General features: G+C 56.6%; 50 protein-coding genes (2 of these 50 running past the window's edge). 19 read left to right on the forward strand and 31 right to left on the reverse strand.

Annotated elements, in window-relative coordinates:
- Both ACX3M4_RS26435 and ACX3M4_RS26440 read left to right on the forward strand, forming a co-directional pair.
- Positions 1-125, forward strand: partial view of a hypothetical protein gene (locus tag ACX3M4_RS26435; protein ID WP_459355961.1) — the 3' portion only. 586 nt of this gene lie to the left of the window's left edge; the window shows 125 of its 711 coding nt (coding positions 587-711); the start codon falls outside the window, past its left edge; it ends in the stop codon at positions 123-125.
- Positions 125-7,138 carry a putative Ig domain-containing protein gene (locus ACX3M4_RS26440; protein ID WP_459355962.1) on the forward strand — a complete coding sequence of 2,338 codons (7,014 nt, stop codon included), beginning with the start codon at positions 125-127 and terminating at the stop codon, positions 7,136-7,138. The genes ACX3M4_RS26435 and ACX3M4_RS26440 overlap by 1 nt, the downstream gene beginning before the upstream one ends.
- Before the next feature lie 79 nt (positions 7,139-7,217).
- Here ACX3M4_RS26440 and traI read toward each other — a convergent pair whose 3' ends face one another.
- The 20 genes from traI to ACX3M4_RS26540 form a co-directional block, all read right to left on the reverse strand.
- Entirely contained in the window at positions 7,218-8,282 is a 1,065-nt protein-coding gene (gene traI / locus ACX3M4_RS26445; RefSeq protein ID WP_459355963.1) for a TraI/MobA(P) family conjugative relaxase, read from the reverse strand.
- A complete protein-coding gene (locus ACX3M4_RS26450; RefSeq protein WP_459355964.1) occupies positions 8,279-8,524 on the reverse strand; it encodes a hypothetical protein in 246 nt (81 codons plus the stop codon). Before ACX3M4_RS26450 ends, traI begins: the two co-directional genes overlap by 4 nt.
- An 83-nt stretch (positions 8,525-8,607) precedes the next feature.
- Positions 8,608-9,819, reverse strand: coding sequence for a DUF5710 domain-containing protein (locus ACX3M4_RS26455; protein ID WP_459355965.1), 1,212 nt, complete (start codon positions 9,817-9,819; stop codon positions 8,608-8,610).
- A 55-nt stretch (positions 9,820-9,874) separates the two neighbouring features.
- On the reverse strand, positions 9,875-10,075 hold the full coding sequence (locus tag ACX3M4_RS26460; protein ID WP_459355966.1) for a hypothetical protein: 201 nt from the start codon (positions 10,073-10,075) through the stop codon (positions 9,875-9,877).
- On the reverse strand, positions 10,072-11,916 hold the full coding sequence (locus ACX3M4_RS26465) for a type IV secretory system conjugative DNA transfer family protein (protein ID WP_459355967.1): 1,845 nt from the start codon (positions 11,914-11,916) through the stop codon (positions 10,072-10,074). The genes ACX3M4_RS26460 and ACX3M4_RS26465 overlap by 4 nt, the downstream gene beginning before the upstream one ends.
- Positions 11,917-11,923: 7 nt before the next feature.
- Positions 11,924-12,880, reverse strand: a complete 957-nt coding sequence (locus tag ACX3M4_RS26470) for an ATPase, T2SS/T4P/T4SS family (protein WP_459355968.1) — start codon at positions 12,878-12,880, stop codon at positions 11,924-11,926.
- Between the two features lie 138 nt (positions 12,881-13,018).
- Positions 13,019-16,069, reverse strand: a complete 3,051-nt coding sequence (locus ACX3M4_RS26475; RefSeq protein ID WP_459355969.1) for a hypothetical protein — start codon at positions 16,067-16,069, stop codon at positions 13,019-13,021.
- A 55-nt stretch (positions 16,070-16,124) separates the two neighbouring features.
- Positions 16,125-17,225 carry a TrbI/VirB10 family protein gene (locus ACX3M4_RS26480; RefSeq protein WP_459359506.1) on the reverse strand — a complete coding sequence of 367 codons (1,101 nt, stop codon included), beginning with the start codon at positions 17,223-17,225 and terminating at the stop codon, positions 16,125-16,127.
- Between the two features lie 2 nt (positions 17,226-17,227).
- Positions 17,228-18,211, reverse strand: a complete 984-nt coding sequence (locus ACX3M4_RS26485) for a TrbG/VirB9 family P-type conjugative transfer protein (protein ID WP_459355970.1) — start codon at positions 18,209-18,211, stop codon at positions 17,228-17,230.
- Positions 18,208-18,927 carry a VirB8/TrbF family protein gene (locus ACX3M4_RS26490; protein ID WP_459355971.1) on the reverse strand — a complete coding sequence of 240 codons (720 nt, stop codon included), beginning with the start codon at positions 18,925-18,927 and terminating at the stop codon, positions 18,208-18,210. Before ACX3M4_RS26490 ends, ACX3M4_RS26485 begins: the two co-directional genes overlap by 4 nt.
- The gene (locus ACX3M4_RS26495) at positions 18,927-19,094 is read right to left on the reverse strand and encodes a hypothetical protein (RefSeq protein ID WP_459355972.1); all 168 of its coding nucleotides are present in this window, start codon (positions 19,092-19,094) and stop codon (positions 18,927-18,929) included. The genes ACX3M4_RS26490 and ACX3M4_RS26495 overlap by 1 nt, the downstream gene beginning before the upstream one ends.
- Before the next feature lie 46 nt (positions 19,095-19,140).
- Positions 19,141-20,157: a type IV secretion system protein gene (locus ACX3M4_RS26500; protein WP_459355973.1), complete on the reverse strand. Its 1,017-nt coding sequence runs from the start codon at positions 20,155-20,157 to the stop codon at positions 19,141-19,143.
- Positions 20,158-20,160: 3 nt separating this feature from the next.
- A complete protein-coding gene (locus tag ACX3M4_RS26505; RefSeq protein WP_459355974.1) occupies positions 20,161-20,982 on the reverse strand; it encodes a hypothetical protein in 822 nt (273 codons plus the stop codon).
- Entirely contained in the window at positions 20,937-23,315 is a 2,379-nt protein-coding gene (locus ACX3M4_RS26510; RefSeq protein WP_459355975.1) for a VirB4 family type IV secretion system protein, read from the reverse strand. Before ACX3M4_RS26510 ends, ACX3M4_RS26505 begins: the two co-directional genes overlap by 46 nt.
- On the reverse strand, positions 23,315-23,596 hold the full coding sequence (locus tag ACX3M4_RS26515) for a hypothetical protein (RefSeq protein ID WP_459355976.1): 282 nt from the start codon (positions 23,594-23,596) through the stop codon (positions 23,315-23,317). The genes ACX3M4_RS26510 and ACX3M4_RS26515 overlap by 1 nt, the downstream gene beginning before the upstream one ends.
- Before the next feature lie 55 nt (positions 23,597-23,651).
- The gene (locus ACX3M4_RS26520) at positions 23,652-23,990 is read right to left on the reverse strand and encodes a TrbC/VirB2 family protein (protein ID WP_459355977.1); all 339 of its coding nucleotides are present in this window, start codon (positions 23,988-23,990) and stop codon (positions 23,652-23,654) included.
- Positions 23,991-24,004: 14 nt separating this feature from the next.
- Positions 24,005-24,466 (reverse strand): hypothetical protein, encoded by a 462-nt coding sequence (locus tag ACX3M4_RS26525; protein ID WP_459355978.1) that lies wholly within the window; start codon positions 24,464-24,466, stop codon positions 24,005-24,007.
- The gene (locus ACX3M4_RS26530; protein ID WP_459355979.1) at positions 24,463-25,221 is read right to left on the reverse strand and encodes a nucleotide-binding protein; all 759 of its coding nucleotides are present in this window, start codon (positions 25,219-25,221) and stop codon (positions 24,463-24,465) included. The genes ACX3M4_RS26525 and ACX3M4_RS26530 overlap by 4 nt, the downstream gene beginning before the upstream one ends.
- Positions 25,215-25,517, reverse strand: coding sequence for a hypothetical protein (locus ACX3M4_RS26535; protein ID WP_459355980.1), 303 nt, complete (start codon positions 25,515-25,517; stop codon positions 25,215-25,217). The genes ACX3M4_RS26530 and ACX3M4_RS26535 overlap by 7 nt, the downstream gene beginning before the upstream one ends.
- Before the next feature lie 1,428 nt (positions 25,518-26,945).
- The gene (locus ACX3M4_RS26540; protein ID WP_459355981.1) at positions 26,946-27,968 is read right to left on the reverse strand and encodes an AraC family transcriptional regulator; all 1,023 of its coding nucleotides are present in this window, start codon (positions 27,966-27,968) and stop codon (positions 26,946-26,948) included.
- 88 nt (positions 27,969-28,056) lie between these two features.
- On the opposite strand from ACX3M4_RS26540, the gene ACX3M4_RS26545 reads away from it, so the two are divergent.
- The 9 genes from ACX3M4_RS26545 (at position 28,057) to ACX3M4_RS26585 (ending at position 36,852) form a co-directional block, all read left to right on the forward strand.
- Positions 28,057-28,413, forward strand: a complete 357-nt coding sequence (locus ACX3M4_RS26545) for a helix-turn-helix domain-containing protein (RefSeq protein ID WP_459355982.1) — start codon at positions 28,057-28,059, stop codon at positions 28,411-28,413.
- A 103-nt stretch (positions 28,414-28,516) separates the two neighbouring features.
- The gene (locus tag ACX3M4_RS26550) at positions 28,517-30,130 is read left to right on the forward strand and encodes a DUF1254 domain-containing protein (protein WP_459355983.1); all 1,614 of its coding nucleotides are present in this window, start codon (positions 28,517-28,519) and stop codon (positions 30,128-30,130) included.
- Between the two features lie 222 nt (positions 30,131-30,352).
- Positions 30,353-31,786: a DUF1254 domain-containing protein gene (locus ACX3M4_RS26555; RefSeq protein WP_459355984.1), complete on the forward strand. Its 1,434-nt coding sequence runs from the start codon at positions 30,353-30,355 to the stop codon at positions 31,784-31,786.
- Between the two features lie 90 nt (positions 31,787-31,876).
- On the forward strand, positions 31,877-33,394 hold the full coding sequence (locus ACX3M4_RS26560) for a DUF1254 domain-containing protein (RefSeq protein WP_459355985.1): 1,518 nt from the start codon (positions 31,877-31,879) through the stop codon (positions 33,392-33,394).
- Positions 33,395-33,443: 49 nt separating this feature from the next.
- Positions 33,444-34,235, forward strand: coding sequence for a transporter (locus ACX3M4_RS26565; RefSeq protein WP_459355986.1), 792 nt, complete (start codon positions 33,444-33,446; stop codon positions 34,233-34,235).
- A gap of 441 nt (positions 34,236-34,676) precedes the next feature.
- Positions 34,677-35,210 (forward strand): hypothetical protein, encoded by a 534-nt coding sequence (locus ACX3M4_RS26570; RefSeq protein WP_459355987.1) that lies wholly within the window; start codon positions 34,677-34,679, stop codon positions 35,208-35,210.
- Between the two features lie 195 nt (positions 35,211-35,405).
- Complete coding sequence (locus tag ACX3M4_RS26575; protein WP_459355988.1) at positions 35,406-35,675, forward strand: hypothetical protein; 270 nt, start codon at positions 35,406-35,408, stop codon at positions 35,673-35,675.
- A gap of 155 nt (positions 35,676-35,830) precedes the next feature.
- A complete protein-coding gene (locus ACX3M4_RS26580) occupies positions 35,831-36,250 on the forward strand; it encodes a hypothetical protein (protein ID WP_459355989.1) in 420 nt (139 codons plus the stop codon).
- A gap of 23 nt (positions 36,251-36,273) precedes the next feature.
- On the forward strand, positions 36,274-36,852 hold the full coding sequence (locus ACX3M4_RS26585; protein ID WP_459355990.1) for an OmpA family protein: 579 nt from the start codon (positions 36,274-36,276) through the stop codon (positions 36,850-36,852).
- Positions 36,853-37,525: 673 nt separating this feature from the next.
- On the opposite strand, the gene ACX3M4_RS26590 is transcribed toward ACX3M4_RS26585, so the two are convergent.
- The 5 genes from ACX3M4_RS26590 to ACX3M4_RS26610 all read right to left on the reverse strand — a co-directional run bounded on the left by ACX3M4_RS26590 (position 37,526) and on the right by ACX3M4_RS26610 (position 43,732).
- Positions 37,526-38,539 (reverse strand): HupE/UreJ family protein, encoded by a 1,014-nt coding sequence (locus tag ACX3M4_RS26590; protein ID WP_459355991.1) that lies wholly within the window; start codon positions 38,537-38,539, stop codon positions 37,526-37,528.
- Positions 38,539-39,504 (reverse strand): peptidyl-prolyl cis-trans isomerase, encoded by a 966-nt coding sequence (locus ACX3M4_RS26595; protein ID WP_459355992.1) that lies wholly within the window; start codon positions 39,502-39,504, stop codon positions 38,539-38,541. Before ACX3M4_RS26595 ends, ACX3M4_RS26590 begins: the two co-directional genes overlap by 1 nt.
- Positions 39,501-40,577: a hypothetical protein gene (locus ACX3M4_RS26600; protein WP_459355993.1), complete on the reverse strand. Its 1,077-nt coding sequence runs from the start codon at positions 40,575-40,577 to the stop codon at positions 39,501-39,503. The genes ACX3M4_RS26595 and ACX3M4_RS26600 overlap by 4 nt, the downstream gene beginning before the upstream one ends.
- Entirely contained in the window at positions 40,574-42,889 is a 2,316-nt protein-coding gene (locus ACX3M4_RS26605; RefSeq protein ID WP_459355994.1) for a DUF3604 domain-containing protein, read from the reverse strand. Before ACX3M4_RS26605 ends, ACX3M4_RS26600 begins: the two co-directional genes overlap by 4 nt.
- 102 nt (positions 42,890-42,991) lie before the next feature.
- Positions 42,992-43,732 (reverse strand): hypothetical protein, encoded by a 741-nt coding sequence (locus ACX3M4_RS26610; protein ID WP_459355995.1) that lies wholly within the window; start codon positions 43,730-43,732, stop codon positions 42,992-42,994.
- Between the two features lie 196 nt (positions 43,733-43,928).
- On the opposite strand from ACX3M4_RS26610, the gene ACX3M4_RS26615 reads away from it, so the two are divergent.
- Entirely contained in the window at positions 43,929-45,005 is a 1,077-nt protein-coding gene (locus tag ACX3M4_RS26615) for an AraC family transcriptional regulator (protein ID WP_459355996.1), read from the forward strand.
- Between the two features lie 63 nt (positions 45,006-45,068).
- On the opposite strand, the gene ACX3M4_RS26620 is transcribed toward ACX3M4_RS26615, so the two are convergent.
- The 6 genes from ACX3M4_RS26620 to ACX3M4_RS26645 all read right to left on the reverse strand — a co-directional run bounded on the left by ACX3M4_RS26620 (position 45,069) and on the right by ACX3M4_RS26645 (position 50,730).
- Positions 45,069-45,713, reverse strand: coding sequence for a hypothetical protein (locus ACX3M4_RS26620; RefSeq protein ID WP_459355997.1), 645 nt, complete (start codon positions 45,711-45,713; stop codon positions 45,069-45,071).
- A complete protein-coding gene (locus ACX3M4_RS26625) occupies positions 45,710-46,525 on the reverse strand; it encodes a tyrosine-protein phosphatase (RefSeq protein WP_459355998.1) in 816 nt (271 codons plus the stop codon). The genes ACX3M4_RS26620 and ACX3M4_RS26625 overlap by 4 nt, the downstream gene beginning before the upstream one ends.
- 421 nt (positions 46,526-46,946) lie before the next feature.
- Positions 46,947-47,828 carry a M48 family metalloprotease gene (locus ACX3M4_RS26630; protein ID WP_459355999.1) on the reverse strand — a complete coding sequence of 294 codons (882 nt, stop codon included), beginning with the start codon at positions 47,826-47,828 and terminating at the stop codon, positions 46,947-46,949.
- A 323-nt stretch (positions 47,829-48,151) separates the two neighbouring features.
- Positions 48,152-48,910, reverse strand: coding sequence for a helix-turn-helix domain-containing protein (locus ACX3M4_RS26635; protein WP_459356000.1), 759 nt, complete (start codon positions 48,908-48,910; stop codon positions 48,152-48,154).
- 126 nt (positions 48,911-49,036) lie between these two features.
- Entirely contained in the window at positions 49,037-50,281 is a 1,245-nt protein-coding gene (locus ACX3M4_RS26640; RefSeq protein ID WP_459359507.1) for a tyrosine-type recombinase/integrase, read from the reverse strand.
- Between the two features lie 236 nt (positions 50,282-50,517).
- Positions 50,518-50,730 (reverse strand): MerR family transcriptional regulator, encoded by a 213-nt coding sequence (locus ACX3M4_RS26645; RefSeq protein WP_459355946.1) that lies wholly within the window; start codon positions 50,728-50,730, stop codon positions 50,518-50,520.
- A 103-nt stretch (positions 50,731-50,833) separates the two neighbouring features.
- Between ACX3M4_RS26645 and ACX3M4_RS26650 the strand changes: the two genes are divergently transcribed.
- From ACX3M4_RS26650 to cas8c, 7 genes are all read left to right on the forward strand, one after another.
- Positions 50,834-51,229, forward strand: a complete 396-nt coding sequence (locus tag ACX3M4_RS26650; RefSeq protein ID WP_459355947.1) for a helix-turn-helix domain-containing protein — start codon at positions 50,834-50,836, stop codon at positions 51,227-51,229.
- A gap of 7 nt (positions 51,230-51,236) precedes the next feature.
- Complete coding sequence (locus ACX3M4_RS26655) at positions 51,237-51,719, forward strand: hypothetical protein (protein WP_459355948.1); 483 nt, start codon at positions 51,237-51,239, stop codon at positions 51,717-51,719.
- Positions 51,720-51,836: 117 nt separating this feature from the next.
- Positions 51,837-52,148 carry a type II toxin-antitoxin system TacA family antitoxin gene (locus ACX3M4_RS26660; RefSeq protein WP_459355949.1) on the forward strand — a complete coding sequence of 104 codons (312 nt, stop codon included), beginning with the start codon at positions 51,837-51,839 and terminating at the stop codon, positions 52,146-52,148.
- Positions 52,141-52,683, forward strand: coding sequence for a GNAT family N-acetyltransferase (locus ACX3M4_RS26665; RefSeq protein WP_459355950.1), 543 nt, complete (start codon positions 52,141-52,143; stop codon positions 52,681-52,683). Before ACX3M4_RS26660 ends, ACX3M4_RS26665 begins: the two co-directional genes overlap by 8 nt.
- Before the next feature lie 118 nt (positions 52,684-52,801).
- On the forward strand, positions 52,802-55,069 hold the full coding sequence (gene cas3 / locus ACX3M4_RS26670) for a CRISPR-associated helicase Cas3' (protein WP_459355951.1): 2,268 nt from the start codon (positions 52,802-52,804) through the stop codon (positions 55,067-55,069).
- A 306-nt stretch (positions 55,070-55,375) separates the two neighbouring features.
- A complete protein-coding gene (gene cas5c, locus ACX3M4_RS26675) occupies positions 55,376-56,074 on the forward strand; it encodes a type I-C CRISPR-associated protein Cas5c (RefSeq protein WP_459355952.1) in 699 nt (232 codons plus the stop codon).
- A protein-coding gene (gene cas8c, locus ACX3M4_RS26680; RefSeq protein ID WP_459355953.1) for a type I-C CRISPR-associated protein Cas8c/Csd1 crosses the window boundary here: on the forward strand, positions 56,071-57,671 show its 5' portion. It continues 169 nt past the right edge of the window; only the first 1,601 of its 1,770 coding nucleotides appear in the window; it begins with the start codon at positions 56,071-56,073; its stop codon lies off the right edge, out of view. Before cas5c ends, cas8c begins: the two co-directional genes overlap by 4 nt.

Below are 57,671 nucleotides of genomic sequence, written 5' to 3' on the forward strand. Positions count from 1 at the left end.
TAAAAGCCCACCTACCTTGGCTATCAACAGACAGAGAAAAGAGATTGTCGCCAAATTTTTTGGGATCAGCGAACCCAAATCTGTCTGAAACACTAAAGTATGGCTATTTTTCAAGGAAAGAATGATGACGAACACAGTTCTTGATTACGCCATTATGGCAATGGATAGTTACTCTCGCGGCGACCGCCCAGACATTAAAGGTTTGCCGATAGTTTATAACAAAGTTGAAGTTCCCGTTCCAACGGAATCCATTGACGTTGGTTTCGACGCGTCTGTTTACGATGTAGGCGGTGAGATAGTTATTTCATTTAGAGGGACGGATTTCGCTGGTGGCGGCCAATTGCTTGACGATATGGTGCATGGCTGGCTATTTGGCGCTGGAGTTTTCAGTGCCTCACAAATCAAATCAGCTATTGATTTCTATAACAGTGTAGTTGATCTTTATCCGCACGCCAATATTACGTTAACAGGTCATTCACTTGGTGGTGGACTTGCTGGCTTTATCGGGGCAATATTTGGTGAAAAGGCAGTAATATTTGACAACGAACCTTTCGAGGCTGCTGCTCAAAGTCTCTACCTACATGCCGACAGCACTCCACCTCTAGGTTCTGAAAATTATGAACAGGTTCAGCAGCTACGAAATTTGGTTTATGGTGGCGAGTCTCCTTTACCAATCGATACCAGTAAGATTTCGGGTGTCGCAATAGAAGGCGAGTTACTCGAAACGATCCGTATCTTTCAAGAAACGCCGGTAGATCAGCTTTCACTGTCAGACAGCGTTGAACTTGGCGCGGTGACACGGCACAGCATGTCGCTACTAGCGATTCGACAATTTGCGGAAAGCGCATCGCAGGTTAGTCATCGTAACTGGGTTGCAGTGGAAAAATACATCTTTGAAAGCTTATTTGACTCGGCAAATTCGTCTGCATTGGAAATAGAAGCAACCGACCAATCAGATCCAAATTCTGTTATGATGTCTAAGTTGGCGTATTCTGCGACGCAACAAGGAGCGACGATATCGGGGAACGCAGCATTAGCGTCCTGGTACGACGATGGAAACGATTTCGGTGAGGCCTTTGCAGCAGAAATCTCGACTTTCGGTTATAACCCACAGCCAGCTACTGGAGACCTCCAAGCTGCGCTACTCCGGCAGCTTGCGAACACAATAACGCAATATTCTGTCGCACTTGCGCTTAATAAAATTGATGATTTATCTTCGTACAATTTGGTTAGCTACGATGAAGAATTAAATCTGCTTGCTTATAATTTTACGACAGATGTGTTGAGCGCAGCTGGCGGAATTCCAAATGTTGAGAATTTTGATGGAGACTCCTTTTTGGCTGTCCTTCAGGATTGGCTGGGAGTGTCTATTGAACCTTATTTGGCAGATTGGTGTGGTGATGAGTTTGGCGGAAACATCGATAAGTTTTTATTTGGAACAGGTTTCGGAGGCTCTTGGGAACTCCAAGAAAGTGACGTCCTAACGGCGTTTTTTGGCACCGCAAACTCGGACTCGATTGTTGGGTCTAAGCAAGACGATTTCATCTTCACAGGAGCCTTTGGAGCAGTCGGGGCTGTGAGTGATGTTGTTCTGGTCGGTGAGGGCGACGATTTAGTGCTCGCTGGCGATGGTGACGATCTCCTGTTTGGAGGAAAGGGCAAAGACATCCTTCTTGGAGGTCAGGGTAATGACACTCTCGATGGCTCCTCCGCAATCAACAACCTTGAAGATTTGGCACTACTCGAACGGGAGGTGTGGGAGGATCGGGCGTTTTTTGACGACAATGTAAGTGACCGCCTCGAGGGTGGTGCTGGCGATGATATCTACCTCATTGGCATCAATGAGAGCGTAGATGCAGCGCTTGAACAAACTGCTCAATATGACAGCTACTCAGGTTCATTCTCTGGGTTCTTTGATGTTGTCATTTTCGAAGACTACCAGAATAGCCAATACTTCACTAAAGGTATCGATATTGGTTCCTATACGGCCATTGATGTCATTTCGGACAGCTCAGGCGATGGTCAGATCTTTGTTGACACGTCTCGCTGGGGATACGTTCCGGACTTAGGCAGCTATGCGATTGTCGATGTCGTCGACGAATTCTCAAACGGAACTTACGAAAGGGCCAGAGGAAGCCAGAGTATTCATCTGCTCAATGGCTCCGGCGGACTGGCAGGCAATTCTGACGGCTTTGTCTATTTCGAAGATGGAAATTTGTATGGGTTCTCGACCTACAATAATTTTGGCGAGAAGTTTCATGCAAGGTATCCTACCGATGAAGGGGCTCTGATTGGATTTCACGCCCGTTTCGTCATCGAAAATTTTGAGAACGGTGATTTTGGTATTTTCCTGGAATTACCGGCTCAAGGTTCCGAGCAGGGCGACAACGAGGATTTCTCGAACTCGGGAACACCTGGTGAGGGTGTGGACTACGCTGGGAACGGTGGAAACGATATTGTCCTAGGTTCTCTGCAAGCCGACTTTTTGTCGGGCGGAACAGGCGACGACGCGATCTCCGGTGAAGGGGGCGACGACACGATTTCCGGCGACAGCGGAAACGATACGCTGAATGGCGATGCAGGCGATGATTTCATTGATGGCGGGTCAGGCACCGATGACATCAACGGTGGTGACGGCAATGATCAATTATTCGGCGGCGCAGGCGACGACACGATTGTCGGAGGTTCGGGAGATGACGTTCTCAACGGCGATGCTCAGATAGGTTCCGCCCTGGCTCAAGCGGGGAATGATCTCCTTATCGGCGGGACCGGCAACGACACCTACCAATTTATGGTTGGCTCTGGACACGACACGATCCGGGAAGAAGGTCCGGCGAATGAAGAAGATGGCCTGGTACTTCTAAACCTGTCGACTAATGATGTTAGTTTTCAGAAGGCGGGAACTGGTGGCGCGGATCTGCTCATCACGATTTTGGCGAGTGGCGAAACAGTACTCATCGAAAACCAATTCTCAACAACCGTTGAAGGCATTGAATATGTGAACTTCACCGGAAACGATGCTACCGGCGGCCGGGACTATTGGGATCGTGCAGAAATAGAAGCAGCGGCTGATGCCTTTGTCTCGACCAATCAATCTCCTGTAGTTGCAAACGCGATTGCAGATCAGGTGGGCATTGAAGATGCGTCCTGGAGCTTCACGGTTCCTTCCGATGCGTTCAGCGACGCGAATGGGGACACACTGACCTTTAGCGCTGTTTTGGCGGACCACTCAGCTCTCCCGTCGTGGCTAAGCTTTGATGCGGGCACCCGCACCTTCTCCGGCACGCCGCCACAGGATTTCAACGGCACCCTTTCCCTGAAAGTCATTGCCTCCGACGGCATTGCTTCGGCAGAAGACATTTTCGACTTGGTCATTGACCCCGTCAACGACGCGCCGATTGTCACGAATGTCGTCGCAGACCAAGAAGCAAGTGAGAACTCTGCTTGGAGCTTTACCGTTCCTGTAGATGCTTTCTCCGATGTTGACGGGGACACGCTCGACTTCAGCACGACGCTCGCCGATGGCTCGTCCCTGCCGGCATGGCTCAGCTTCGATGCGGCGACGCGCACCTTCTCCGGCACACCGCCGCAGGATTTCCACGGCATCTTGTCTCTGAGGGTTGTTGCCTCTGACGGTGAGACTTCGGTGGCCGATGTCTTCGATCTGGTGATCGCACCGGAAAGCGCCGGAACCTGGAATACCATCGAGAAAGTGGCTGGCGGTGACAGTTGGGGAACCGGGCACGCGGCTTCCGTGCAAGGGTTCACAGGTGCCGGTTACATCCAGTCGACGGCCGTCCAGGACAACAAGTCGCTGGATATCGGCCTGTCGGCGGACGGAAGCCAACTCGACGGCACGATCGACTACTACATCTGGCTCAAGGGCGACGGTACCGTAGAAATCCGCGAGAACAACGAATATGTCACGGATGCCGGAACCTATGTCGCTGGTGATGTCTTTGTCGTCGAACGGCTTGAGGATGGGACGGTCCGCTATCTGAAGAATGGTGGACTGCTCTACACCAGTAGCGCCCAAAGCGATCCGAATGTAGCCCTGCATGTGGATGTCTCGCTGTTCGAGGAAGGTACCCGCGTCGGCGAGACGCTGATCTCTTCGGGTGGCAGCACACCTCAACTCGTCAACTGGCAGCTCACCGGCAACATGGCCGAAGTGGCTCCGCCGGTCGCGCCCGGATCGGGCAATACAATAGTGAAGGTTTCGGGCGGCGCAGACTGGTTCAACGGGATTGCAGCCTCTGTGGAAGGATTTACAGGCGCTGGTTTTGTCCAGTCGACCATCGTGGATGCAACCAAGAACGTCGATATTGGTGTCTCGGTCGAGGGCAGTCACCACGACAGCTCGATCGACTATTACATTTGGCTAAGCGGTGGTGACGAGGTTCGGATCCGCGAGAACGGCACATTTGTGGCCACGTTTGGCGCTTATGAAGACGGTGATCGCTTTACGATCGAGCGCTTGTCTGACGGTACGCTGCAATATCTGAAGAACGAAACGGTCTTCTACACGAGCTCCGCCAGCGTCGACCCGGCCATCAAGCTTTTTGCTCACCTGTCCTTGTTCGAAGAAGGCAGCCGTATTGCCAATACGGTTATGTCGTCGAACGGTAGCGATCCAGCGCTCGTATCCTGGCAGCTCAGCGGCACACTCGCTGTGGTGGCCGATGCCGAAAACTCGGCGCCTGTCGTTGCCAGTGAGATTGCGGATCAGGCGGGCACGGAAGGTACGGCCTGGAGCTTCACGGTTCCTGTGGATGCATTCTCCGATATTGACGGCGATGCGCTGAGTTACAGCGCAACGCTCTCCGATGGCTCGACGCTGCCAGCCTGGCTCAGCTTCGACGCAGCAACGCGGACTTTCTCCGGTACACCACCTCAGGGAACGGCCGGAACTCTGTCGCTGAAGGTTGTCGCGTTCGATGGAGTGGCGACTGCGGAAGACATATTCGACCTGACGGTCGGCTCGGGACAGTCCATCCCGGTCGCCACCTGGACCGGCACCGACGACGTGGATCAGCTGTGGCTGAGCGACGCCGACGACGTGATCGATGGGCGCAAAGGCGATGACGACATCAACAGTGCGCGCGGGAGCGATACCTTCCTGTGGCGCACAGGAGACGGCAATGACACCTTTGGTGTCTTGGCGGATGACGGCGATACGGATGAACTCTATCTGGTCGATGTACAGCCGGAGGACGTTGCCATCGGTATCCATCCTGATTGGGACAGCCATATAACCGTCACCGTCTCGTCGACGGGTGAGGTCATCACGCTGACGAACCAACTCGGGCCGGAAAATATCGGCTCGCGCATCGATCAGGTTAGATTTGCCAACGGCACCATCTGGGACTTTGCGACCCTTGAGCAAAAGGCGCATGAAGTTACCGGGACCGGGGGCGACGATACGCTCGCCGGAACGGCCGCCAGCAATACGATCTTCGGTCTCGGAGGTAACGATGTCATTTCCGGCGGCGCTGGCGACGATATTCTTGTCGGCGGCATTGGAGGTGACAGGCTTACCGGCGGTTCGAACTTCGTCAATGGCGACGCGCATGTGTTTGCGGCGGTTCCGGGAGGTTACAGTCTGCCGGCACAGGTGGCTGCATCTGCCAGCGATATTCGCTTCAATACCGTTGAAAAGCGGGACACTGCGGCAGGGGCCTGGAACGGGTACAATGCCGGCGTCTATTCGCAGGAAAGCTTTACTGGTGCCGGATCGCTGTCGACCATCGTCGCCCACACTGACCGCTACGCGGCGATCGGCTTGTCGGCAGACCCGGCGGAAGTGAGTGGCGATAGCATCGATTTTGCCTTCTATCTGGCCGCAGACGGATATCTGCAAATCATCGAGGACGGACAGCATCGGGCGACGCTAGACGAATATTTCGTCGGCGACGTGTTGACACTGGAAAGGTTGTCGGACGGTACCATGCAGTACCTGCGCAATGGGACTGTCGTCTATACCAGTGGCACGACCGTGCCGGTGGAAACGTCCCTGAGCGCGGATGGCTCGTTCTATACCAACGGCAGCCGCTTCGAGAGCACAAGCCTAACGGCCGGTGCCGCCGCTCCTGTCATGGTGACCTGGGAGACGACAGGGCCGGTGGTCAAACTTGCCGAGGCGGGCGGCATCGTCTCGACGCTGGTTGATCTCGACAACGACGGTGTCGATGACATCGTCCATGTGTCGCAGTCCGGAGAGATCTGGACGCAACTCGGTTACGAGGGCGGCGGGTTCTCGAACGCGAACCATGTCGAAAACATTTCCGTCTATGGCAGCGTCTCGACCAACAATGCCATCGAGAAGATCGCTGGCGGTGAGGATTGGACAAACGCAGTTGCCGCTTCGACGACCGGTTTCACCGGCGCCGGTTCCATGGAAACGATGGTCGCCCAGGTCGGGGCGACATTCTCCATCGGCCTTTCCGCCGAAGGCAGCCAGTCGGACGCGAGCATCGACTTCGCCTTCCTCCTTCCGAACGACACGCAACTGCAGATTTGGGAAAACGGCCAGTTCGTTACCCACGTCGGGACCTATGTGACCGGGGACACGCTGTCGGTCGAGCGTCTTGCCGATGGCACAATCCAGTACCTACGCAACGGGGCGGTGGCTTATACCAGCGACACCAGCGTGGACATTGCGACGACGCTCTATGCACTTACGGCGATCCGGGACGAGGGCGGACGTGTTAGCGACACGGTGCTGATATCCGGCGGTAACAGCCCGCAACTGGTCGACTGGACAGAGAGCGGCAACCTCGCAGATGTGATACTCGGCGGCGACCTTTCGTTCGGTTTTGCCGACAGGGACGGGGACGGCAAGACCGACCTGGTGGTGACGGATGCCGACGGTAACATCTGGTCGCGGACCGCGTTGGAAGATAGCGATGTCTTTGTCTTCAACGACGCAAGCGACAGCGCCGGATCGGGAACAGATGTCATCGCCGACTTCGACCTCGGCCACGACAGGATCGACATCTCGGCTCTCGGTCTCAGCTACGACGATCTGAGTATCTATAGCTATGGCGGGGACACCTATATCGAGGTCCTCAACTCGCCCTTCAACATGAAGCTCGAGAATTTTACAGCCAAGCTCGAGCACGGCGATTTTATCTTCTAAAGGCAAAACCCGAGTGGAGAGGGTTCAACTCTCCACTCGGTCACTCGATGTTAATGCCGCCAATCAAGCCCAACCGCTATCAACGTAAGATTGCCTTGGACTTTCGAGGGCGGATCTGGCGGGTGCGGATCTTTTTCGGATCCTGTCCCGAAATAATCCGCAGGTAGGATTTCTGAAGCTCGAGCGCCTCGCGCGCTTCAGCGTCGACACCGGCCTGTTGCTCCAGAAAACGCCTCCAGGACAACTGCCTGCCCGGCTGACCGGTTGTCATTCGCTTCCAGGCAGGATGCCGTTCCAAACGCGGATCGAGTGGCCGGCGCCGGTACCTGTCCTTGGTCTGGCGCGTGTCCGATTTATTGTTCGGCTCGAACGGGCCGAATTTGTCTTCCAGCTTTTTTCGCGAGAGGTCGCGGTCAACCATGCTGGCCTTTTCCATCGTGCCGGTCGCGATGTCCCGAAAGACAAAGCCGTTCCCGCGTTTCCGAAGCTCTACCCCGTAGAGCGCGAAGCCATCATGTAATTCATCCCAGGAGCCGGCACGACGATGGATCTGCAGAAGGGCGTCCTTGTGCTCTTTGAGGTATCCCGAGAAGGACTGCTCCCAGGAACTGGCTTCCTTGTCCCGGGCTTTCTGGTTCAGGCGCTCGTTGTCCTGGCCGCGGCCCTGAACCACCTGCAGGCCGTGCTTCTTTTCCAGCATTGCGGCAGTGGACTGAAGGATCTGGAAGTCACGGAAAGGCGCATGCATCCGGAACGTTTCCGGGTGGACCAGGTTGAACTGGATGTGCATGTGGAAGTTCTCTGTGTTGATGTGGGTGCCCACAACACGCTGATGAGCTTCCAGGCCGAGGGCTTTCGCGAATTCCAGCTCGATATCTTTCAAAACATCGAGGTCCGGCTTTTCTCCCTCTGCGAACGAAACAACCAGGTGATAGTTCGGATCGGCCTTGCTGCGCTGGTTGAGCGCTTGCGTTGCGCGGATCTCCGCGATTGCAGTGTCCAGGTCCTCCAAACCTTCGCCGGCGTTGCAGTTGGAAAGCCAGAACTGATCCAGCTTTTCTCCCTTTTCCTTCGCACTGGCGATGTATTTCGCGAGGGCGGTCGCGCCGCGCGCCCGCTTGATAGACGTCTTCTTCGCAATCACGGCTTCAGATCCGTAATGCGGGCCTTGATCTCGACTTGCGTTTGCCGGACCTCTCTCAACAGCGATTGCATTTGCCGGACCAGATGACCGTCGGCAGCTTCGTTCATGCCTTTCAAGAGCAAATTGCCGAGACGGGCCTGGTCGGCATTCACCTGCAATAGCCTCAGAATTGACTGTTCCAGAGATCGATCCGGATATTTGCCGGACTGGAGAATGCGTTCCGCCACCTTTGAAACGGACATGTTTGTTCTTTTCGCATGGGACACGATCCGTTGGTGAATGTCCGGATCCAGGTATGTGATCAACTGGACACGCTTCGGCCGTTTCAACGGGACATCTCCAACTGCCGCTCCAAGCCCTTGTCCTTACCCACGCTGCGGACATGCTCGCGCTGCATCTGCGCGAAGGATTCCCGCAGTGCTGTCAGAAGACCCTTCTCCCCCCGGTGTTGTTTCAGATCGTTCCAGTCGGTCGCCCCGCGATCCTTTTCTGCAGGCGTGAAGCTTGGAGCCAGAACCTTGCCGCCAACAGCCTCGGCCGCAGCCCAGGCACACTTCAAACCCTTGTTCGGAAGGGGCGGTGTTCTTTGGGGCAGATGATGATCGTCATCGGCGGCGATCAGGATGTTGGAAGTGGGATATCGCTCGCGAACCGCCTTTGCGGTCGCAACCAGGTTGTCGCCGTCAAAGGCAACGAAGGTCGGCAAGTTCGTGGCGTTATGGACATCGGCACCGGTGGCATAGCCTTCACCGACGATGACCGTCAGTCTGTCGCCTTTCTCGGGGGTGCTCTCCAGATCCTTGTTCGGATCGATGGTGTGATAGAGCCCGTCCTTGCGGCCATGTTTCAGATAGGTTTTTTCATCACCGACAAACTGCAGGGACCAGATCCGGCCGGTATCGTCGCGAAGTGGAATGACCATGCGGCCATCCTCAGAAAGCTTCACGCCGTAGCCGCGGACATTTTTCCTGGCGAGATAAGGACAGTTTGCCGGGGTCGCCCAGGTCTTCAGATTCGTCCAGATGCCGAAGGCACGTTTGGCAGCGATCTCCTGATCCTTTGCCCGCTCGCGCTCCCGGATTTCGCGGTTCTGCGCCGCCTCGGCCAACAACCGTTGCTTCTCTTCCAAAGAGAGGGCGTCGCCTCTGCCGGTCCACTGCAAAGGTTCCTCACCTCCCTTGAAGTTCTTGAACTGGCCGTTCGGGACACCGTCCAGAAAGCCCCGGTAGCTGGCGTTGGTTACCTTGCCGTCGCCGGCAAGTGCAACACGGTGCCACTTGCCATCCATTTCCGGTGAGACCTGCAGGTCGGCGCCATTGTCGCGCAGGAATTGCCCAAACGCGGTTCTTGGATCCTCGAGAGGGCGCTCCGGCGGGTTCGACGGCAGAAAATCCTTCAATCCGTCCGGAACATCCGCTCCCTTGGCGAACCAGGCTTTCTGTTTTTTGTCCCAGAGTGCTCCGGCCGCCTTGGCTGTTTCGCGCTGGTCGTAGGGAACGGAGAGATAGATCTTTTCGATGGGTTTGGTGTCGGCCATGTCGGCGAAACTCCGATTGAAGGAAAGCAGGGATTGGACGGAAAAAGGCGGACAATCAGTCGAGGTAGACGCCATCGACGTCGAACCGGCCGGTCAAATGGAGTGGCGCCTTTGGCCAGATTTCGCGCCCGGATGCGTCCGTGACGGAGATCCTCTGCAGCGGCACTTCGCTGGAGAGTGTTCCGCCCGTTATCTCCAGGTCGCCGAACTCCTCGTGGATCTTCATGAGGGTTGCGATGACTTCACTGATCTTCATGGCGCTGCCTTTCCATTGATAGGGGGGAGAGAGGGAATAGACGTAGGGCAAGCGATCGGGATCCTGGCCCGGGACTGCATTTCCTCGTTCTGGAAATAGAGAACCTGGCGGCCATAGATGGCGGGGCGCCCGGCGACAAAGATCAGCATGTCGCCGGCCCGGGTGACCTTGCCGCCGGTGCCTGTCTGGATCCCCGGCAGCGACATGCACTCGTCCGGCGTCAGCAGCGGGCGCGCGACTTCGCTCAAGGTTTCAGAATAGTTGGTGCCTACCCGGCCAGTCGTGCGGCTGGCGGAAGTCTTCCTCTGAACCAGCGTGGTCTTGCCCGCCATGTCGGACAGAACCCTGGCCGTCTCCATGGTGTTCGGCGCATAGGCGATCCGAACGTGGCAATTGGAGACAATCGACTGTTCCCGGCCATAGGCCTTCTGCAGCTGCGTCAGGTCTTGGACGATGACAAAGGCCTTCAGCCCGTAGCCCGCCATGAAGGCGATCGCCTTCTCAAAGATCTCCAGTTTGCCAACGGAGGTGAACTCGTCGAGCATCAAGAGCATGCGGTGTTTGTAATGCTTCACCGACCGGCCGCCCTCGAACGCCATGTGAGAGGTAAGGCGGGTCAGAAACTGGTTGAGCAGGATCCGCACCAGTGGCCGCAATCGGGCGATGTCGGATGGAGGGATGACGATATAGAGGGTTGCCGGCTTCTCGCCATTCATCAGTTCAGTGATGCGGAAATCGGATTCCGATATGTTGCGCGCCACAATCGGATCGCTGTAGAGCGCAAGCTGCGACGTGCCGGTCGAGTGAACGCCGGAGCGCTCGTTGGAAGATCGCTTGCGCATGCGGGCCGCACCAAGACGTACCTCGTCGTTGACGACGTCCCGCCCGTGCTCATAGCGCTCCATGTCCTGCAACAGCCGGTCGAAGCTGTCGTCTTCCTTGTCTTCGAAGGCAGATTTCGCGGCGGCGGCGAGGGCCTTTTCTCCCGCAGATTTCGAATCCTCGTCGTCGCCGATCGACATGAAGGCACGCACATCGGCGAGCGTCGCGGTGCGGTTTTCTGACTTTTTGATCAGGTAGAGAACATGCAGGATCGCGGTGCAGAGCCAGCCATAACCTTCCTGCATCCAGAAGTCTTTCAGGCCAGTGCCGTCCGGATCAATGATCATGATTGCAATGTTCTGACAGTCGGCGATCTCGTGATCGGTACCGACCCGCACTTCCGCGAGTGGATTGTATTTGACTGAGCCGCGATCCGCGGCCGGATCGAAGCGGTAGATCCTATGGCTATGCGAGGCCCGCCAGCCGGCGGTGAGCGCAAAGTTTTCGCCCTTGATGTCGAGCACAAGCGCCGACTCTTCCCAGGAGAGCAAGGTGGGCAGCACCAGGCCGACCCCCTTGCCGGAACGGGTCGGGGCAAAAGCCAGGACATGCTCTGGACCATCGTGGCGCAGCATCTTTGTACCGGTGCGGGTCGGCCAGCCGCCGACGACAACGCCTTTCTCGGAAAGAAGGCCGCTGTCCTTGACGTCCCGGATATCGGCCCAACGGGCGGTGCCATGGATGTCCTTCTGTTTCCGGCCACCAAAGATCGTCTCGGACCTGGCGCCAGAAGAGACAGCAGCGCCGACAAACATGAGCGCGACAAAGGCAGACAAGCCGCCATAGGCCGGATGCAAGATTTCCGGCGGGAAGCTGCCGGTCTCAAGCCAGAAGGCCTTCAGCCAGTTCCACCAGTCGGCCTGCAGGGGATTGAAATCGAGATAATAATGCCAGCCGATCAGCGTCACGCCCGCAAGAGCAGAACTGGCCAGAACCGCAAAGAAGCGCATCAGATGCATGTCATCCTCACGCGGCTTGGTCGCAGACCGGTTGCCGGTCACGCAGCACGTATCGGCCGGTCTTCATCTCATAGATATCCGAGATGAAGCGTTGCCCACGTGGATCCCGCTTGATGTGGATCACCAGATCCACCAGCCGGCGCATGAAGCCTTCCGCGTCGCTCAGGGTCTGTCCGGCCGCATTGATGTTCTCCTGGAACCTTGATGGAACCAGTTCGGCACTTTCGGCATGCACGGTGCACATCCAGCCGCGCGCTCCGGTGTTCAGGACGTTGAGGGCGGCAAAGGCGTTTTGTGTCGAGATTTCCCCGAAGAGGATATTGTCCGGCGAGATACGCATCTTGTGGTCATAGAGCTGCTGCCAGGTCCTGAGGCCTGCGCCCTGCGTCGTATCGCGGGCCGCCAGCAGCGAGACGCCATTATAGAAGCGGCTGACCTCGAGCTCTGGCGTATCTTCGGCGCTGACGACCCGCCGGCTGTCGGGCAGATAGGAAAGCAGGTTGTTGAGGAGCGTGGTCTTGCCGGTATTGGTGGATCCGGAGATTGCAATGTTGCGCTGCTCGGCAAGGGCAATTTTTAGATAGTCGATCATGACGGCCGACAATCCCATTTCTTCCAGCGTGATATTGTGGGGGTGTTTGCAGCGGATCGCCAGCGACAGGCCTGAGACGACCGAGTTGCCGACAAGGCATTCGAAGCGGTGGCCGCCAGGCAGGGTCGTGGAAAGCTGCGGCTTGTAGCTCGCGTCGAATTCCAGGCCCTTCATGTTCGCCAATGCCCGGCAGATGGTCTTGACCCTGTGCAGGGTCAAATCCGGTTCATCAACTTCCACAATACGGTTTTGCAGATCTCGGCGTTCCACGATCAGCTTGCCGGGAGCCTTGGTCCGGACCTCGACGACATCGGACGCGGCGTAGTGCCGGGACAGTGGTTCAAGGATTTTTTGCAAAAGAACCTGGGACATGGTCGCGGAACCTCGTTGAACACGTAGGGAGAAGGGAGAAGGGAGAAGGGAGAAGGGAGAAGGGAGAAGGGAGAAGGTAGAAGGGAGGGTGGAGCGGTAATCTCCACCCTCGGTTTTCAGTTCCTCAATTGCGGAACATCAAGACAGCGGGAGACCAATCGGCTGCGTTACTCCGCACCCGCGTTGCGTTCCGTCTTGGACTTCTTTCACGCCAGACCATGTCGTGTAAGAAATCCGGTTCGTTCCCGGCTCTGTGATCTTCAACCGCTCTTCCTCGCGGTTGATGTAGTAGAAGTGGCAGACAATACCGGCGTTGCTGTTCGCAATAGAGGTTATGCGCGCATTCCCACCCTTAATCGTTACCCAATAAGCGTTCTGGTGCTTACCCCTCGAATGGGACTGACTGTCCGTATCTGACTGGAAGGAAACACGTCCGGCTGCGAGCCACGCTTTGATGCCCCACCCCGGATTGATCCGTGTTTCCCGAACGCGCTGGCAGAAGTCACCACCATCAGCGACGGGACCGTTGCCCTTCGCCACACTCACCGTCGATCCGTCCGGACGCCGGTAGATCGCGGTCCGGTTGGTTGGGATCTTCTGATTGCAGCCCTCATAATGGACCTTGGTCATGTCGGGCTGATCTTCGTTGCGCACAAAGGAATAGGCGATTTCGGACGTTCCCGGCTGCAGCCAGGAAGTGGCGATCTTGTAGACTGATCCGTTCACGTTGATCGCCACATCAACGAGCTGTTGCGCGCGCAAACGACCGTCGTCATTCTTCCAGCCGTTCGGGCTGACAGAATGGGTAAAGGTCTGTTCTCCGCGCTTGCAGCCGGTGACATAGGCACGGCCCTGTCCTGGAACGTTATAGAAGAACCGTTCCCGGCCATAAGACACGCCCGCCGCCAGATCGTGATCGAATGAAGCAGCATCTTCACAGCCGTCCGTCGTTGCCTCGATGCCCAGCATCGCACTTTCATCGGGCTGGCAACCCGCAATCACTTCACTGCGGCCGGCGACAGTAATTTCCGTGCGAAACTGGCGTGCAGCCTGACCCTTGGCCAGATCCACGATCGGTGTGCAGACATCGATGCCGTTTTTCTCGAACACCCTGGAATGGGTATAGGTCGTCTCTGTGGTGATGCATGGCGAGGCCTGGAAGAGCTGCCCCTCATCCTCATATGTCCACATGGCCATTTCCGTGGAAACGCCAGACCCGAAATCATGACGCAAGGAACAGTTCGACGTGTCCGCCGTCATCTGGATCGGGTCGATCGTTTCTGACGGAGCACATTCACGGACACTGACTTCAACGTTCTCGTCCGTCTTGTAGACATAGGACGTGTTGACGGTGGCCTTGCCGGTCAGAAAATCGAAGTCGAGCGTGCAGTTCCGCTTTTCTTCGACCTGATAGGACTTTTCCGCATCCGGAGCGCATTTGGAGACGAGATGTTCCTTGAGCGCCGCGTCCAGGTAGGACCAGCGGAACTGCGGCCTTGCGACCGCATTCACCAAATCGACTGTAATGTCACACCCGTCATAGCTCTTGTTGAGCGGATAGGAGGTAGTTTCATCGGGTGTACATTCACTCACGATCTCCTTCTTTCCGGCCGCATTCGTGTAGGAGAGGGTGAACTGCGGATGAGCTTGAGCGTTCGCAAAGTCGACAAGGTCGTCGCAGCCGCTATCAAGTTCCGTGATCTGGAATTTCGTTTGTTCAGATGGCTGGCACTCCCGCACAACGACCTGAACGCCGTCGCCATCTTCGAAGACGAGGCGGCTTTGGGGCACCGCAAATCCGGATGTCAGGTCCACGACATCGGTGCAGGATGACGCATTCTCCTCTATCGGGAAGCGCTTTTGATCATCTGCCTGACATTGGGTGACAACCTTCTTCGTTCCATTGGGGTCGAGATAGAAGAGGGAATATTGCGGCTGAGCATATCCGGCCGCCAGATCGACCTTTACACTGCAGTCGTCATAGGCACGCTGGAACTCAAAGCCGTCGCTTTCGGCCGGAGCACACTGGCGAACCGTGTGGACGGATCCGCGATCATCGGCATAAACCAGCTTGAATTGCCGGTAGGCAACACCCTTGTTGACATCGACCAGGTCCTCGCACTCGCCAAATGAACGCTCCATCTCGATGGTGTCGCCGTTCCCTTCGCAGGACTGAACCACCACCTCGGACCCTGACCGGTTTCGATAGGCCAGCATCGAGGTGAGCTCGACGACTTCGCGATCGAAGTCGAGGGTTGGCGCGCACGTTTGCGAACCTTCGGAGATTGCAAAAGAAAGGGAGGTATCCGGCTGGCACCCTGCCAGGTCATAGCGGGCGCCCTTCTCGTCGCTGTAGTAGCTGACATATTGGGGACGGGCCACCATGTTGGACCGGTCGATCAGATCCTCGCAAACCGAATAGTTTCGTTGGATGTTCCAGACAATGCCGTTCGGCGAACAGGCCTCCGTTTCGGTGACGACGCCGTCTTCAAGCGTTTCCGATTTTGCCATTTGGCGAACGATGCCATTGGCCAAATCAACCTGCGGTTCGCAGCCATCGGTCGAGACGTTGAAGGTGATGTTGGGCTCACGCTCTTCCTCGTCGTCTTCTTTAGGGGCAAGCCGTTCAGGCGTTTCGTAACCGCCGGCGACAGGGTTTTCGCCGCCACCAGGGCCGGCTTCGTCAACACTGGACACTTCCGCCGCGGTGTCCTGCTTGTCTTCCAGATCCTTTTCCGGTTCTGTCTGTTCGTCCGTTACGGATAACCTGGTGACGGCCTGAACGAATTCGGCCTCGTCCCCATTGACGGAGATGGCCGTGGTCGGCAGGAGCCGGTTGCTGTCAACACCGAACTGGCTGGTGAAATCGTTGGCCTCCAGATCGACAAAATCTGTGTCTTTCTTCAGCCTGGTAACGACGACCTGTGCGATTTCCTCGCCATTGACACTCACCTTGCGGGTGAAGCCCTCGGCGGTGATCCCTTCAACGTTGACTGCTTCCGCCGTATTTGGCCGGGAATTGAACTGAAGCTGGACCGGTACCGCAGTATCGGAGGATAGCTCGGTTTCCAGAACCGGAGAGACCGTGAAGAGGTTTTCCTTGATCAGGACCTTTCCATCTTCGGCAGCCGTAACAGGCTGGTGGCCTGGCGCTGTCTGCGCGTGGGTGAGTGCGGTCGATGACGCCATGAAGAGCGCCAACAGGCCGCAAGACACTGTCCTAGTGTATCGCATTCCAGTCTTCCTAATTTTGGGTAGGATCGGCGAGGTACCAGTCGAACTTCGGGCGCACTTGAACGCGTGTGCCCTGGGCTATCCGGATGACTGGTTTGAGGTCCACGGTGTCCTCGAGGAGCGCCGCGGTGATGGTTCCAATATTCTCGCTGGCCCCGGACAAGCCATCTGCGACAATGTTGGAATTCGAAGAGTCGATTTGTTGTGAGCCGGAGACGGCCGCCTCGACGGCGGTCCCAATGCCTGTGGTCAGGATGGCGGAGCCATACTTTTCCCAGAAACGGCTGTTCACTTCACCGGAAAGGCCCGCATAGCCTTGTGCGTCGCCAATGTGGGCCTTGAGCTGGTAGATCTCGGCGCGGCTTTCGCCCAGGAGAATTCGGCTGCATGAGAAGCCGACGCGGGTCTGGCCAACCTTGTCAACGGAGGCGTATTCGCAGATCATCCGCGAACCCTTTGGCACCAGCTTTGTGCGACCGTGGTAGCCGTAGACATCCCGGCTGACCTGGACGACAACGGAGCCATTGTCGGCGAGCTGGCTGTTGATGCCGCTTTCCAGAATGCCTGTGATGTAGCGGTCGGCAGTCAGGATGCGGGTGTTGTCCACCGCACCGGTTGAATAGCGCGGCGGGGCGGAATAGCGGTCGTTCTGAGGGTCGATGCCTTCGGGCGGAGGGAACCCCGGAAGGTTGGCGGTCTGAACCGGGGGCCGATTGCCCGCGTCGGAAAAGTCGCCGGTGATGTCTGCTCCGCTCAGCCGAGACTGCATGACGGCCCGCTCACGCAACGCCGTTTGCAGCATCAACTCGTACTCGGTCGGTTGACGCGGTACGGCCTTGGGCGGTTCGAGGTATTTGGTGACATACTCGGTTCGAACGACCTCCTTGGGTGGCGGCGGAGGCGCTTCGACTTGCCTGATTACTTCTTTTTCGATGATCACCGGCGGCATCGTGATTACCGTCGGTTCCTGCACGGGCCTCGAAGGTTCGGGCTTTTCGTAGGTGAACACAGCTGGGTCGCTGGCGGGGAGACCACGTGGTTGCGCCGGCTCCGGCTGACAGGCGCCGCCGAAAGTCAGGCCGAGCGCCAGAAGGATCTCGCAGACGGCCATGATCACTTGGCCCCCTTGTACTGGATGCACATGAAGGACTGGCCGGACTTGAGGGTGATCAGGCGGTGCGTGCTTTCGACAATGAAAGTGGTTCCCTGGACTCGGGTATTGACCAACTCGTCTATGCCATCGACCACGACATAGGCGGTCGGCAATTCCAGGTCGTTCCACTTCTCTCCAAACTGGATGTAGGTAAAGTGATCGTCCCGAAAGACCTGCTCGGGCCGCAGCTTCCTGTCGCCCCAGAGCTTGTACTGGTCCCAGCCGCGCAGCGCGCCCGGATCGAATTTCGCGGTCTGCAGGAAGTCGTTGGATCCGTGGGTGGCAAGTGCCGCATCACCGTTCGGCAGAGGATTGCCCTGCGGGTCAAACTCCACAAAGGACATGCCGGCACTTGGTGGGCCGACAATCCGGAAGGAAACATCCGGGACGATCTTCGAGTTGATGCCTTCCGCGCGCAGATAGAAGGAATAGACATCGCCATCGTCGGTGTAGACCAGCATCGAGCTGTCGACACCGGACCCGGTCGGCTTGACGGCCAGCGTGTTGTCGGAACGTTTCTTGACTTCGAAGCGGGAAGCGTCACCGAGATCGGCCGACTTGATCTTTATACCCTTTGGCAGCTGGATTGCGCTGACCATGTATTGCCGCAGCCGCACCTTGTAGACGCAATCGCCGCAATAATTCTGGACATGGATGCCCTGTTTCTTGCCGGGCTTCGACCAGGCTTCCTGGATCTGACCTCCGATGCTGTCGGGGCGGGCGAGGGGGCCGAAGTTTCCGGCGGCCTGGGCCTGGGCTTGCGGGACCGAGCCAACAGGCAGCGTGGACGCGACCGCCGAATTTGCAGCGGCAATCCGCTGGGTCGGCGTCGTCGTCAAAACCGGAGCACTGGGCGTTGCCGGGCCTTGTGCGAGCGGTGTTTGCGCAAGAGCGCTGCCGGCAATGGTGGCACCTACCAATACAGCAGTAAAGCGGGAGATCATTTGGAAGCTTGCTCCTTGATGGAGAGCCCAAGGACGCGGATACCGAGCGGGTTCTCGAAGCGCTCGGCAGCAGTCACGTCATGAGGGCGGGGTGTCATTTCGAGGAAAGCGCGCAAGTGGCGGCGCTTCGGCTGTTCGCGGCCGATCCTGTCTGTCTGGAGAAACTCGACGACATAGAGATAGACGCCGTCATAGGCATCGACCTGGTAGGCACCCTTGATGGTGATCGAGCGGTTGAGACCGTCTTCGATCGCCTCCTCGATGATCGTCTTGTTGGTCTTTACATACGTGTTGAAGAAGGCTGGATCCGAATAGGTCCGGACTTCCTTGAAGCGGGTGTTCTGGGTCGTATCGTCGATGGTGAGCAACTGATGCACGTAACGGCGGGCGAGCTTTTCAAGCATCAGCTCGAAACCGTCGACCTCAACGGAGATCGGCTCGACCCGGTAAATCCGGTCGTCGCTCGGATCGGCGCGCAGCAGTGCGATTTCCGTTTCCTTGAGCGGTACCAGTGAAACAAGCGCCTGAATGGAGGCAACGACGCAGATTGCGAGCGCAACGTTCATGCCAACCGACAGCCGCAAGAGCCAGGCCATGCGCCGGTGGGCAGTCTTATAGGCGAAGGGATCGGCCGCCAGGACATTGGCGTGCTTAGGTTCCGGACTGATCTCCGGATCCAAAGCCGGGTCCGACCGGGAAAGGGTGAGGATCGCCATCAGGCTGCCTCCACCCATTCGAAGGAACCTGGCTGAAATTGAATCTCTGTGCAGGCGCAAGGAGACTTACGCATCTTGTCGATGCCGTCGGGCTTGATCGGCATTTCCACCTTGGCGCAGCCGGCAGCGAGGAAACCCAGGCACAGGACGAGTCTGAGGTGTTTCATTGAAGAAGACCTTGGGAACGAAGAATGGAAGGGATGAGAGCGATGCTTACGAACCGCCGGTGCTGGTGATTCCGCCCGGACGCGGTCGCGGAGAGGCCCAGTTCTTTTCATGCATGTAGCTTCCCGCTCTCCCGGTCGCCTCGGCTGTTGACCTTCCAGCAGAAACGCCTATCGATGCGCCGCGCATGGCACCGGCCGACATGATCCCGGCGGAAACAGTTCCTAGAACCGAACTGGATACGTGTCCTGCAATGTTGACCGCTTCGGAAATCAGTGCCGCTCCCAGCCATCCCATGATTAGGGCGAGCAAAAATTGGCCGGACGTGAGATCGATGTAGTCCTCAGCGATGACGTTTGCGTCTCCGGTGACGCCAAGCCCTTCGACGCTCGCGATGACCAGCGAGAATACGATGGAGACACACAGCATTGTGGCGATGGATCCGACAATGGTCCGGACGCCGGCTGCGATCAGATTACGGCCGAAGGGAAAAGCGGCAAGACCCACCAGAAACGGTGAGATGCCGAGGATGACTGTCAGGCGGAAGAGGGAAACGGCCGTGTGTGCCAGAAAGAGCACCAACAGGATGACGTAGGGCAGGAGAAGCGCGACGCCGTAGAGAATGTATTTTGGGGCATCCGTCCAACCGCCCGAACCCATGATGGCTGTCGCAATGTTGAAGACGCCGCCAATGCCGGTTTCCACACCGCGAAGCAAAGCATCCAATCCGGAAAGACCAGCACCGCCCTGACCCATGATCTGACTGGCAAGGCCGCCCATCACGTTGACGGATACGTTGAAAGTTTCGCTGATCAGGCCGCCCTGTAGGCCGATATAGACCCCAAAGCCGAGCACCATGAAAAGGACCTGTTTCAGAGCGCCCGCCAAATCGAGCGTGCCTACGAAGACCTGAATGCCGATCCAGAGTGCCCAAATGCCGACAATGCCCATCAGAATGGTTTGCAGCGGGCCATGTATCGCCGAAACAAGCGTGTCGAGTGTCGATTCAGCGTGGCTCTGGTAGGCAGTGAAAATCGCGCAGATGTTGCAGCCGGTTGTCGCCATGGCCTATTCCTCGCTTTCGCCGTTGTACTTGCGGGTCTCGGCGACTTCGCTGGCGATCGGAACCCCGTTGTTGAGGGCATCCGACGCCTGGATCTTCAGCATTTGTGCGAGGATCTGATTGGTCTGGGCCGTGGCGACGAGCTGCGCGACCTCCAGTTCGATGAGGACTTGGAGCCGATCCTGAACCGTCTCGGCGGTCTGACCGGCGCTCTTGTACTCCTGGGCGGTCTCGAGTGTTTTGACAGCCGTCTCATGGGCTTCGTCGGACTGCGCCAACCCTTTGACGGTGGCGTCCGTGATCGTCGCAATGCGATTTTGATGAACCGACTTCTGCACGTTGGACTTTTGCTCCCAGGTCCCCTCGGTCAGGGACTCCGGTGTCGCGACCAGTCCGGACTTGTAGGCGTTGCCGCGTTCACAGATCGAACCGAAGTCGACGTCCTCCAGCTTGATGGATGGCATGAGCTTCTTGTAGTCAGGGATCAGGCAAGCCATGTCCCCGGAGACGCTGGAAGCAAGCGATTGGAAATTGAGGGACGGTATAGAGAGATTGCCGATGCTGCCGATGGACGACAGGGTCTCGTCGGCAATGCCCTTGGCTTCCTGGACGACCTTCAACTGATCGGTCACCACCGAAAGACTTTCCTTGGCGGTCTTCAGCTGATCTTTCAGGGAGTCCAACTGGTCCTTCATAGTCATCAGTTGCTTCTGCGCCTCGGCGATGTTTTTCACATCAATGACGGCCATGGTGGCTGCCGCCGGCGTGACAAAAGCCGCTGTCACCAGCAGGCATGCCAGCGTGGTCTTCGGAGATTTGCGAGCCATTGGTTACCCCATTGCTGTTTGGTTCGTTCTAGTTCCTTCACCGCGGAAGGCCCTGACCGGTAGAAGCGCAAGGCATCGCCGAGGCCCGACAGGTCGACGTCCAAGATCGTGCTTTCGTTGAAATTCGCGGCCTCGAAGCGCTTCACTACGAGCACCTGCCGCCCGCCCTTCATGTCGCCTTCACCCTTGATGAACGCGATCTGCTCGTGAGACAAATTGAAGGGTTCGAGATTTTCGATCTTGGCCTGGGAGTTCGGCAGGAAAAACAGCGTCTGCGCGTTCTCGATCATGGCCGTTGCGCCATCGAATTCCAGCAGTGCACCCGGCTCCTGAAAGGCGAGACCGACCAGGCCATTCAGCTTGCGGTATTCCTGGTACATCTCCCGGACAACGGATCGAAACCCGTTGTTGCGCAGCAAATTCGCCGCTTCGTCGATGAAGATGGAAAAGCCGCCTTCGCCTTGTTTCGCGGCCGCGGAAATCGCTGCGGAGATATGTGCGACGACAGGCGGTCCCAGGACAGGATCCATCAGCGCCTCGTTCATGTTGATGCCGACAAGGAAGGATTTCTGGAGAAACCCGGTGATTTGATCGCGCGGGGCGTTGAAGACGTGGGAGAACTGACCCTCGGCGCCGTCGTCGCCCTTTATCCACTTTGCAAACGCGCGCCGGATTTCTGATTGCGCCGGAAAGGCCGCACCATAGATGTTGTCGAGGGTTCTGAGGCCCGGTTCGAGCTCGGCGGCCATGTCGAGCGCGGTGTGAAGATGGTCGTCCATGTTTTCGTCGAAGGCTTCGCCCAGCATCGCCTGCAGAATTAGACGAACCCTGTGACGGGCGGACTTGTCGGCAAGATCGATGTCGAGCGGGTTGAGCGCGAGGTCCTGGTAGCCCTGATAGGTTCCGCCAAACGCTTCGATCATGAAGCGTGCACCATCCTTGGAATCGAATACGTAGTTGCGCACGCCACTGAACTTCGCGAGTCCGCCGAGCAAATGCAGGATCAGCGTGGACTTGCCGCCGCCGGTCGGAGCGAACATCAGATAGTTGCCAGGTGACTGCGGTTTGTCCGAGACATGGAACTGGAAGGCATAGTTCTGACCAGTGGGCGTCTTGAAGAGCCTCACCGGCCGGTCGCCGAACGGGCTGGAACACAGACCGATCGGGGAGAACTGGAACGGCCACAGCGCCGCGACATTGCTTTCCGTGATTTTCAGGGGGCGCAGCAGCTTGTCCCGGCCGGGCATGCGGTTGAACCAGGCGGTTGCCGCTCCAGCCGTCTCGATGTTGTAGCGGACCCTCGCATTGTCGAGGATCGATGTCGCCTGATCGATCAGGGCAATCAACCCGGCCTCACTATCGGACCGCAGCGTGATCTGAAACTGCGTTTCCTGCAGCTGATGGGTGTTGTTGAGGAGGTCTTCGTTCACGGTCTCAAGTTCGGCCAGAACCGCGCCCGTCCCGAAAAAGTTATGCCTCTGCTCGGTAATCTGGCGGGTGAAGAGGGCAATCTGTTTGGTGTTGTCGAGCGGCTTGATGACCTGGCACACCTCGATCTCGCCACTGAGCGCGAGCAGGCGGGACACCAGCATTCCGGACACCGTTTCCGGCCAGCCGCGCACGGCAATGACCCTGTTGAAGGTCTTGTGTGGGGTGTAGGTATCTATAGCGCCGTCCGTCGAAACATGAATGTCGGACGCCGGCAGGTTGGCGCTGATCCCGGCGCTGAGGCGAGCGATCTCCGGTTTCAGCTCACCGCAAACAAGGTAGTTGAGAACGCGGGTGAGTTCGCAAGGATGATTGAGTTCCTGAGCAGCGCTGACCGGACGGATGTTGTAGTCCGTGAACCCACTCATCATTCCGCGCGTGGTTTTTTCGAGTTCGGTCGACGTTTTGGTTGTCAGGGCCAGATACCAGACCAGCGAATAGGCGTTTTGATAGAGCCGCTGCTCGGCATCCCCAACTTGCTTTAAGGTGATGGACGGCCAGTCGGCCTGGAAGCTCACATCCCGCCGCCGTTTGATGCCGAAGAGACGCAGGGAAGATCCAGCCGACAGAAACTGGTTGAAGGTGCTGGCCCGGCCGCGGGCAAGGGCTTCCTGTTCCGGAACGCTTCGGGTTTCATAGGAGAGGCCGGCGAGCGAAAACACACGGACAAAGGAACCGTCTTTCAGCGAAACGGTCTGGCCATCAGCAAGCAACTGATCGAATTCCAGCTCGTTCGCCAGCCAGTCCTGTTCCACGTCGCCGAGCAGATATTTGCGGCCTCTGGAACTGGCGAGCGTGGCAGCTCCAACGGCGGCTGCGCCTGTCAAAAATATGCCAAGCAGCATTATTGAGTTGCTTTCTTGTTTGAAGTTTTGAGCGGGAAACCAGCGATCAGGAGGCGGACTTTCTTCGCCTGGAAGAAGGTTGCCGGATGCAGAAGGAGAGCTTCACAATGCGGCTCCTTCCGCCGCAGCAGGATGATCCAGGCGACCGCTGGTGGGGTGGTGAGCACGACAAGCGCAAAGCCCACCACATTTCCGGCCAGAAACCCGCCAGTGGTCGCGAGCAGGAGTTCACCGATCATCACCAGGGCTGCGTGGAGCGGTGGCATGCCGAGGATCTTCATCGGCTCCTGGATGTGGAGTGCGATTGGACTTTGCGCTTTCATGCCTCGCCCCTTCTCAAGCTGCCGAGAGAAGGGCGCGAAGCGCGGTCGGGCCGAAGATCACGAGCGCCCCGGCACCGACAAGCTGCGCCAGCCGCATGATGTCGATGCGACCGGTGACCATCGCCCAAATGCCGTAGATGATGACGCCAACGCCGATCACAGGGGCGGCGATGCTGACCAACCCGCCTTCGAGAGATTCCAGCATGCTCGTCGCCGGTGCGGACCAGTCCTGTGCCATCGCGCGAGCCGGGAACAACGCAGCGGCAGCTACAATCAGTTTGAGAGTAGATCTCTCAAATTCTACCTTTGAGGGAAGTGTTGGGCAGAGTCCGAGTCTCTTGAGAAACCTCATTTCGAAAATCCTTGTTATTTCAGGATGAGATAAAAGGCGGCGACAGCCAGCCAGTTGGTGATCGCGAGGGTGCTAAAGCCGACAAAGGCCTTGCGGATGGCCCGGACAATCCGGTCGGATTCTACCGCATGCTGTGCGACAGCCGAGACGACGGTTTGGATGTTGTCGTTGCCGAGGTTCCGGGCAACTTTCTGGATGGTGCTCGCAATGTCATCGACCTTGTGATCGATGGCCTCATTCACCCCGGAAACGTCGTTCTGGAACTGATGGGAAACCCGGTTCCGTTCGTCTTCCAGGAGTCCCTTGAGGCGATCCCCGAAGGCATTCAGGATCGAGACCACTGCCAGGATCGGATCATCCTTCTGATAGGATATTCCTGTTTCCCGATGGGCAACCTCGATTGCCTCCTCGAGCGTCATCTGCTTCCACTGCTCGGTGACGGCAGGATCGATTTTCTGCACAGCTGCAGCGCTCATTGAGCTGCCTCCTGCTCGATGGCATTTAGGAAGGCGGCACTGTCCAGACGCTCGATCGCTCTGGTCCAGTAGATCTTGAGACGCTGGCGCGCCATCACGTTGAAGTCGTTCGAGCTGATGGCTTCATCGAAGGTGAGCTTGGCCTTCATCATCGCCCGAATGTCTTCTCCGAACGTCCCGGCCTGAACACGCGGGTGGCACATCACGGCTGCAATCCGGTCTCGATTGTCCTGATAGATCTTACTGTCTTCAAAGCTGCGCCCTTCATTCGCAACCGGGCCAAAGAACTCGTTGAGCCAGACGACAACCGGCACATCCGGAAAATGACCAAGAATGGCAAGCAGGCTGTTAAAGGTGTCGTCGAGCGCAGCGCCGCCGCAGATAGGGCAGTGAATGAACGCTCGGACATCGAAGCTCTGCAAGAGATCAAAAGCGTTGTTCTCGGCAAGGTAAGAACAGGTCGCGATGAAGGAGGAGGTGCCTGTATCGATGACCGTATGAGTCTCTTCCGGAGCCTCGAAAACCCGTGTCATCAAGTGATCGAAGAGGCGCGGATTGATATCGTCGCCGTCCATGATCTGGATCGGCAAAGCTTTCAGACCCTTGATTGCGGAAAGGGTAGGCGTGGTCGGGTCGAGGTCAATCGCCTGCACCCTGTGATCGGCGTAATGGAGATACTGAACGAGCATGGAGGACGTGAGGCTCTTGCCGGCACCGCCCTTGCCCTGCATGACAAGATGGACGGTTTTCACCATTGGTCTCGCACCCCGTCAGAACCGGTTGGCACTGTAAACTTGTTGATTTCCGGGAGCGGTTTTCTGACCTTTGGCGGTGTGGCCGAAGGCGTCTGATCGCAAACCTGTTGCTTAGCAGCCGGGCTCTGAGCGGCTTTGTCAGCTTTCTTTGCCTGCATCTTCTTCCAGGATTTGGCGAAAGCGTCATACTTGACGGTGACCAACCCTTCCGCCTGCAACCGGTTGAAGGCTGATCTGAGTGATGGAGAGCTGTCGACGATGGTCTTGATTTGAGCATAATTGGTCACAAGCTCCATGGGAGCCTGACCCCAAGGAGCCCGTCCAACACCGGAAGATGTAGACGTCATGGGTCGTTAACGTTCTGAAGCAGAACGCCCTCAATGTTGTTGATGAATATTGAAAGATGGTTGTACTGGCCGCAAAGTCGGCGCGATTCAGCTAAAAACGCATCAGCCTGCCGAAAGCTGATACGGCCAATACAGACCAAACGGAGTTTGTAGGGGTCTCCTTACGCGGACATCAAAGGACGATTTTGGTGTTCGCTAGGCTCGGGCGGTCCTGACTTCCACATAAGGACCGCCTGAGCTGCTAACGGGATCTGTTCTACGATCCGACGACTTGGTTGTACATCTTTTATTCTGTCAATCTAGGCGAGTTTTCCACAGCGATAAATTGATGCTTAAGGCTGGGTTAAACCTCCCGCAGCGGCGGTTTCTGCGTTGAGACGAAGGCGAATAAGTTAGCAAAATGAATGAGTTCAAGAGGTCATGCATCCAGAAAGTGCCTCACTTTCTCTATCTTGCCGTCTTACCCAATTCCGAAAAAGTACGCAAAAACCCTCAGTTGTCCTAAAGCATATCCAAAGTTGTCGCCGAACATCAAATCTCATCGGTCGTTGTACAGGGTTGTAACCACTCAGCAAAACAAGTCATTGAATTGTATATGTTTTGATAAGATGGTTTGGAAATTTCCTGAGTTTCCCGCGGCTTTACGACAATCCGTGAGAACAGCGTAAGACAGCGATAAAAGTAGAAGACAAACATATAACTCAAAATTGACCCGAATTTACGCAAGTCCAACTCGCCAGCCTTTTTCTAGCTGACGGCGGCGAAAGGGAGGATTTTCAGGTCATTCGTTGGCTACCGCGGATGAATTGCTAACCGCGTGTGATCTAGCACCAAGGTGTCCGGCTTGAAGCCTGGAGGGGATTGGCAAGTTCCGGTTGCTGAACCAGCGAAGCGGACATTTGTGAGAGCTGCTCGCACGGTTGCATTCGGCCCGGAGTGATCATTCAACACCTAATGTTTCAATGACAGCAAAGCGCCCTCATCATGGTCTTTCGTGATCTTAAATTCAAAGCCCCTAAGCAGCCATTCGCCGCGCTTTGCAATGAGGTCCTGACTGGGCGGGAAGCGGTCATTCGCTGCGACTTGCGCAAGCGGCGGCTATGCGCTGGAAGCGGTTGTACGGGCGCGACATCAAGCTCGCTTGCCATTTCGATAGCAATGCCATGTGGCGCCCAACTAACACTCGCAATATGATGCCAGCCACTTAGGCGACCGACGCCCTAAAGCTGGCGAGGCACGGCTTCTGGCTGATCAGATCTACCCTAGGTGTGGAATCCAAAATGGTTGTTCATTCCATCAACCCCGAAACTAACTGTGTTTGATCACCAACCAGTTTCGGAACTTCAATGCGAGTGAACAACCGTTTGGATTCCACACTTATCCCATTTCGGCGATTGACCTGCGGAAACCAGTCGGGGAGACGCCTGCGATCCGCCGGAATGCCCGAGCAAAATGCTGTTGGTTCTCGTAGCCCACAGCCAGCGCAACGTCGATAATCCTCGTCGAAGGATCAACGAGCAGTGCACGCGCAAGATCGAAACGTGCCTCCTGCACGATGTCTGAATAGGATCGACCGCTGTGCTGCAGCCGCCGCTGGAGCGTTCGTTCGCTCATCTGCAACGCTTCTGCCATTTCGCGTAGGGCGGGATACCCGCCAGGCAGATAGGGCCGAACGACTTCCCGTAGAGCCATTGCAAAATTCCATTCCGCAATGTCTTCGTCCGGAATTGCTCTGGTTTGGAGATTCGCGTCGTCCGCCGCAACACCAAAGTCACGCGTGCATGGTCGAGCAAGCAAATCCTTGCTGACCAGGATCGACGTGCAAGGTTTGCCCACCAGAATATGCGTGTTCGGAAATGCTTCCTGTACAATGGGTGTCGGACGCTGACGCGAAACGAAAGTCATCTCCTGCGGACACCAGAGAGGTCCCGCAACGCTTCGGACGATCGAGATCATCGCCTGGAGGTCTACCCATTCGGCTAGACCAATGAAAGGATTGTTCTGGAACCCTTCCATTGTGCTGATCACCCGGACCTGGTCACCCTCGGGCTGCATTCGGATTGACAGAACGTTGTCCTCAAGGGACGCGCAGCGGAGGAATGCCTTGAAACGCGCGAACCCGGTTGGCGCGTCGAGGATCGCACGCAAGAATGCCGGACTCAGCGACCCCAGAGTTGCGCGTCTGGCTGACAGGTAACCAAAATCCATCAGCTCGAAGTCGCGGCTGCAACTGGCGAGCCATTCGAGACAAAGTGCAAAACTGACATAAGCATCAGGATCGTCGAGGGTCCAGTGCGGCAGGCGCGAACGCGCTAGCTCGCTTTCGACAGGTACACCGATCTCCTTGAGTTCCTCGAGATAAAGGTGCAAATGCGCCGCCCTGACGATCGCAATTTCCATCAACTTGTTACTCGCGTTGGCGTTAAATGGGCAGAGTGAACCGTCGCAATGTGTCACCTTCTGGATGCGTTCACAGGTTTTAACATGCATGCCCTTACGTGAGAAAGAATCTTTCGCTGATCCCCTTCGGGTAAGAACCGTCGCGGCGACACTTGCTCTATCGGGTCCCGTCTCGGTCAGTCAGATTGCTGCCCAACTCGGTGCCAGTTCCAGGACGCTTCAACGCCAGTTGGCAGACCAGGGCGTAAGCTTGCGCGCGATCGTTGAAGAATGCCGGCTTGAAATTGCCCGTGTCCTACTTTGCAAGACCGATCTGGACGTGCAGGAGATTGCGGCAAGGAGCGGCTACAGCACGCCCAGCGGCTTTTCACGCGCCTTTGCCCGATGGGCTGGCTGCTCACCCCGGATCTTTCGGAGAAAATTTGGGTGGCCATCCAAGAATTGAAACCAGGTGGCGCGAAATGGGCGGACAGACTGTTCCTGAAAACTTACGCTTCCTGCCGGCCGACTTAGGCGTCGCACCCTTTATTTTGTAAAGGAATTTGAGAATGTTTCGTTTTCCACTCATCAGCTGCCTGGCGCTCAGCGCCTCCTTCAGCCCGACATGGGCTGATGTGAGCCAGAAGACTCTCGAAAAGCTGTCCGCCCCGGCAAGCGTTGAGACCAGCATCGGCACTCTCAACTTCAAAGATGGCGTACCGAGCGCCGAGACCGCCAAAAAGGTTTTCGACACACTCGATTTCACCAACGCGCTTACCGTCTATAACAACAGTTTCCGCGGCGCCTCGGCGCTGGGGCTGGTCAAGGGTTTCAAAGAGCTGGGCGCCGGTAGCGGCGACGTGATCATCTTTGAGGAGCTGCTAGACGCAAGCTCGCTATTTCTGACCGGGAATGCCGACACCGTCTACTATCTCAGTTACGTGGACCTGTCGGACGGACCGGTGGTGATCGAACAGCCGACCGACGGCCTCGGCACAATCAACGACATGTGGTTTTCCTGGGTGATCGACGTAGGTAAGCCGGGTCCTGACCGCGGACTAGGCGGCAAGTACCTGATCGTCGGACCCGACTACGACGGCCCGCTGCCGGAAGGCGGATTTTTCGTCGCTCATTCCAAAACAACAACGATCCTCTACGCCATGCGGGCCTTCCTCGCCGACGGAGATGACCCCAAGCCTGCCGTCGCCAACATTAAGCAGAACCTGAAAATCTACCCCTACGCTCCCGGCAGCTACGGGACTTCTATCGCCGAGGCGTTGAAGGGTGAGGTCAAGCTGGCCGGCGAGCCGACCAAACCCGATATGAAGTTCATCAACGGCAGCGGGAAGTCGTTCAATACGATCCCTCCCAGCGACTACGGCTTCTTCGAGATGATCAACGAGAACGTTCAGAACGAGCCGGCGACGAGCTATGACATCGAACTCTCCGGTCAGCTTGCCGCTATTGGCATTGCCCACGGCAAGGAATTTGCCCCGGATGACCGGATGAAGAAGATCCTCACCGATGCCGCCACCGTGGGCCAGGGGGTCGGTCGCGCGTTGCAATGGCGAGGTCTTGAGGAAAACCCGGACTGGGTCCGCTATCCGGGCTCGCAGTGGTACCTGCCACTTTGGCAGGGTGGCGCGTTCTTCGAAACGCCGCCGCCCGCCTTCGAGGACGGCATGTTCAAGCCGCTGCCGCCGACCGGCGCCCGGACGCTCGATGCACGGACCTGGTTCTACTACGCCTATACACTCGATTCCCCGGGGATGATCATGCAGATCCCGGGTGTTGGGTCGCAGTATCTTCTCGCCTTCAGCGACGCCAAGGGTGATCCGTTCGATGGTTCGAAGACTTACAAGGTGACATTGCCCAAGGATATCCCGGCGGGGGCCTTCTGGTCGTTCACGCTCTACGACAATCAAACACGCTCGATGCTGGCGACGCCTCAAAAGTATCCGCGCGCTGGCAGCCAGAGCTATCCCTCGCCCGCGGCTGAAGCAGCCCAAGACGGCACGACGACGGTCTGGTTCGCCCCGGACCAGCCTGAAGGCGTCGCCCGTGGTAACTGGATCCAGACCGATCCGAAGAAGGGATGGTTCAATATCCTGCGCCTCTACAGCCCCCTACCCTCGTTCTTCGACAAGTCCTGGCAGCCCGGCGAAGTCGAATTGGTGCAGTGACGGATATCGCTGCCAGTAATACAGAATAATATCGGCCCCGATCGGCGGCGCGCCAAATTCCGACCGCGCCGCTGATCAATGAAAATTCTGTCATGACTTCAACACCTTGCAGTTAGCCGGCTCGTACCCATCGGCAAGCTGGTGCCATTGCTCACGCGTACCCAACCAAAGTTGTCGGGCGCTGGGGGCCGGCCATTGGAGCGACAACTGTGGAGAATTCTTATGCGGTTTGATTATTGGTTGAAGCAGGCGAGCGGCTGTCTGACCCTCGCGACATTGGTAGCGGTGACCGCACCCGCAATGGCTGACGATTGGCCAGGGGTACAGGAGACCAAATCAATCGCCGAGGAGGGTTATGTCTACGGCCTGCCGATCGTCATGGATTATGCGATCATGTACGATTATGCGATCGATCAGGATTCGGGGCAGTTTAAAGCACCCTTCAATCAGATTAAGAATGAAGCTCGTGTCTACACCTACAAGGATACGACGGTCATAAGCCCGAACAGCGACACGCCGTACTCGGTCGCGTCGCTAGATCTGCGGGCTGAGCCGGTTGTCCTGTCGGTACCTGCGGTCGAGAGCAATCGCTACTACTCAGTCCAACTGATCGACGGCAACACCTACAACTACGGCTACATAGGCAGCCGCGCGACGGGCAATGACGCCGGCGACTACATGGTTGTCGGCCCCGACTGGAAGGGTGAGACGCCTGACGGCATCAAGAAGGTCTTTCAGTCGTCGACGCAATTCTCTCTCGCGGTCTATCGCACCCAGCTTTTCGGCTCCGATGACATGCCAAATGTCGAAAAGGTTCAGGCGGGCTACAAGGTAAGCACGCTGTCGACATACCTGGGCAAGCCTTCCCCTGCACAGGCTCCGGCCGTCGACTTTCCAAAGGTGGACAAGGATCTCGTCAAGACCAATTTCTTCGAGTATCTGGACTTTGCCCTGCAATTCGCCCCCGCCACTCCCGCCGAGGCAGAAATTCGCGCAAAGCTCGCCAGGATCGGTGTCGGACCAGGCAAATCGTTCCAGTTCAAGGATTTGCCGCTTGGGCACAGAATCGAAATCGCGCTTGGCATGCGCGATGGCGAGGCCAAGGTGAAGGAATACCTCGGGCAGAAGCTTTTCAAAGCGAATGGATGGTCAGTCAGCGATCTTTGGGGAGATGCCCCCTTTATCGACGGTGATTGGGTCAAGCGGGCAGCCGGCGCCTCGGCGGGCATATACGGGAACGATGCGGCTGAAGCGGTCTATATCCTCGGCAGGAACACCGCCAATGGCGACGAGCTCGACGGCAGCAAGCAGGACTACACGCTGACATTTGCCGCCGGATCCTTGCCGCCCGTCAACGCATTCTGGTCGTTGACAATGTATGATGGAAAGACGCAGCTCCTGATCAAGAATCCGATCAACCGCTACCTCATCAACTCCTCGATGTTGTCTGACCTGAAGAAGAATGCCGACGGTTCGTTGACACTCCATATTCAGAAGGATTCTCCCGGAAAAGAAAGGGAGACGAACTGGCTGCCGGCTCCGGATGGGCCGATCTATCTGGCGTTGCGGATGTACTGGCCGAAGACCGAGGCGCCGTCCATTCTGCCGGTCGGCAAGGGCTCCTGGCAGCCACCGGCGCTCGAAGTGGCGCAATAGCCGCTGCGAATATGTCGAACCGTGGCGCCGTATTAGGCGCCACGAGTACAATGATGAATTCGCACACTGAGCGGCGAGGAGAATGGAACTATGAAAAACATGTCGGGACTGCTTTGCGTCACCACTGTGGCGTTGCTGGTTGGATTGGGCGGTGCCGCCGCAGAAGCGCCCCACATGAAAATGACAACTCCGATCCCACAGTCGATTGTAACGCCGGAAAGCGTCGACACCCGACTTGGCAAGCTAAATTTCTTCGACGGATTTCCGGACGACGAAACTTCAGAGAAGCTTTACGACAATCTCGACTTCATGCGCGGCGTTGAAGCTTTTCTCAATGCCATGCCTGGTGCATCCATGGAAGCTTTCCGCAATGGCCTTGCCAGCCAAGGTGTCGACAACAACCAGTCCATCCTGATCTTTGAAGACCTGATGGACTCACATTCATTGTTCCTCACCGGCAACACGGAAAGCATCTATAATCTGATGTGGCTTGACACCAAGGCTGGACCTCTTGTGATCGAGACGCCGCCGAACATTCTCGGCTTCATCGACAACCACTGGTTCGAATATGTCGGCGACGTCGGCAATGCCGGGCCGGACAAGGGCAAGGGTGGAAAGTATCTACTGTTGCCTCCGGGCTACGATGAAGAAGTGCCGGGCGGCTATTTCGTGCTGCGGTCGGCGACCTATGGCAACCTGCTCTTTTTCCGGGGCTTCCTTGAGAACGGAAGCACGGTACCCGCAGTCGGGAACACCAAGAAACTGTTCAAGGTCTATCGACTTTCGGACGCGGATAGCCCTCCACCCATGAACTTCGTCAACGGTTCCGGCAAGGAATTCAACACCATCCATGCAAATGACTTTCATTTCTACCAGGAAGTGAACGACATCGTTCAGTATGAGCCCAATGAAGCCTACCACCCGGAAGTGCTTGGGCAACTCGCCTCCATCGGCATCGAAAAAGGGAAACCATTCGCGCCTGACGAGCGAATGAAGAAGATCCTTACGGAAGCCGTGGCTGTCGGGAACGGGACTGCGCGCACGCTCACGTTCAAGTCGCGGCTGAAAGACGCTTATTATTACCCCGGCAGCGCGTGGTTTACGGGCTTTGTCGGCGGCAGCTACGAGTTTCTCCTACAGCCCGGCGTACGTTTTCTCGATGCTCGGGTATTGTTTCACTATTACGCTACCGGAATCACGCCGGCTATGGCGATCAAGCGCGTCGGCATCGGGTCACAATACGCTGCGGCGACGGTGGATGCCCAAAAGCAACCTCTCGACGGCAGCAAGACCTACAAGGTACATCTGCCGCCAGATATTCCTGCGAAGGATTTCTGGTCGTTCGTCGTATATGACAATCAGACCCGCTCAATGCTGCAGACGGACCAGCAATTCCCCAGCATAGGCAGTGACAAGAAGAACATCGTGATCAACCCCGATTCTTCAGTCGATGTCTGGTTCGGTCCAACGGCGCCCGAAGGCCATGAGAACAATTGGGTCCAGACGGTGCCCGGCAAAGGCTGGAACGTCGTCCTGCGCCTCTACGGGCCGTTGGAATCTTGGTTCGACAAGTCATGGAAGCCAGGCGAGATCGAACTCACAGAGTAAGACAACGTTTTCTCGTTTCGACCACTGAAGCAATAGATCTGGTGAAGACATGTTGACACGCGTTTTGATTGCGACCGCAATTCTTGTTGGCTCATCAGCTTCGGGCTCCGCCGAAGATGCTGATTTGGCCAAGAAGCTTTCCAACCCGGTTGCTGCGCTGATCAGCGTGCCGTTGCAATGGAATTACGATCAGGGGATTGGTCCATCGGATGGCAACAAGATAACCTTGAACATCCAGCCGGTTATCCCGATAACCCTGAACGAGCATTGGAACCTGATTTCCCGAACCATCGTCCCGGTAGCCTGGCAGCATGATATAGCGGGTAACTCGGGTACCCAGTTCGGACTGGGCGATACGACGCAGAGCCTGTTTGTTTCTCCTCAGGCTCCGGGACCAGGTGGCCTGATCTGGGGCCTTGGGCCGGTTCTCCTGGTTCCGACCGGCACCGACGACTTGCTGAGTTCCAGGAAATGGGGTGCAGGTCCCACGGGCGTCGTACTTCACCAGAGTGGTCCTTGGACAGTTGGTGCTCTCGCCAATCACGTCTGGTCGTTTGCAGGTGATGAAAACCGGAGCGATGTGAATTCGACCTTCATCCAGCCCTTTGTTTCCTACACGACCAGGGATGCCTGGACATTCACCTTGAATTCGGAGTCCACCTACGACTGGGTTTCCGATGAATGGTCGATCCCCATAAACGCAATGGTTTCAAAACTCGTCACGATCGACAAGCAGCCGATCAGCTTTCAGGCGGGTGTTCGCTACTACGCGGCAAGTACAAGCAACGGCCCCGAGGGTTTCGGAGCTCGAGCGGCGGTAACCTTCCTCTTCCCGAAATAGCCGTGTTTTGGAGCGGGAGCAGTATGTTGTCATTCGGAGTGCCACTTGCGTCGTCGAGGCAAGATCAAAATAGTATGACTTTTACGGATCCTGCTATTGAAGCATGGAAAACGCTGAGTGTTATTGGCGCTGAAAGATGCTCTCCCACCGATGTACGCAGTTTCGCCGTCGGAGGCTCTTCCGACTTAATCGATTTAACCTGAGATACAGGAAAACCAATGAATGCGGATTGATCGGCACAGGGAACAGTCGGCCGCGATCACAATCTGCTTCATAACGCTTAAGGCAGGAACGGCAGGTCTTACCGAAAACGGCATATCGGCGACCATCCATAAGCCTCGGTATGAATATTCCGCCGTCCTGATGTCGCACGTTTCAAGTTCGCCGGGGATGGGAAGCGCACAGCTTTTTTCGCCAGCTTAACACTAGGAGAAATGACGCATGAGTATCGGAAAAATGAACAGACGAGATGCAATTCTGGCAACGGGTCTCATAGCTGCAGGCGCAACAGTCGCCCCGGCTATCGCCGCCGAGGAAGAAGCCGAACTGCTATTCGTACAGAACAGCGGCGGCGCCAAATTGTCTGGCGGAAAGCTGACCCTTACGGGTGCAAGTGCAAGCACCTTGTATTTTTCCGACCGGCCGGAACGCATCGTTGGCCGTGTGACGACAAAGGAATTTGTCGATCACTGGGCTACCGGCGACGACAGCTTCAAGCAAGACCCGCCCAATGCTGTGTTGACCGCAGACAATGGCGGTGAGGCGGTCGAGGTCACACTGGTGCTCAAAAACCCGACACTGGAGGGTAGCGACCTCGTTTACGAGGTGGAAGTGCTCGATGGGCCGTCGGAGGTTTCCGGCACCTGGGCTTCGCTCTTCATTGACCTGATTGGAGCGCCACTTACGCCGTTGTCTTATGCGGGAGTTGCACGCAGGGCTGGGCGTAGAACCGCAAGACGGGTCATGTGGCGCTAGCGGCTGGTCCGATTTGTGAAGTGATCACAAGATTTGCGTCTGGCCGTAAGCATGGCTTGCGCGACTAGGCGCAAACTAGATGTGCAGGGTAATTGGACAGCAAGATTTGTGTCTCTCATCAATCTAAAAAGAAATCAGTTCGTTTCTTAACGTTCCCAGTCACAAGGGAAAGTAAATAGAGCGGGAGATTAGTAAATGGACAAGCTTATACACTCTGGAATTGGAGCAATAGTTTTCGTGGTCGTTGCGATTACATCGCCCCTTGTCGCGCTGGCTGATTGTTCGGCCGATATAGACAAGGTGGAAAATGCGATCGTCAACGCCCAGGAACAGGGAATCGCGGAAACCACGGCGGAACAGATGCGTGAGCTTCTCGAAAACGCAAATGCCGAAAGGAAAAAGGGCGACGAAGCAAAATGCCAGGAAATAATCAATCAGGCCAAGTACATCGGAAATGTCGACTAGGCCAGAGGTCGTCCGACTGAAATCAGTCGATCGGCCAGAGGCCGATCGATCTTGAAATGTCAGGGTATCTTGTGCGTTCTCCCGAACGCACAAGATACACGCAGCTCATTTACATGATTGCAAATCGAAGCTTCTATCAATTATAGGTAATTATCATGAAATTCAGAAGGTTAGCCATCGCAGCAAGTATCCTGTTGCTGTCGGCATCTGCGGCTGCTTCTCAGACCGTCGGGTTTGCTGAAGCGATCAAGCTCCTGGCTGCAAGCTGCGGCAAGGACATTCAGGCCCATTGCCAATCGGCTTCGCTGGCAAACAACGGCATTACGGCCTGCCTGGAGAAAAACCAGTCCAAGATATCGCAGAAGTGCAATGCCGACCGCGTGGTCGTCATCGGATTGATCCAGGCCCGGCTGGCAGCCCAGGCCGAGGTCGCGCAAATCTGCAATCGCGACATGGCCCAGTATTGCAAGGGGGTCAAACCCGGCGCGGGCCATATGCTGCGTTGCCTCTTGAAGGCACAGCCATCAGTGAGCAGCAAATGTAACAGTGCGATCGACCTCGCCGGTTACCGTTAAGCCAGGATCAAGAGGCAATTTCCATGAACAAATATCTTCTGGCCGGCACTGTCGCCGCGCTTATCGCTTCAACGGCGGCGGCCTTTTCGCAGACCAGTCTCAGCCGTAACGAAATCATCAATTCGCTGCAAGGGGCCCAGCAGGAAGTCGACATCAGCGCCGACGCACTGCAGAAAGCGGCCATCGAAAACATCCAGAAATATCCGGGCGCCAACTCGCCCAATACTCTGCCCCTGGCGGACAAGCTGGCAACGCTGCGCCAGTTCAACGTCGAGATCACTTTCCATTTCGACTCCGCAAACATCGCTCCGGAATCCTATGAAACCGTGGGTTTGATCGCGGACGCACTGCACACGCCCTATCTGGCAGGCCAGACATTCTTCATTGTCGGTCATACCGACGCCAAGGGAGCGCGTGAATACAACCTGGAGCTCTCCATCAAGCGGGCCCAGGCCGTCCGTGAGGCGCTGGTCACCACGTTCCGGGTGCCCGGCGAATATCTCTTTGCCGTCGGTCTTGGCGAGGAGCAGCTGCGCGATCCCTCAAATCCGGACGCAGCCGTCAACAGGCGCGTTCAGCTGATCAACCTCGGCTACAAGTAAGCCGAGAGTTCCTGACGCCCGAAAGTGCCCCGACCAGGGACAATTTCGGGCGCAGCAGGACGCAAGTGTGATACTCCGGACAATCAGGTGCATATCGCCTGCCCGCAGAAAGTATCAATCAAGCAAGTGGAAAGCATCATGTCGCCTATTCGCATCTGCAGCGCGCTGCTCCTAGTCCTGGCAACGTTGAGTGCCTGCCAGTCAAACACCGGCTCGGATACCGGGCTCGGCGAGCCGGGCGTTGACATTGTTGCTGGTGCTGAGGGGCCTGATAGTCCCCCAGGAGAATGCCTGGACGATGGTTCGGAAGGCACGTCCGACACGTTGGGATGCCCTTGAGCTCAGCCTGACTGTTGATGATAGATGCCGGATGTCAAAGCTGTGCTGGTTGAAGTGGGTTTTGTCGTTTAAGATATGCCCACTTTCTGGTGGCGTGATTGCAACTGCGGTCGGAGACAAGAGGCATCAGTCAGACCGTGGGCCAAGCAGGGCATCGAATTCGCATTGCTTGGAGACCTTATCGATAACGAGAAGGTCTGCTAGCAGAAATCTAATTCAAATCGAGAACGTCTGATTTGAGCGCGAAATATGGACTGGCTGCTTATGCCAAGACCTACAATCAGCTACAGGAGGGCAAGCGGACTGTCTGGTAGAAGTAGCTATGCGATGCCGGTCAGGCGAAAGTCCCGTACAAGCGCTCAATAGTCCAGAAAGACGCGATAATACCGATTGCATATGCAGCGGTGGAAATAGACCGTCGCGGAAGTCTCACGACTTTTTTCAACGCGGCGAGAACAAGCAGAATTGCCCCCACGAACAACAGTTGTCCGATTTCTACACCGGCGTTGAAAAAGAAGAGTGCCAACGGAATGTCACCCTGAGGCAGGCCGATCTCCTGGAGTGCTCCGGCAAATCCAAACCCGTGCAACAAACCAAATGCAAAAGCCACGATCCACGGCGAGCTTATGGTGAGGCTGGATCTACCGCGCTCCATGGCAAGGATTTCGGCTGCCACCAGCAAAATACTGAAAGCAATCATGATCTCGACCGGGCCGGAAGGGAGGGCAATCCAGCCCAGTGTCGCACAGGTGAGCGTGATCGAGTGAGCGATGGTAAATGCGGTAATCGTCTTCACCAGGACAAGCCAGTTTCGAACAATGAGCATCAGGGCTGCGACAAAGAGGAGATGATCGAAACCAAAAAGGATGTGTTCGATTCCCTGTATTAAAAACGTGCCTGCCACCTGGAGAGTGTTTTGCTTCTTCTGGATGTCAATCCAGGGCCTGGACGGCCGAACTAGCGTGGTCGAGACGGAACCGTCTTCCTGTTTGATGCGCACCAGGACATCGGTAATCGTACCTTCTAGGCCGATAAACCCGATACGTTCTCCGTCGATTCCACCCGGGATCTCCACTGCCAGACGCTCCACCGTGGTCCCCGGCATGTTCTGGCGTCTTGCTTCGGACAAGGCAATGGCTTGTGGTGGCAGATCAAGGGCTACAGGCAAAGGCGCTCCGGACAGGACCGGTGTTCGCCAGATGAGAGTGTAGCGATCGGCCGCGAGGGGTTCGATCTGCAAATAGGCCGGGCGAACGTCATGCGCTCGTGCGGTTTGCGTTACCAGCGGTTGAACAAATGACGCAAGAAGCGCCAGCAGTGGAAGGATCCTGATTAGATTGGTGAACATTATTGGTCTGCCACCATATCCGAGGGCGCGCGGCTTGCGGTCGTCGCGGACGTATAGTCCACGCTTGCAGGATCGGGGATCACGATCTCATAGCGTGACAGCATTTCCTCGTAGGCGCGATCACGGATTTCACTGTATCGCTCCTGCAGCCAGGCTGCTCGCACGTCTTCTTCCACGGTCTCGAACAAGGCTGTGCCACCGGGTTCGATTGTATCGACCCAAACCAGGTGCCAGCCATATCCGGAGCGAACCGGACCATGCCAGTATCCTGGCTCGAGCTCGAATAGGGCCTCCACAAATCCGGGTCCGAATTCGCGTGCGATTTCGTCGGGTGTCCGGCCTCCGTAGTAGTCGCGAAACATGAACCGGTCAGCTTTTGCCTTGATACCCGGATCGTCGGGTTTGACACCCTCAAGTGTCGGCAGCAGACTGGCTGCAGCCGCCTTGGCATTGTCCAGGCCTCTTTCGTCCTGCGAGAAATAAAGGTGACGAAAACTCGCTCGCGGAGGAAGTGCAAAAAGATCCTTGTGAGCCGCGTACCAGGTCTTCAGCCCTTCCGTATCGGGTTCGGTCAGCGTTGCAAGATCGGTCAGCAGGAAATCCATCTTTTGCGCCAGGCGCCGCTCAATGATCTCGTCGTGCTGGTCCAGGCCGAGTGAAATCGCTTCCTGTACGAGTATTCGCTGAATGGCTTCCTGTTTTGCCAATTCACGCATCTGCTCGGCATTGGGGAGTTGACGCCCCTGCGAAAGCATCACGATGCCGATTTGCCGCATGTCTCCTTCGGTAATTTCAATCCGCATCTCGTCTGCGATCTCGTTTGTGGGGTGGTCCGCAAATGAAAACCAGACGCCGAACAGGATCGTGCCGCCCAGGACGAAATGGACAAGAGGTTCACGCGCTGCCTTTGCGAGCAAGAACCTGAGTGAGTTATCCTGAAACTCATTTTTCGGAGTATCGTTCACTTTTGCGTTGCCTTTCCGGTCAATGCGTCCCGGCCAGTCTCGATATAAAGGGTTGCCGCGAATTCGGTGGCCGGATTTGTGATTGCGCCACTCTCAAGGAGACCGGTGTAGTCGCCGATCAGGCTCCAATCGTTCCAGTCCATCAGCTTTGTTGCCACGTAATCGGCCATTGGGGGTTTTGCCTGAATGAAGCGCTTGTGGATCTCGACGATATCTGACCGAGGAATGCTCTGGTCTTCGTCGCCATGCACGGCCAACGCCAACAAAGCGGCCTCAATCATTGCAGGCGGCGTACCGGGTTTGAGAAGGATGTTCCCAGCAATCCACTCAAGGTGCGACGGTCCCAGCAGTTCGAGTTCTGCAGCAAGCAATGCGGCCAGATCCGTACTGTCGTCGTTTTTCAAGGCTGAACCGGTATGTTCCTTCAGCCAGGTTACCACCTCCTCCTCGCCGGAATGTCCGAGAAGCAGGAGGTAGGAAGCGCGGCGGGACTGGTTGGTTTCGTTGTCGATGCGCTTTCGCAATTCGGCAGTGGAGAAAACGCCGCGAAGCATTCTGAATGCGGGATAGGGCGCTCGTGCCAGTTCCCCATGCGCCAGGTCTTCAACACCTGGATCGCCGCATTCCAACTGAGGAGCAACAAGCTCCAGCCGTGTCAGCCATTCGTCAACTGTTGTTGGTTCCGGCAACGCTGCAAGCGACGTCAACCAGCCCGCATAGTTCAGGTCAAACGTGCCAAGGCTTGTCCAGCGGTAACCCAGGCTGTCGCGCACGAGAAGATTGGCCTGGTTGTTGGCAATGTCCCCTGAAATATCCACGCTTTCGCCTATGCCGTTCTGAGAATGAAGGTCCACCGGGTCTCCATTCGCAGGCTTTAGCCGGGTCAGGACTTGCCAGCCGCCGGCGGGCGACGGCCAGGCCAGAACGGCAATATCGGCATTGCCCAGTTTCTGTCCCGGTGCGACATTCATCGCAACCATACAGATTGCACAGGCGACAGACTGCGCTGTCGTGAGCAAGATTGCGGCCCCGGCGAGTGTCAGGGCCGCAATCGTCTTTCGCTGCGGTGTCATTTTCCGGGAACGGTTTTCGCGGGAACGACCGCGTCGGTGATTTCAGTGCCGAGGAAGGTCGGCGGTGCGACAACCTCATAGTTGGCGTAACCAAACTCGTTGCTGCGCGCGAAGTAGTAGACCGGTTCAGACTTGCCGCTCGCCCCCGAATCCGCTGTCTCCTGCTTGTAGACCGTATAGCTGTAGTCCCGGTTGCCGAAATTTGTGACGATCTTGCCGTCCGAAATCGAATAGGCGCTATTGGCTTCACCCAGATAGGAATGCGCGGCCAAATTGCCGAACTCGGAAGGCTGGGGAATGCGCGGATCAACGTTCATGAACATCAACAGGCCGTCTTCGGTCCAGCGGGACTTCATCAGCCCGCTGGTATTGAGGTTCTTCAGCCACAGATACTTGCCGGTGACCAGTGTTTTCAGCTCGTCGTCGGTCAGAGCAACGGCACCGTCTTTCGTCAGATCATCGGTTGTCTTGCCGGCAACTGCCTTTGAGCGGGCATCGGTTGTCGGGGTGTACCAGATCGGCGTCGACCAGGCGCGCTCCTGAACGGTGGCGGCCACCGTTTGCGGCGGTGCGATGCCGAGTGAGGCAGCCTGGATGGTGGTCCAGCGCGGGGTGGGAACCGCCAGCGCACGGGCATAGTAGAACGCATCCAGCGAGGGATCGAAATCCGGGTCGCTCCAGGTGCCGATCAATTCGGTCTTGCCGGTACTGTCGTCATAGGTGGCGCTGGCGATGTCCACCGTCGATCCGATCGGGGGTACCTTGCCTGTCACCAGATCCGGCGTGCGGTCATCCGACCAGGCGACGTCATAGACCTTCTCGAAAGACTGGCCGTTCTTCGACCAGCCTTTTACGATCTGGATACGATCCAGATTGGCCGCTGATGGGTCCTTCAGCGCCCAGACCACGAAATGTGGAATTGTGGTTCCAGAACGCGTCACACCATCCGGGGCTGGAAGGTCGCCGCCCATGGGCACACCTTGAGCATAGGATGCCTTGATCCAGTCTTCACGGTTCGCAATCTCGCGGGAAAGGTTCCAGCCGCCGAAGAAGCGGATCTGCATACGAGGGCCGCTGGTCGCAAAGGTTTCCTTGCGCTGCATCGCCTCGAACAGCGACGCCCGGGTATTTTCCTCCGCCCAAACGCCTGTCAGGCCAGCAGGGTTTTCAGAGCGCACATCTAGGCCCGTGAAATTGTGACCTCCCATGCGTTCCTTGGTCGTACCGTCGAGCCGGGCGTGCCCGCCGAAGAAGTTTTCCTGCCGGTAAGGAACGCCTGTGTTGTGCGAGTCCGAACCGCCGACAACGCCCATCTTGTAAGGGTTGTATCCCTCAGACTGCTGCATGGCGATGCCGTCCTTGAGGGCCTGGCGAACATAACTTCCGCCAAGGGTAACAAAGGCGTCCTCGGGGTTGCCAAGCAGGAAATTCAGGATTTCAAAGTTGGCAAACTCGTCATTCGGCGACAGCAGCGGATGCGCTTCTGAAGCGCCCTTGATCTGCTTCATCTCTGTCAGCAACTCATTGCGGGACCGTGCCTCAGCCCAGGCCTGATCAATGGGGCGTCCGGTCATATCGACTTCGGTCGGATACATCAGTCCGCCGGAGACGTTGGCATTGTGCGAGATTGCAAACAATTCGTTGCCAGCCTCACGCTGCTTGTCCATCCATGCCCACAAGTCGGACGGAACTTCACTGTCAAGCGCGCTGTAAGGGGCTGCCGGTACCTTTGCACAGTCCTTGAAGAAAATATTGCGGTGCATGTTGCGAAACTTCGGCGTCGATGTCCATTCGTAGGAACAGAATGCCGTGAATTTGCCGGGCTCGTTGGCGGCATCCGCAGCTTTATTATTCTCCTGCCAAACGGTGTTGGCGATTTCCGGCTTAACCAGGTCGGCGATCGGGTGCCCGTTGATCATGCTCTCACCAAGCCAAAGATAGATCCTCGTGATATCGGCCGCGTCGTGTACCTTCAGTTTCTCGGCGATTGGCAGCTTGCTGATCGTAGAATCAGGGTCGTTTGCGAGCCGTACCACTCCGGCATATTCCGAGTGGTCGGTTACCCCCATCCAATCGAGTGGCGTGGTGATCTGGATGTTGTAGCCGAGCGGGTGCTTGATCGGCTGACCCTTGGCATAATTATAGGCATCGGCCGGTCCGGTGAGATGGTTGCCAAAGATATAAGCGTCGAAGGACCAACTGGTGTGGACGTGGGTTTCGCCGAAATAGGCATTGCGTTCCTGCGCGCTAGCTGCCCCGCAGAGCGCAATGCCTGCGACTGTGGCCAATAGAACCGTTTTGTGAATAGTCATTACTCAACCCTCCTCGGACGGGGTGACGCCACCTACGAAACCGTAAAATGCCGATTGTCCCGCTTCGTTTTCCAATCTGTCCTTGACCAATATGTGCCCAGCCTAGAACCGAACTCCCAGGCTCATGTACGGCCCGTGCAAGGTTCCCTCGTAGTCAAACCGGTTTGCCCCTGAGCCGGATTCGTAATTCGTATAAAGCGCCCGGTAGCCGAGAGCCGTTGAAAAATGGTCCGTCCAATTGTAGCTGGCGGACAGGAAGCCTTGCGTGGTGAACTGAGAGCCGACGCCGAAACCGCCGATGTCTGCAAGCCCCTTGACTGCCCAACGGTCGTTGATGTCGTATTGCATCGCCAGACCGACGATGGGATCGACCCAGGCATGGGTACTGTCGTGATTGACGCTGATTGGGAATGTCCCGGACTGAAGTGTCGTTTCCGAAGAAAGCTGCTGATAGCGCACACCCGCGGTGACATTGAGATCGAGTTTGTTGACGTTCAACGGCAACTCGTACCCGCCGATGGCGGACAGGATCAGCAGCTGCTGGTCGTATTTCAGGGTCGGTGAATTGCCGACTTTCAACGTCGTCTTGTCGGAGAGATTTGCCCAGACAATATCGCCGAGGAACATCCAGCTTCCCTTCTTGACGAAGAGATCCGCCATGACCGCTCCGTCGAGGTTGTCCAGGATCTCGGAAAAGGGAACGTTCAGGCCGGCCTCTGGAAGGTTGCCGCTGCCCAGAGAGCCGTCAAGCGCCGTTGCCCAAAGATAGAGCGTTGTCTGGACTTCCCAGTCCGGAACCGCCAATTCAACCGGGACAGAGGAAGTCTCGGGTGCCGCCGCCATGTCGGCGCCTGCTGCCCCGTTCGGCAACGATAGGGCGGCCACCAAAGGGACGACAGCTAGACCGGAACGCGCAGTTATCATCGATTGCCCTTTCGAAAATTTTAATCGATTTATCTGTTGGGCTTCACGGCGTGGCAAGGAAGCGTTATCTGTAAATTTGACGAGAACGTTACGTCACGTAGGTCTACACTGTTTCATGCCGAAATTTAACAACCATTTTGCGCCAAAGCCCGCTAAGTTGAGCCTGCGTGGACGAAATTCTCCCACGTTGGTTTGTGTCACTGCGCTCACAGGTGTGCCAGACTGGGTTCGGGAAACATTTGGTGAGCGTGTTCTGGAGGCTGCCAACAGCGCGGCTCTGATTGATATCGGACGTATCGAAGACCTCGACTGTTTCATTCCTCATTTCGCCTTGTCGGCGTTCGCTGAAACTGTTGCGCGTCGGGCGGGCATCTCAAATCTGGGGCTGCTGCTGGCGCCTGAATTGTCGTTCGAAAGCTACGGCAAGTGGAGCAGCTATGTTCTCGGCGCGGCAACTCTTGGTAGTGCAATCAGGCGGGCGGAGGCAACGATCGGGTATCATAGCCAGGGCGACCGGCTGTCACTCTCGATCATCGGGGAAAAGGCCCGTTTCACATATTCCAGCGCTGCGCGAGGTCTCGCCGGATATCATCATGATGCCGTGGGCACCATTGGCGTCATGATGAGTATCTGCCGTTATTACATTTCGGAAACCTGGCAACCGGTCAGGATCGAACTGGATATCATGAAACCTGCCTCCGGTTCGGCGGACTTTAACGATTGCTTCCAGTGTCCGGTTCTGTTCGGGTGTGCCGAATTGGCGGTCGTGTTTGACAAGCAGGCACTTGAGAGCAAAGGATCCGGGCACGGGCCCGTTCCCCCGACCACGATTGAGGATCTCGCTCGTGCCCGGCTTGAACCCGCGACGCGTGAAGACCTGATTGGTGCGATCTGCACGCAAATTCGCACGCAAGTCCTGGCCGGATCGGTGTCCCTGACACAAACGGCACAGGCTCTCGATATCAGCAACCGAACTTTGCAGCGCGAACTTAACCGTGCTGGATTGGGATATCGTGATCTGGCTGGCAAACTGCGGATTGAGAGAGCTGCCGAATTGCTCAAGGATGACCGGTTAAGCGTGGCGCAGATAGCGTCTACACTCGGCTATTCGAATTCCGCACATCTTTCTCGGGCGTTTCGGCGGGCTAGCGGAATGCAGCCGAGCGAGTTTCGAACGGTGTACCAAGACTAGGCCCTGCTGCCTTGAGCGGGCGTGGAGACGCACCGGAAATCTGGTCGGAACCGGTTCCTGCTATTATTTGCCACCCCACGATTTCAGTTTTGTGCGCGCGGTGCCGTTGTTACCGAGATGGTAGATGCCGACGCCTTCCGGGTGAAAGCCGAACCCGTCGAAGGGCTGGCTTTCAATCCGGTCGAGGTAGTCGAGCGGAGCGAGGCCGATGGTGATATGGGCGAGGTAGTTGGCACCGCTGTGGTCCGGGACGTAGCGCTCGACATAGGACAGAGTGTCGGCGTTGATATCTGGTTCCTCGGCATCGGTCGCGAAGGCCGCTGCCGTACCGCCGCTGCCGGTGAAGGGCTTGATGGCCGCGATCAGGTCGGACTGGAGTTTCAGCACTTCTGCTCCCGGTTTGGCGAGGATGGCGGCGAGGCCATGTCCGGGAATGGTCGCGACTTTCATGTGCTTGATGGCGGTGGCCTCGAAGGACAAGCGGTCGAAGGAGACGGTGCGGACCAGCTTTTCCACCGTGCTGTATACGGTTTCGAGTTCCGCAGTCCAGACATACCGCTGTAGAAGCGTGATATGCGGCTTGTGCCGGGCATCAAGGGCGAAACCGTCCGAAAATTGCGATCGCAGCCGGGTGTTTTCTGCGGCAGCGCGGTCAAGTGCGGTGTTGTCGGGCTCGATCAGGATGTCGATGGCAGTCAGATCGCTCATGCGCGTGCCTCCTCGGTCAGGGCGGTACGCAGCCGGGCTTGAACGGTTTCGTCGATGTTCAGGCCGTCGGAGAGATAGGCGTCGAAGCTTCCGAAGCGTTTCCGCATCTCGTCGAAGGCGGCTTCGAGATAGGTCTCTTGCACGCCGAGGATCTGTTTCAGGAGATTTGGATCTCCTCCGGCTGCGCTGAACTGGTCAAGTACCGGTTGCAGGGCCGGGAGCAGCTGGGCGTTGGTCAGCATGTAGTCCCGCATGACGTCCTCCTCCGAGACACCGAGTAGCGTCAGCGTGACAGCGGCCGCCCAGCCGGTGCGGTCCTTGCCTGTCGTGCAGTGGAAGAGCAGCGGACAGCGGGTTTCGTCGGCAAGGGCGGTGAAAAATTTCCGGTAGGCGGCCAGCGCGCTCGGCAGCGACACGATCTCGCGGTATCCGGCCTCGAATATAGGAGCGACCTTGCCGCCGCCAATGATGTCTCCGGCGTCCTTGGGGCTGGCCATGATCTTCGGCATCAGGGCGGGGGCGGATTCCTTGGAGTCGGCCAGCACGTCGCAGACGAGAAGAGACGCACCGGACGGCACCCGGTCCGGTTGCGCGGCACGTTCGCCCCCGGTGCGGAAATCGACGATGGTGCGCAAGTCGAGACGCGCGATGTCGTCCATCCCCGCCTTGTCCAGCTTGTCGAGATCTGTGGACCTATACAGCAGCGCAAAGCGCACTCGCTTGCCATCTGAGGTCTTCCAGCCTCCGAGGTCGCGTAAGTTTGGTAGTGTCGGAACTGGTATTTGTTGCCCTGGAGTCTGCGGTGGGTTCATTCGTATTCTCCTCGCGGGTTCGCGTCTGGATGGCGATTGCTCCAAACCGTCGGACGAAGCAGATATATATAGCTGACAGTAGCGTGGGGACTCCGCTAATACTCCTAGGATGCAGTCTTATGGCACCTTCGAGGCCAGTTTGCCTAGACCAGGGTCCCGCAGAACAATCGGCCTTGAGATCAGAGCCCTTCCACATGGAAGCGAGCCAGCAATGCGGCTAGACCGCCCAAGACTGGTGAGAGGGAGAGGGTGAACCCTGCCGCCGCGACGTCCTTAAACCCGTGTTTGAAGACACCATTCTGCGAATGGCCACATTTGGAAGAGTTGATTTGGGAGATGGAACATCTGATTTTCGGGCGCAAAATGGACTTGCAGCTCAGCGGGTTGTTAAAGCAATCCGTAAATCAAGTCCTTAATTTGTTCATTTGGACGCTTGTTTGGATACAGCCTCTTGCCGTAGTTCCGCCGGCGGATGAGAGCGTATCAGCCACGCTGAGAATGTATCGGCCTTCTGGTCTTCCATTTTCGCGAAATCGTCTAGGATCTCTGAAATGCCGATGCCTTTCGTGAGACGGGTGGCAAACCGGTCAGCCTCGTACTCTGTTAGCCTTGATATCGAGCTGTTGAGAACGTGAGCTGCGTCGGCTGGGAGGCGCAGGACCGCGGTGATAGCGGTGAAGAGCATCCCAACGAAAGGGATACGATTGATCGTACTATTTGCCAGGCCGATACCAAGATTGATCGGCAGATTGAGATAATGATGCAACATTAGGATCCTGGTATCCCAATTGCGCAGGTGTCCGATTTCGTGAGCGGCGATGCAGGCGAGGCGTTCGATGCCGAATTGTTCGTCCTGATACTTGATCAATAGCCCTTTGGTGAAACCTACCCGGTCATGTCCGTAGGCAATGGCATTGATTTCGCCGCTGTCACGTACACGCCAAACGACTCTGGGAAGTTTGATACCGGTTGCACTTGAACTTTCCTGAAGCATCGTTTCGACTTTGTCGATCAAGTCCATTTCCCGCTGTGAAGGACGTCTCGTTGCGAAATCGATGTCGAATTTGGCAGCTGCGACGGATGGCATTTGGACAACAATGAAAGCCGGCAGCAGCGCCAATCCAAAGATCAATGTAAAAACTTGCCAGGCCTCAAGCGGGATGTCGCCGTAGAAAAGAGAGTAAGGTAACGCCAGTATGTTGAAAGAGAGCATCACTATGCAGAACGCAGCGGCTGCAGATGCTACCAAAGAGGCCGTTCGGACAATCTCAATGGCTGCGATCCTCGCGACAATTTTCAGCATAAGCACTCCGGTTTTCAATATTGTTGACTGCGACTTTTTAGTGTGAAATTTCCAAAATGCACCAAAAAGAATACGGGCCGAGTTTCGAATTTCCGATCCTGTCAAAGCTGGTCTGAAGTGGCTCTTGGTTCGTGTGTAATCTCGGAAGTTTGTGGGTAGCGTTATCGAACACCTCAATTTGTTTCTTGCTCGAAAGAACTGGAGAGCAACCAAACGAACGGGAAGTCCTGCGTCGGCAGCGAAGGAATCGAATATCGGCCGCTCCGCGCAAGAATTCGAGGTTGGCGAGCCGCCAGGACCTGATTTTGTCGTACATCCCGCAATCATGCTGCTTGCCGGTTGGAGGCAGGAGAGGCCGATTGGAGGGCAATCGCAGGCAGTCGGTTGAGGAAATAGGATAGGCAGTCACGCTCCCTATCTGAGCCATCTTCCGGTGGCCACCTACCAGGAAGCTGATATCCGGACGATCCGTTCGCGTTGGTCGCTAGATTGAACCGCGCCAGGTCGGGTAAGGTCTTCTCGGTCAGCCAGGCGTTCCACTCATCGACCTGCCGGGTCTGAGCCTTTGGAAGGATGACGACGGGAATGGAACGGCGCGGAGCGGGTTTCGCGCCCGCATCGCGCCCGTTAGGTTTTTTATTTATTTCTTTCTCTTTGTTTGGTGGACAGATTTGACCGCCTTTGCCGGACAGATCTGACCGCCTTTCGGGACAGATCTGTCCGCCTTCAGAAGAGGCGAGGGGGACAGATTTGTCCGTCTTTTCTCGAAGCTCGGAGGCCTTTAGGATCGAGGCGTCGGTAGGGCAATACTCCGTATTGTGCCCGACGCCATTCCCGCGTTGAACGCAAAGCCATCCACCGATTTCCAGATCTCGGATGGCGCGTTGGATGGACTTGACGCTCTTGCCGGTTGCCTCGGCAATTGTCTTGTAGGACGGCCACGCCTTCTCGGTGTGGCCGTTCACATGTGCGGTCACGATATAGAGCGCAACGCACTTGGCATTGTCGTTGATATTGGCATCACAGCTCAGCAGACGCAGCCACTGAAGTTTCACTTCCCGGAACGGGCGACGCTCGCTCATGGGTGCCTCCAGAGACCCGCCTGGGCAGAAATTTGGAGTGAGGCAGAGCGGCAAATTGGTGGGACAACGGCTTTTGTAAGCCATTGGAATCCTTCAGGCAGGTGTTTTGTCCCACCTTCCGCTAGGCTACTGATTTTCTTCAGTTTGGCTAGGCCCTCCGGGCCCACCACTTCCTTTTCGGGGTGTTGGTTTTCCTGCATTTTTTCCTCTTTTTGTCCCACTGGATTTGACGGTGGAAGAAAGTGGGACATTTATTGGTTCCGATGTGTTTTCGAGATGTGCAAACGCCGACCTAGCGAGACGTTGCTGCTCGGCCTTCTTGGTGTAGATACGGGCGGTTTTAGAGTCGCTCCAGCCGAACACAGCCATGAGCTGGTATTCTGTGGCACCAGCTTCCGCGAGCACGGTTGCTGCGGACTTTCTGAGGCCATGGGATGAGCACTGTTTCAATCCAGCGGTATCGCACCAGTCACGCATCTTGTTGCCAAAACCGTTCGAGCTGAATGGCTTGCCATACTCTGTCATCAGGAACGTTTCCTGATCCTGAGGATCGTGTCTGAGTGCTTCTGCTAGCGCTTTTGCGATCGGCAGAACGAGCAATTCGTTCTTGCTTCCTTTCTGCGGAACCAGCTTGATGGTGTCACCATCGAGGTTGCCGGGACCAAGCTGAACCAAATCCGATCTGCGAATGCCTAGGTTATACAGCAATTCGAACGCCAAGCGGGCAGTGGTGCCGAGAGGATAGTGTTCCCGGAACGTGGCGATTTCGCTCGCGGACCAAGTATGAAATCCGTCTGAGCGGCTGATCTTTGAGACCCCTTCGGCTGGATTTCGCGGCAACGGAAAACGGGCCATAAGATCAAGATCATTCAGCGCCCAATTGAAGAGGGCTTTCAGATATTTCACCAGCTTGTCCGCCGCCGCCGGTGTTTCGCGTCGCTTCATTTGGCTGGCTTCTACATCGGACTTTCGTAGCTTTTGGAATGGATGATGGCCGACAGCCGCGCAATAGCGCCCCAAGACGCTGTGTTTATCCCGTTGGGTTGCCTGATCTTGCTGTTGAAAGGTCTTGGATCGCTGATACTGATCAAAAAGCCAGCCAATTGATCCGGGCTTCCAAGCCCGATGTTCCGCATACGTAGACTGTTTGGCGTTTCCAGCCATGACGCGATGATATTCTGCGGCAAATGCTTCGGTGATATTGCCATTCTCGTCCAGATAGGAGGCCTGCATCCGGTATTTGGGCAGGCCTGGTCGACGCAGATAGATCCGGACGTTGCCGTGCCGATCCGCATCTGCCGAACAATATTTGAACGGGATCTTCTTCCGGCTAGCCGACGGCATAGTCGAACGGGTTTTCGGTGTCTTCATCTTCAACGATTGAGCTTGTCTCGGTCAGATCGTGGAGACTAGATCGGAGGTCATCTACAAACCACCGTCGCAGTCCGCCAATCTTATACCCTCTGGGCATCCAGCCGCGACCGACCCACGTGTCGAAGGTAGTCGGTGAAATGTCGAGCATGTCGGCGGCAGTAGATCGGCTGACAGCCAATTTTGCCGACCGGGAGTGTTTCTGCGAATGGGGCATTACAGTCATGGGTAGCGCTTTAGGGGCGTGCAGGAGATAGAGAGGTCGTTTCGACAATCGGCGCAATTGTGTTGTTCTTGATGAGTTCCTCTATCGCGCCATTTGGAATGAAAATTCCGCCACCAATTCTGACGTGCCGTAGTTCGCGATTTTCGATGAGCTTGCGAATGCGGCTTATCGGCCAACCGGTCCGGTCAGCCAGTTCTTTAATCGATTCCAGTCCCAGAGCCATTGTATCGATTTTTCTCCACTGGTATGAAAAACTTAGCTTTTGCATAGTAGGAAGCTAATTTCTCCTACTTAGTACAAAATTATGTACCGAGGTCAACCCAGAAGTGTCTGAAATTGGCAAACGATTAGCGGTTGTTCGTGAAACTGCCGGATATTCGCAGATCCCGTTTGCGGAAAAACTCGGTGTTTCCCAAAGCTCTTACAAGAACTACGAGCGTGGGGCTTCACCAGTCCCGGTCAGTTTGGTCTCCAGGATTTGCGAGGAATATGATGTGTCGCCGGCGTGGCTCCTGCTGGGCGAAGGACAGATTAAAAGTGACATGAACGGGGAACTGGTCGAAGCGGCCGTTCTTGCTGTGGAAAAATTTGCAAGGATGAATGATTTAGATCCGCCACTTGAGACAAAGGCCAAATTAATTCGATTTGTATATGAAGAGGTAATTTCAGGAAGAGATTTCGGCGATAAAGAACTCAAACGAATATTTAATACGGTCTTGTGAGATCTAAATGAAAAACGAAAAAGCAGAAGTGATCTCTGAAGCGCTTCTAACAAAACTGAACCAGAAGTTCTCTGAAATCTCCGAAAACAATAACAACGAAGGTTTGTTTGGTGGGCTCACTTTCTACCGGAAAAAGCGAAGGATACTGAGCGAAGAGGAGATTCTTCAATTCTGGAAAAGGAATGTTGTCAGAAGCAAAGCCATATCTCTCTGTGTTCTTGTCCTGCCACTTTTCGCAGCATTTCTTTTGTTTCAGGGGGTTATAGCGCCGACATTGGTTTGTTGGATCGGTCTTGGTGTCATGTCGATTTATGCATTTTGCCAGTTGGTGCTGATTGATGGTCTCGAAAGGCTACTCGGAACTTGGAGAGCTGTTTCCTTCAGGAAATCGAGAAAATCCGGAGAGAGAGCCTGGAAGTTTGTCGACCCCTCAGACCTAAACTTTCGAGCCAATTCTCCCTTGGATGCTGCAGATGGTTCGGCGAACTAACGTTGCAACGTGTTGAGCCCGCGCCTAGATATGTCTATATTGCGAACTTGACTTGTGCGTCTATTCGACGTACAAACTTGCGCAATTCCTAATTTAATGCATGCAAAGGAGGCGACAATGTTGGGAGCAACCGATCTCGCATCTTCTCTACCGGAGAAGAGCGATGCTAGGCTGAATATCCGCACGAAAGCCTCGATAAAGGCAGCCATTGAAAAGGCAGCCGAGCTTTCCGGTATGGATCTCAGCACCTTCACGACCAACGCGGCATTTCTGCGCGCGCAGGATGTTATTGCCGCACATGAAAGGACGTTGCTTGCGCCCGTCGATCATGTGGCTTTCTTTGACGCGCTAGAGCGCCCGGCTGCGCCGGCGGACAGACTGTTGGCGGCCGCAAAACTCCACAAGGAGATGGTTATCGACAGTGACTGACATATTGCGGCCTCTCAAATTCGAGCCGTTCGATCCGGATAGTCACGATCGAACGGCTTTTTCATGCGGTGTCGACCAGGTCGATAACTACTTCAAGAAGACCGCGAACAAGCTTCAAAACGCAGGTAACGTCCGCGTGTCCGTTCTACTTGCTGCAGATGGGGAGTTGCTGGGCTTCTATGCGGTAAATGCCCACTCGGTTGCTTATGACAACCTGCCTAAAAAGTACGCTCGAACGCGGCCGAGCCACGGTTCAATCCCAGCCGCCTATATCTCCATGATCGGAGTAGATCAGAGGTTCCAGGGGCAGGGACTTGGCGGCATTTTGCTCGTTGAGGCCTTGAAAAAACTAGCGCGTGCTTCCGAGGCACTTGGCATTGCTGTCGTGCTGATGGATGTTCTGGATTGTGGAGACGAGGGAAAAACCAATCGGCGTCTTGCGTTATATTCCGGATACGGCTTCACGCCTTTAAAGGACGCTCCACTTCGATTGTTCCTGCCAATCCAGGATGTGAGAGCATTATCGAACTATTAGAAATTTCACCTTGAGGCATTCGTTATCTTTCGATGCATCGCAGTATTTTTTAGAAGATTTTAAATTGAATTTAGCTCGTATAAGCTGTGAGAGGAGAAACTGGAACTTTTAGTTATTTATGTTTTACGCCCATTCAGGTTTCGCAGAAGATCGAAGCGATTGGCAGACCTTGCAGGATCACCTCCGGGCGACCGCGGCGTTAGCCAGTGAATTCGGAAAGCCGCTTGGGTTGGAGCGGATTGCCTATTTGGCTGGCCTCTATCACGACCTTGGCAAGTATTCGATTCGCTTCCAGCGCCGTTTGGCCGGATCCGACATTCGGGTGGATCACTCGACCGCGGGGGCGGTGGAGGTGATGGCCGGCGAGGCCGGGACGTCTCCCGTCGCAATGATGCTGCTGGAGCTGATAGCTTATTGCATTGCGGGGCACCATGCCGGCCTGCCGGACCGCAAGAACGAGACGGCGGCTTGTCTCGACCGGCGGCTTGAACTGGATCTGCCCGTTCTTGATCCGGTCTGGAGGGAGGAACTGGGCGAGCTGTCTCAGGCGGTTATGGCTGATTTGGCGCCGGAGCTCCTGAAGACCTTCCCCAAAGGGGAGGCGGACTTTTCCCTTTCGGTCCTGACGCGCATGGTCTTTTCCTGTCTCGTGGATGCCGATTTCAAAGATACGGAAGCATACTATGACAAACTGGAATGCCGGGAGCGGGACCGGGCCTGGCCCAAGCTGCAGGATCTGCTGCCGGGGCTGCTCGCACGATACGACGCCTTTATGGCGGATAAGCGGGACCTGACAAAGCCCATCAACCGGCTGCGGACCGACATTCTCGACCATGTCCGGGAGAAGGCCTTGCAGGTGCCGGGCCTGTTCACGTTGACTGTGCCCACCGGCGGCGGCAAGACGCTTGCTTCCCTCGGTTTCGCTCTGGACCATGCCCGGCTTCACGGCCACCGACGGATCATATACGCGATCCCCTTCACCTCCATCATCGACCAGACAGCGGCGATCTTCCGCAATGTTCTCGGGGAGCCCCATGTGATGGAGCATCATTCGGCCATCGACGAGGAAAAATGGCAGGCGGGGCAGGGGCAGGACCGGCAGCAGGCCGAAAAGCTGAAGCTGGCGATGGAGGACTGGGCTGCTCCGGTGGTCGTGACCACCAATGTTCAGTTCTTCGAAAGCCTGTTTGCCGCCAAAACGTCCAGAGCCCGAAAGCTGCACAACATCGCTGGAAGCGTCATTATCCTGGATGAAGCGCAGACGATTCCCCGGTCGCTGCTCAGGCCGGCCATGCGCATGCTGGACGAACTGGCGAGGGCCTATGGCTGCACAATCGTGCTATGCACGGCAACCCAGCCGGCACTTGGCAAGGAGCGGCTGGCGGGCGGTTTGCCGTTGGAAGGACGCGAACTGGCGCCCGACCCTCATCAACTGGCACAAGAACTGCGCCGCACCACGATCTGCATGGCCGGGGACAGGACCAACGTGGATCTCATCGAAGCGCTGGCTGGAGAGGACAAGACGCTCGTCATCGTCAACAGCCGCAAGCACGCGCTGGATCTCTTTCAGGAAGCGGGGCAGGCTGGGCTTGACGGTTTGATCCATCTGACCACCCGGCAATGCGCGGCGCATCGGCGGGAGATCCTTGACGACGTGCGGGAGAGGCTGAAGGGCGAGGAGCCGTGCCGGGTGATTGCGACCAGCCTGATCGAGGCCGGAGTGGATGTCGATTTTCCGAAGGTCTGGCGGGCGGAGGCCGGGCTGGACCAGATCGTCCAGGCGGCCGGGCGCTGTAACCGCGAGGGCGTGCGGTCCTCAGCGGAGAGCATCGTGACGGTGTTCTCGGCTCCGGACTATCCGGCCCCGCTGGAAATCAGGAGCCTGACAGGCGACATGGGCCGGATTTTCAAGGACCATGCGGAGGACCTTCAGTCGCCTGCCGCCATCGAAGCCTATTTCGCCGAGGTCTACTGGCGCTTGGGGGACAAGGGGCTGGATCTCAAGGAAATCCTGAAGGACTTCTCCGTCAGCCGCAAGGGAACGGATTTTGCCTTCCGGGCGGCGGCCGAGAAATTCCGCATGATCGAAAGCGGCATGGTGCCGGTGATCGTGGGGCTGGACGAAAAGGCGGGGGAGGTGATCCGGCAGCTCGGTGTCGCAAAGTTGTCATCCGGTGCGATCGCGCGGGCCTTGCAGCCCTATGTGGTGCAGGTGCCGCCCAGGGCGCGGGCGCTTCTGGTGGAAAACGGCAAGGCGGAGTTCAAGGCACCGGACCTGCGCGGGGATCAGTTCTGCGTGCTGAAAGACAAAAGCCTTTATCACGAGGAGGTCGGGCTGATGTGGGAAGATGCGGACTATCTGTCGATAGAGGAAATGATGATCTGAGAAAAAGGCGGTGAGCTTGGTTGAGCAAATTCACCGCCTTTGCGGAACATACAATTCCGCGTCACTGACAAAGTTTCAATCCACACCTCCAGGTGAGGCGACAGGTGAGCAACTATATAGGTTCAAGGTCCAATTCAACCTCAATCCTTGAAGGGCCAATTCGAACTCGAAGTGAATATTGTCGTCTTTTCATTGAGCCGACTCCTTGGTGGACAAATCGGAGGATAAGAGGCAAACTAGTATGTGTCAGCATGGAACAAAAAATACGCTTCGCTAACAAAGAAGTAGAGTTTGAGGAAAGCGACCATGTCATACGGAATTCGCCTGAAGGTCTGGGGTGACCACGGCTGTTTCACCCGGCCGGAAATGAAGGTGGAGCGGGTCTCCTACGATGTCATGACGCCTTCAGCGGCACGCGGCATTCTGGAGGCGATCCATTGGAAGCCTGCAATCCGCTGGGTGATAGATGCCATCCATGTGCTGAAGCCGATCAAGTTTCAGTCCATCCGTCGCAACGAGGTCGGTCACAAGGCGCCGGCGGGCAAGGTTAAGAGCGCCATGAAGCGCGGCGATCTGGCCGGGCTGCAGGTGCTGGTGGACGAAGACCGGCAACAGCGGGCCTCCACGGTTCTGGTCAAGCCGGTTTATGTGATCGAGGCCCATTTCGAATTGACGGACAAGGCAGGCCCCGACGACAACGAGGGCAAGCATCTCGACATCTTCAACCGCCGGGCAGAACAGGGACAGTGCTTTCACCAGCCCTGCCTGGGTACGCGGGAGTTCGTGGCGCATTTCGAGCTGATCCCGCCTGGTGCGCTTTTGCCGGAGCACGAGGAAGATCATAAGACGCCGGATCTCGGCTTCGGATCGCCCCGCGATCTGGGATTCATGCTCTGGGATATCGACCACCAAGCGCCGGGGCGTCCGGCCATGTTCTTCAGAGCGCGGCTTGAGGACGGTGCAGTCCGGGTGCCGTCTCCTGGTTCCCCACAGGTGCTGCGATGAGCGTTCTGTCGTCCCTTGCCAGGGCGTACGACCGGCTGTCCGACGCCCCGCCCTTCGGGTATTCCTCCGAGAAGATCGGCTTTTGCATCTCCCTGAATGAAGAAGGCTCGGTGGTTCATGTGACCGACCTGCGCGAAACTACGGCGAAGAGGCCTCAGCAGAGGCCGATGCAAGTGCCGCAGCCGGTCAAGCGCACAGCCGGTATCGCGCCCAATACCTTTTGGGACAAGACTTCCTATGTTCTCGGCGTGACGGCGGGAGAGGGGAAGCGCACGGCGGCGGAGCACGCGGCTTTCGTCGAGCATCATCAGACGCTGTTGACGGGGACAGAAGACCCCGGCCTAAAGGCATTGCTCCGGTTCCTGACGGACTGGACACCGGACCGATTTGCCGAGCTCCGGTGGCCGGAGGACATGAAGGATCAGAACGTGATCTTCGCCCTTGAAAGCGAGCGGCTGAGGAACGTTTATCTGCACGACCGGCCTGCGGCCAAGTCTCTCTGGAGCGCAGCAGGTGCAGGGGAACAAGAGGCGGGGCAGGTCTGCCTCGTTTTGGGAACGCCCGGTCCAGTGGCACGCCTGCATCCGTCGATCAAGGGCGTTTGGGGCGCCCAGTCGTCGGGGGCGGCCCTCGTTTCCTTCAACCTCGAAGCCTTCACCTCCTATGGCCACGAGCAGGGCGACAATGCCCCGGTCTCGGAGGACGCGGCTTTCAAATACACAACGTCGCTCAACCGCTTTTTGGAAAAAGACAGTGGCCACCGTCTTCAGATCGGCGATGCTTCCACCGTCTTCTGGGCGGATGCCTCGAACCTGGACGGGGCAGGGCAAAAGGCAGAGAGTTGGGCCGAGCAGGTGTTCGCCGGATATTTCGACATCGATCCGGCAGCGGAAGAGGCGGACTCCGTCAAAGAAATTGGCATTTTGCTGAAGCGGATTCGCGAGGGCGAACACTTGCGCGATCTGGGAGCCGGACTGGATGAGGAGATCCGGTTCTTCGTCCTTGGCCTTGCGCCCAATGCGGCCCGGTTGTCGGTGCGGTTTTATTTCGAGGACAGTTTCGGCGAACTGACCCGCCACTATCAGCAATTCATCTCCGACATGTGCATCGATCCACCGCCGCGTGGCGGCTACCCGCCGCTTTGGCGCTATCTGCGCGAGACCGCCGTTCTGGGGAAGACCGAGAACGTTCCACCCAACCTGGCCGGCGAATGGATGCGCTCGATCCTCTCCGGAACACGCTACCCAATGTCGCTGATGTCCGCCGTGCTGACGCGTATCCGCGCCGACGGCGAGATCAATGCGCTACGCGCCGGCATCCTCAAAGCAATCCTTGTCCGAAATTTCAATTGGGAGGCTCCCGTGGCACTGGACCCGGACTTTGACAATAGAGGCTATCTCCTGGGCCGTCTGTTCGCTGTATATGAAAACGCGCAGATAGCAGCCTTGGGGACCAAGGTGAATGCGACCATCAAGGACAAGTTCTACGGAGCTGCCTCCGCTCAGCCTCGCAAGGTGTTCTCTTTGCTGCAAAGTGGATCGGTGAACCATCTGTCCAAAGTCGGCAAGCAGTCTGCGGGTCGCCGAGTGAATCTGGA

The sequence above is a fragment of the Roseibium sp. M-1 genome, assembly GCF_054515675.1.

Coding starts and splice junctions, on each gene's coding strand:
- ACX3M4_RS26470 (WP_459355968.1), bottom strand. CDS start 12,880: ATGTCCCAGGTTCTTTTGCAAAAAATCCTTGAACCACTGTCCCGGCAC.
- ACX3M4_RS26590 (WP_459355991.1), bottom strand. CDS start 38,539: ATGTTCACCAATCTAATCAGGATCCTTCCACTGCTGGCGCTTCTTGCG.
- ACX3M4_RS26635 (WP_459356000.1), bottom strand. CDS start 48,910: ATGAGCGAGCGTCGCCCGTTCCGGGAAGTGAAACTTCAGTGGCTGCGT.
- ACX3M4_RS26610 (WP_459355995.1), bottom strand. CDS start 43,732: ATGGCGGCGGCACCCGAGACTTCCTCTGTCCCGGTTGAATTGGCGGTT.
- ACX3M4_RS26655 (WP_459355948.1), top strand. CDS start 51,237: ATGAAAAACGAAAAAGCAGAAGTGATCTCTGAAGCGCTTCTAACAAAA.
- ACX3M4_RS26550 (WP_459355983.1), top strand. CDS start 28,517: ATGTTTCGTTTTCCACTCATCAGCTGCCTGGCGCTCAGCGCCTCCTTC.
- ACX3M4_RS26480 (WP_459359506.1), bottom strand. CDS start 17,225: ATGGCCGTCTGCGAGATCCTTCTGGCGCTCGGCCTGACTTTCGGCGGC.
- ACX3M4_RS26510 (WP_459355975.1), bottom strand. CDS start 23,315: ATGCTGCTTGGCATATTTTTGACAGGCGCAGCCGCCGTTGGAGCTGCC.
- ACX3M4_RS26495 (WP_459355972.1), bottom strand. CDS start 19,094: ATGAAACACCTCAGACTCGTCCTGTGCCTGGGTTTCCTCGCTGCCGGC.
- ACX3M4_RS26580 (WP_459355989.1), top strand. CDS start 35,831: ATGAAATTCAGAAGGTTAGCCATCGCAGCAAGTATCCTGTTGCTGTCG.
- ACX3M4_RS26465 (WP_459355967.1), bottom strand. CDS start 11,916: ATGCATCTGATGCGCTTCTTTGCGGTTCTGGCCAGTTCTGCTCTTGCG.
- ACX3M4_RS26475 (WP_459355969.1), bottom strand. CDS start 16,069: ATGGCGTCATCGACCGCACTCACCCACGCGCAGACAGCGCCAGGCCAC.
- ACX3M4_RS26575 (WP_459355988.1), top strand. CDS start 35,406: ATGGACAAGCTTATACACTCTGGAATTGGAGCAATAGTTTTCGTGGTC.
- ACX3M4_RS26660 (WP_459355949.1), top strand. CDS start 51,837: ATGTTGGGAGCAACCGATCTCGCATCTTCTCTACCGGAGAAGAGCGAT.
- ACX3M4_RS26555 (WP_459355984.1), top strand. CDS start 30,353: ATGCGGTTTGATTATTGGTTGAAGCAGGCGAGCGGCTGTCTGACCCTC.
- ACX3M4_RS26585 (WP_459355990.1), top strand. CDS start 36,274: ATGAACAAATATCTTCTGGCCGGCACTGTCGCCGCGCTTATCGCTTCA.
- ACX3M4_RS26625 (WP_459355998.1), bottom strand. CDS start 46,525: ATGAACCCACCGCAGACTCCAGGGCAACAAATACCAGTTCCGACACTA.
- ACX3M4_RS26450 (WP_459355964.1), bottom strand. CDS start 8,524: ATGTCCGTTTCAAAGGTGGCGGAACGCATTCTCCAGTCCGGCAAATAT.
- ACX3M4_RS26570 (WP_459355987.1), top strand. CDS start 34,677: ATGAGTATCGGAAAAATGAACAGACGAGATGCAATTCTGGCAACGGGT.
- cas3 (WP_459355951.1), top strand. CDS start 52,802: ATGTTTTACGCCCATTCAGGTTTCGCAGAAGATCGAAGCGATTGGCAG.
- ACX3M4_RS26455 (WP_459355965.1), bottom strand. CDS start 9,819: ATGGCCGACACCAAACCCATCGAAAAGATCTATCTCTCCGTTCCCTAC.
- ACX3M4_RS26525 (WP_459355978.1), bottom strand. CDS start 24,466: ATGAGCGCTGCAGCTGTGCAGAAAATCGATCCTGCCGTCACCGAGCAG.
- ACX3M4_RS26500 (WP_459355973.1), bottom strand. CDS start 20,157: ATGGCGACAACCGGCTGCAACATCTGCGCGATTTTCACTGCCTACCAG.
- ACX3M4_RS26620 (WP_459355997.1), bottom strand. CDS start 45,713: ATGAGCGATCTGACTGCCATCGACATCCTGATCGAGCCCGACAACACC.
- ACX3M4_RS26540 (WP_459355981.1), bottom strand. CDS start 27,968: ATGGAAATTGCGATCGTCAGGGCGGCGCATTTGCACCTTTATCTCGAG.
- ACX3M4_RS26520 (WP_459355977.1), bottom strand. CDS start 23,990: ATGAGGTTTCTCAAGAGACTCGGACTCTGCCCAACACTTCCCTCAAAG.
- ACX3M4_RS26460 (WP_459355966.1), bottom strand. CDS start 10,075: ATGAAGATCAGTGAAGTCATCGCAACCCTCATGAAGATCCACGAGGAG.
- ACX3M4_RS26560 (WP_459355985.1), top strand. CDS start 31,877: ATGAAAAACATGTCGGGACTGCTTTGCGTCACCACTGTGGCGTTGCTG.
- ACX3M4_RS26615 (WP_459355996.1), top strand. CDS start 43,929: ATGCCGAAATTTAACAACCATTTTGCGCCAAAGCCCGCTAAGTTGAGC.
- ACX3M4_RS26530 (WP_459355979.1), bottom strand. CDS start 25,221: ATGGTGAAAACCGTCCATCTTGTCATGCAGGGCAAGGGCGGTGCCGGC.
- ACX3M4_RS26640 (WP_459359507.1), bottom strand. CDS start 50,281: ATGAAGACACCGAAAACCCGTTCGACTATGCCGTCGGCTAGCCGGAAG.
- ACX3M4_RS26440 (WP_459355962.1), top strand. CDS start 125: ATGACGAACACAGTTCTTGATTACGCCATTATGGCAATGGATAGTTAC.
- ACX3M4_RS26485 (WP_459355970.1), bottom strand. CDS start 18,211: ATGATCTCCCGCTTTACTGCTGTATTGGTAGGTGCCACCATTGCCGGC.
- ACX3M4_RS26600 (WP_459355993.1), bottom strand. CDS start 40,577: ATGACACCGCAGCGAAAGACGATTGCGGCCCTGACACTCGCCGGGGCC.
- ACX3M4_RS26565 (WP_459355986.1), top strand. CDS start 33,444: ATGTTGACACGCGTTTTGATTGCGACCGCAATTCTTGTTGGCTCATCA.
- ACX3M4_RS26630 (WP_459355999.1), bottom strand. CDS start 47,828: ATGCTGAAAATTGTCGCGAGGATCGCAGCCATTGAGATTGTCCGAACG.
- ACX3M4_RS26505 (WP_459355974.1), bottom strand. CDS start 20,982: ATGGCTCGCAAATCTCCGAAGACCACGCTGGCATGCCTGCTGGTGACA.
- ACX3M4_RS26605 (WP_459355994.1), bottom strand. CDS start 42,889: ATGACTATTCACAAAACGGTTCTATTGGCCACAGTCGCAGGCATTGCG.
- cas5c (WP_459355952.1), top strand. CDS start 55,376: ATGTCATACGGAATTCGCCTGAAGGTCTGGGGTGACCACGGCTGTTTC.
- ACX3M4_RS26545 (WP_459355982.1), top strand. CDS start 28,057: ATGCCCTTACGTGAGAAAGAATCTTTCGCTGATCCCCTTCGGGTAAGA.
- ACX3M4_RS26535 (WP_459355980.1), bottom strand. CDS start 25,517: ATGGAGCTTGTGACCAATTATGCTCAAATCAAGACCATCGTCGACAGC.
- ACX3M4_RS26515 (WP_459355976.1), bottom strand. CDS start 23,596: ATGAAGATCCTCGGCATGCCACCGCTCCACGCAGCCCTGGTGATGATC.
- ACX3M4_RS26490 (WP_459355971.1), bottom strand. CDS start 18,927: ATGGCGATCCTCACCCTTTCCCGGTCGGACCCGGCTTTGGATCCGGAG.
- ACX3M4_RS26645 (WP_459355946.1), bottom strand. CDS start 50,730: ATGGCTCTGGGACTGGAATCGATTAAAGAACTGGCTGACCGGACCGGT.